The sequence below is a fragment of the Providencia sp. PROV141 genome (genome assembly GCF_028481645.1).
Classification (GTDB): Bacteria; Pseudomonadota; Gammaproteobacteria; order Enterobacterales; family Enterobacteriaceae; genus Providencia; species Providencia rettgeri.
Map to the genome: position 1 here is coordinate 1 of NZ_JAMPPR010000018.1, position 57,671 is coordinate 57,671.

53 protein-coding genes (1 of these 53 running past the window's edge) are annotated in these 57,671 nt (G+C 41.5%); 36 read left to right on the forward strand and 17 right to left on the reverse strand.

What is annotated here, in order from left to right:
• The 4 genes from ftsY to rpoH form a co-directional block, all read left to right on the forward strand.
• Window positions 1-1,057 (forward strand): signal recognition particle-docking protein FtsY (gene ftsY, locus PSF09_RS12130; protein ID WP_272683953.1); only part of this gene is annotated, 1,057 nt, incomplete at its 5' end.
• Window positions 1,058-1,063: 6 nt separating this feature from the next.
• The gene (gene ftsE, locus PSF09_RS12135; protein WP_004258545.1) at window positions 1,064-1,729 is read left to right on the forward strand and encodes a cell division ATP-binding protein FtsE; all 666 of its coding nucleotides are present in this window, start codon (window positions 1,064-1,066) and stop codon (window positions 1,727-1,729) included.
• Complete coding sequence (gene ftsX, locus PSF09_RS12140) at window positions 1,722-2,699, forward strand: permease-like cell division protein FtsX (RefSeq protein WP_004258540.1); 978 nt, start codon at window positions 1,722-1,724, stop codon at window positions 2,697-2,699. Before ftsE ends, ftsX begins: the two co-directional genes overlap by 8 nt.
• Before the next feature lie 257 nt (window positions 2,700-2,956).
• A complete protein-coding gene (rpoH, locus tag PSF09_RS12145) occupies window positions 2,957-3,835 on the forward strand; it encodes an RNA polymerase sigma factor RpoH (RefSeq protein WP_004908152.1) in 879 nt (292 codons plus the stop codon).
• A gap of 109 nt (window positions 3,836-3,944) precedes the next feature.
• Here the strand turns inward: rpoH and gloA2 are convergent, their stop codons facing one another.
• Complete coding sequence (gene gloA2, locus PSF09_RS12150; protein ID WP_272683954.1) at window positions 3,945-4,331, reverse strand: SMU1112c/YaeR family gloxylase I-like metalloprotein; 387 nt, start codon at window positions 4,329-4,331, stop codon at window positions 3,945-3,947.
• On the reverse strand, window positions 4,328-4,732 hold the full coding sequence (gene panM / locus PSF09_RS12155) for an aspartate 1-decarboxylase autocleavage activator PanM (RefSeq protein WP_210838018.1): 405 nt from the start codon (window positions 4,730-4,732) through the stop codon (window positions 4,328-4,330). The genes gloA2 and panM overlap by 4 nt, the downstream gene beginning before the upstream one ends.
• Window positions 4,733-5,111: 379 nt before the next feature.
• On the opposite strand from panM, the gene PSF09_RS12160 reads away from it, so the two are divergent.
• The 12 genes from PSF09_RS12160 to PSF09_RS12215 all read left to right on the forward strand — a co-directional run bounded on the left by PSF09_RS12160 (window position 5,112) and on the right by PSF09_RS12215 (window position 20,171).
• Window positions 5,112-6,221 carry a branched-chain amino acid ABC transporter substrate-binding protein gene (locus tag PSF09_RS12160; RefSeq protein ID WP_004908157.1) on the forward strand — a complete coding sequence of 370 codons (1,110 nt, stop codon included), beginning with the start codon at window positions 5,112-5,114 and terminating at the stop codon, window positions 6,219-6,221.
• A 102-nt stretch (window positions 6,222-6,323) separates the two neighbouring features.
• Complete coding sequence (gene livH / locus PSF09_RS12165; RefSeq protein WP_210838020.1) at window positions 6,324-7,250, forward strand: high-affinity branched-chain amino acid ABC transporter permease LivH; 927 nt, start codon at window positions 6,324-6,326, stop codon at window positions 7,248-7,250.
• A complete protein-coding gene (locus tag PSF09_RS12170; protein WP_210838021.1) occupies window positions 7,247-8,518 on the forward strand; it encodes a high-affinity branched-chain amino acid ABC transporter permease LivM in 1,272 nt (423 codons plus the stop codon). The genes livH and PSF09_RS12170 overlap by 4 nt, the downstream gene beginning before the upstream one ends.
• Window positions 8,515-9,294 (forward strand): high-affinity branched-chain amino acid ABC transporter ATP-binding protein LivG, encoded by a 780-nt coding sequence (gene livG, locus PSF09_RS12175; RefSeq protein WP_004908162.1) that lies wholly within the window; start codon window positions 8,515-8,517, stop codon window positions 9,292-9,294. Before PSF09_RS12170 ends, livG begins: the two co-directional genes overlap by 4 nt.
• Complete coding sequence (livF, locus tag PSF09_RS12180; protein WP_004258508.1) at window positions 9,294-9,995, forward strand: high-affinity branched-chain amino acid ABC transporter ATP-binding protein LivF; 702 nt, start codon at window positions 9,294-9,296, stop codon at window positions 9,993-9,995. The genes livG and livF overlap by 1 nt, the downstream gene beginning before the upstream one ends.
• Before the next feature lie 849 nt (window positions 9,996-10,844).
• Window positions 10,845-12,512, forward strand: a complete 1,668-nt coding sequence (hutU, locus tag PSF09_RS12185; protein WP_272683955.1) for a urocanate hydratase — start codon at window positions 10,845-10,847, stop codon at window positions 12,510-12,512.
• Window positions 12,513-12,568: 56 nt separating this feature from the next.
• Complete coding sequence (locus PSF09_RS12190; protein ID WP_272664365.1) at window positions 12,569-13,753, forward strand: CaiB/BaiF CoA transferase family protein; 1,185 nt, start codon at window positions 12,569-12,571, stop codon at window positions 13,751-13,753.
• Window positions 13,750-14,889 (forward strand): acyl-CoA dehydrogenase family protein, encoded by a 1,140-nt coding sequence (locus tag PSF09_RS12195; protein WP_210839730.1) that lies wholly within the window; start codon window positions 13,750-13,752, stop codon window positions 14,887-14,889. The genes PSF09_RS12190 and PSF09_RS12195 overlap by 4 nt, the downstream gene beginning before the upstream one ends.
• Before the next feature lie 274 nt (window positions 14,890-15,163).
• Window positions 15,164-16,603 carry a purine-cytosine permease family protein gene (locus PSF09_RS12200; RefSeq protein WP_272664364.1) on the forward strand — a complete coding sequence of 480 codons (1,440 nt, stop codon included), beginning with the start codon at window positions 15,164-15,166 and terminating at the stop codon, window positions 16,601-16,603.
• Window positions 16,604-16,755: 152 nt separating this feature from the next.
• The gene (locus PSF09_RS12205; RefSeq protein ID WP_272664363.1) at window positions 16,756-17,511 is read left to right on the forward strand and encodes an electron transfer flavoprotein subunit beta/FixA family protein; all 756 of its coding nucleotides are present in this window, start codon (window positions 16,756-16,758) and stop codon (window positions 17,509-17,511) included.
• A 15-nt stretch (window positions 17,512-17,526) separates the two neighbouring features.
• Window positions 17,527-18,477: an electron transfer flavoprotein subunit alpha/FixB family protein gene (locus tag PSF09_RS12210; RefSeq protein WP_272683956.1), complete on the forward strand. Its 951-nt coding sequence runs from the start codon at window positions 17,527-17,529 to the stop codon at window positions 18,475-18,477.
• 11 nt (window positions 18,478-18,488) lie between these two features.
• Window positions 18,489-20,171, forward strand: a complete 1,683-nt coding sequence (locus tag PSF09_RS12215; protein ID WP_272683957.1) for an electron transfer flavoprotein-ubiquinone oxidoreductase — start codon at window positions 18,489-18,491, stop codon at window positions 20,169-20,171.
• A gap of 89 nt (window positions 20,172-20,260) precedes the next feature.
• Here the strand turns inward: PSF09_RS12215 and PSF09_RS12220 are convergent, their stop codons facing one another.
• Window positions 20,261-20,974, reverse strand: a complete 714-nt coding sequence (locus tag PSF09_RS12220) for a UTRA domain-containing protein (RefSeq protein ID WP_210839708.1) — start codon at window positions 20,972-20,974, stop codon at window positions 20,261-20,263.
• A 276-nt stretch (window positions 20,975-21,250) separates the two neighbouring features.
• Here PSF09_RS12220 and PSF09_RS12225 point away from each other — a divergent pair, with 276 nt between their 5' ends.
• The 7 genes from PSF09_RS12225 to PSF09_RS12255 all read left to right on the forward strand — a co-directional run bounded on the left by PSF09_RS12225 (window position 21,251) and on the right by PSF09_RS12255 (window position 29,097).
• Window positions 21,251-22,504, forward strand: coding sequence for a hypothetical protein (locus PSF09_RS12225; RefSeq protein WP_272683958.1), 1,254 nt, complete (start codon window positions 21,251-21,253; stop codon window positions 22,502-22,504).
• Window positions 22,501-23,628, forward strand: coding sequence for a hypothetical protein (locus tag PSF09_RS12230; protein WP_272664359.1), 1,128 nt, complete (start codon window positions 22,501-22,503; stop codon window positions 23,626-23,628). Before PSF09_RS12225 ends, PSF09_RS12230 begins: the two co-directional genes overlap by 4 nt.
• 534 nt (window positions 23,629-24,162) lie before the next feature.
• Window positions 24,163-24,837, forward strand: coding sequence for a CsgG/HfaB family protein (locus tag PSF09_RS12235; RefSeq protein ID WP_272664358.1), 675 nt, complete (start codon window positions 24,163-24,165; stop codon window positions 24,835-24,837).
• A gap of 9 nt (window positions 24,838-24,846) precedes the next feature.
• A complete protein-coding gene (locus tag PSF09_RS12240) occupies window positions 24,847-25,200 on the forward strand; it encodes a DUF4810 domain-containing protein (RefSeq protein WP_272664357.1) in 354 nt (117 codons plus the stop codon).
• The gene (locus PSF09_RS12245; RefSeq protein WP_272683959.1) at window positions 25,197-25,853 is read left to right on the forward strand and encodes a DUF799 domain-containing protein; all 657 of its coding nucleotides are present in this window, start codon (window positions 25,197-25,199) and stop codon (window positions 25,851-25,853) included. Before PSF09_RS12240 ends, PSF09_RS12245 begins: the two co-directional genes overlap by 4 nt.
• A gap of 529 nt (window positions 25,854-26,382) precedes the next feature.
• Complete coding sequence (locus PSF09_RS12250) at window positions 26,383-27,786, forward strand: tryptophanase (protein WP_004908186.1); 1,404 nt, start codon at window positions 26,383-26,385, stop codon at window positions 27,784-27,786.
• Between the two features lie 63 nt (window positions 27,787-27,849).
• Window positions 27,850-29,097 carry an aromatic amino acid transporter gene (locus PSF09_RS12255; protein ID WP_210835922.1) on the forward strand — a complete coding sequence of 416 codons (1,248 nt, stop codon included), beginning with the start codon at window positions 27,850-27,852 and terminating at the stop codon, window positions 29,095-29,097.
• A gap of 90 nt (window positions 29,098-29,187) precedes the next feature.
• Here PSF09_RS12255 and PSF09_RS12260 read toward each other — a convergent pair whose 3' ends face one another.
• Together PSF09_RS12260 and PSF09_RS12265 are read right to left on the reverse strand one after the other, a co-directional pair.
• Window positions 29,188-30,165, reverse strand: a complete 978-nt coding sequence (locus PSF09_RS12260) for an energy transducer TonB (RefSeq protein WP_272683960.1) — start codon at window positions 30,163-30,165, stop codon at window positions 29,188-29,190.
• 20 nt (window positions 30,166-30,185) lie between these two features.
• The gene (locus tag PSF09_RS12265; RefSeq protein WP_272683961.1) at window positions 30,186-32,321 is read right to left on the reverse strand and encodes a TonB-dependent receptor; all 2,136 of its coding nucleotides are present in this window, start codon (window positions 32,319-32,321) and stop codon (window positions 30,186-30,188) included.
• Between the two features lie 473 nt (window positions 32,322-32,794).
• Between PSF09_RS12265 and PSF09_RS12270 the strand changes: the two genes are divergently transcribed.
• Entirely contained in the window at window positions 32,795-34,345 is a 1,551-nt protein-coding gene (locus PSF09_RS12270; protein ID WP_272683962.1) for a methyl-accepting chemotaxis protein, read from the forward strand.
• A 64-nt stretch (window positions 34,346-34,409) separates the two neighbouring features.
• Here the strand turns inward: PSF09_RS12270 and fis are convergent, their stop codons facing one another.
• From fis to acuI, 9 genes are all read right to left on the reverse strand, one after another.
• Complete coding sequence (gene fis / locus PSF09_RS12275) at window positions 34,410-34,706, reverse strand: DNA-binding transcriptional regulator Fis (protein WP_004258438.1); 297 nt, start codon at window positions 34,704-34,706, stop codon at window positions 34,410-34,412.
• Window positions 34,707-34,713: 7 nt separating this feature from the next.
• Window positions 34,714-35,697 carry a tRNA dihydrouridine synthase DusB gene (dusB, locus tag PSF09_RS12280; protein ID WP_004908195.1) on the reverse strand — a complete coding sequence of 328 codons (984 nt, stop codon included), beginning with the start codon at window positions 35,695-35,697 and terminating at the stop codon, window positions 34,714-34,716.
• A 317-nt stretch (window positions 35,698-36,014) separates the two neighbouring features.
• Window positions 36,015-36,899, reverse strand: coding sequence for a 50S ribosomal protein L11 methyltransferase (gene prmA, locus PSF09_RS12285; protein WP_210835928.1), 885 nt, complete (start codon window positions 36,897-36,899; stop codon window positions 36,015-36,017).
• 108 nt (window positions 36,900-37,007) lie between these two features.
• Complete coding sequence (gene panF, locus PSF09_RS12290; protein WP_272684008.1) at window positions 37,008-38,468, reverse strand: sodium/pantothenate symporter; 1,461 nt, start codon at window positions 38,466-38,468, stop codon at window positions 37,008-37,010.
• Window positions 38,458-38,700 (reverse strand): DUF997 family protein, encoded by a 243-nt coding sequence (locus tag PSF09_RS12295; RefSeq protein ID WP_004908202.1) that lies wholly within the window; start codon window positions 38,698-38,700, stop codon window positions 38,458-38,460. Before PSF09_RS12295 ends, panF begins: the two co-directional genes overlap by 11 nt.
• Window positions 38,701-38,876: 176 nt before the next feature.
• Complete coding sequence (accC, locus tag PSF09_RS12300; protein ID WP_102137952.1) at window positions 38,877-40,223, reverse strand: acetyl-CoA carboxylase biotin carboxylase subunit; 1,347 nt, start codon at window positions 40,221-40,223, stop codon at window positions 38,877-38,879.
• A gap of 12 nt (window positions 40,224-40,235) precedes the next feature.
• Window positions 40,236-40,706, reverse strand: a complete 471-nt coding sequence (gene accB, locus PSF09_RS12305) for an acetyl-CoA carboxylase biotin carboxyl carrier protein (RefSeq protein WP_004908206.1) — start codon at window positions 40,704-40,706, stop codon at window positions 40,236-40,238.
• 18 nt (window positions 40,707-40,724) lie between these two features.
• On the reverse strand, window positions 40,725-41,189 hold the full coding sequence (aroQ, locus tag PSF09_RS12310; RefSeq protein WP_210835930.1) for a type II 3-dehydroquinate dehydratase: 465 nt from the start codon (window positions 41,187-41,189) through the stop codon (window positions 40,725-40,727).
• Window positions 41,190-41,421: 232 nt separating this feature from the next.
• The gene (gene acuI, locus PSF09_RS12315; RefSeq protein WP_272664353.1) at window positions 41,422-42,405 is read right to left on the reverse strand and encodes an acrylyl-CoA reductase (NADPH); all 984 of its coding nucleotides are present in this window, start codon (window positions 42,403-42,405) and stop codon (window positions 41,422-41,424) included.
• Between the two features lie 604 nt (window positions 42,406-43,009).
• Between acuI and PSF09_RS12320 the strand changes: the two genes are divergently transcribed.
• The 11 genes from PSF09_RS12320 (at window position 43,010) to PSF09_RS12370 (ending at window position 55,383) form a co-directional block, all read left to right on the forward strand.
• Entirely contained in the window at window positions 43,010-44,053 is a 1,044-nt protein-coding gene (locus PSF09_RS12320) for a rod shape-determining protein (RefSeq protein WP_004908213.1), read from the forward strand.
• An 86-nt stretch (window positions 44,054-44,139) separates the two neighbouring features.
• Window positions 44,140-45,108: a rod shape-determining protein MreC gene (mreC, locus tag PSF09_RS12325; RefSeq protein WP_109911672.1), complete on the forward strand. Its 969-nt coding sequence runs from the start codon at window positions 44,140-44,142 to the stop codon at window positions 45,106-45,108.
• Window positions 45,109-45,152: 44 nt separating this feature from the next.
• Window positions 45,153-45,641: a rod shape-determining protein MreD gene (gene mreD / locus PSF09_RS12330; protein ID WP_115167923.1), complete on the forward strand. Its 489-nt coding sequence runs from the start codon at window positions 45,153-45,155 to the stop codon at window positions 45,639-45,641.
• Window positions 45,642-45,676: 35 nt separating this feature from the next.
• The gene (locus tag PSF09_RS12335; protein WP_210835932.1) at window positions 45,677-46,264 is read left to right on the forward strand and encodes a Maf family protein; all 588 of its coding nucleotides are present in this window, start codon (window positions 45,677-45,679) and stop codon (window positions 46,262-46,264) included.
• A complete protein-coding gene (rng, locus tag PSF09_RS12340) occupies window positions 46,261-47,730 on the forward strand; it encodes a ribonuclease G (protein WP_004908223.1) in 1,470 nt (489 codons plus the stop codon). Before PSF09_RS12335 ends, rng begins: the two co-directional genes overlap by 4 nt.
• A gap of 13 nt (window positions 47,731-47,743) precedes the next feature.
• Window positions 47,744-51,535, forward strand: a complete 3,792-nt coding sequence (gene yhdP / locus PSF09_RS12345; RefSeq protein WP_272664352.1) for an AsmA2 domain-containing protein YhdP — start codon at window positions 47,744-47,746, stop codon at window positions 51,533-51,535.
• The gene (nit1, locus tag PSF09_RS12350) at window positions 51,535-52,386 is read left to right on the forward strand and encodes a deaminated glutathione amidase (protein WP_004908231.1); all 852 of its coding nucleotides are present in this window, start codon (window positions 51,535-51,537) and stop codon (window positions 52,384-52,386) included. Before yhdP ends, nit1 begins: the two co-directional genes overlap by 1 nt.
• A 5-nt stretch (window positions 52,387-52,391) precedes the next feature.
• Window positions 52,392-53,837: a metalloprotease TldD gene (gene tldD, locus PSF09_RS12355; protein ID WP_272664351.1), complete on the forward strand. Its 1,446-nt coding sequence runs from the start codon at window positions 52,392-52,394 to the stop codon at window positions 53,835-53,837.
• A gap of 109 nt (window positions 53,838-53,946) precedes the next feature.
• Window positions 53,947-54,435, forward strand: a complete 489-nt coding sequence (locus PSF09_RS12360; protein ID WP_004908236.1) for a ribonuclease domain-containing protein — start codon at window positions 53,947-53,949, stop codon at window positions 54,433-54,435.
• A gap of 12 nt (window positions 54,436-54,447) precedes the next feature.
• Window positions 54,448-54,735 (forward strand): barstar family protein, encoded by a 288-nt coding sequence (locus tag PSF09_RS12365; protein ID WP_272683963.1) that lies wholly within the window; start codon window positions 54,448-54,450, stop codon window positions 54,733-54,735.
• Window positions 54,736-54,795: 60 nt separating this feature from the next.
• Window positions 54,796-55,383: an RBBP9/YdeN family alpha/beta hydrolase gene (locus PSF09_RS12370; RefSeq protein ID WP_004908243.1), complete on the forward strand. Its 588-nt coding sequence runs from the start codon at window positions 54,796-54,798 to the stop codon at window positions 55,381-55,383.
• On the opposite strand, the gene PSF09_RS12375 is transcribed toward PSF09_RS12370, so the two are convergent.
• The 3 genes from PSF09_RS12375 to yjgA form a co-directional block, all read right to left on the reverse strand.
• On the reverse strand, window positions 55,380-55,709 hold the full coding sequence (locus PSF09_RS12375; RefSeq protein WP_210835941.1) for a low molecular weight protein tyrosine phosphatase family protein: 330 nt from the start codon (window positions 55,707-55,709) through the stop codon (window positions 55,380-55,382). The two genes, PSF09_RS12370 and PSF09_RS12375, sit on opposite strands and share 4 nt — an antisense overlap.
• On the reverse strand, window positions 55,706-55,939 hold the full coding sequence (locus PSF09_RS12380; RefSeq protein ID WP_210835947.1) for a hypothetical protein: 234 nt from the start codon (window positions 55,937-55,939) through the stop codon (window positions 55,706-55,708). The genes PSF09_RS12375 and PSF09_RS12380 overlap by 4 nt, the downstream gene beginning before the upstream one ends.
• Before the next feature lie 173 nt (window positions 55,940-56,112).
• Window positions 56,113-56,658 carry a ribosome biogenesis factor YjgA gene (gene yjgA / locus PSF09_RS12385; RefSeq protein WP_004258329.1) on the reverse strand — a complete coding sequence of 182 codons (546 nt, stop codon included), beginning with the start codon at window positions 56,656-56,658 and terminating at the stop codon, window positions 56,113-56,115.
• Window positions 56,659-56,843: 185 nt separating this feature from the next.
• Between yjgA and pmbA the strand changes: the two genes are divergently transcribed.
• Window positions 56,844-57,671 carry the 5' portion of a metalloprotease PmbA gene (pmbA, locus tag PSF09_RS12390; protein ID WP_272664349.1) on the forward strand. It continues 513 nt past the right edge of the window, so the window shows 828 of its 1,341 coding nt (coding positions 1-828); its start codon is at window positions 56,844-56,846; its stop codon lies off the right edge, out of view.

Below are 57,671 nucleotides of genomic sequence, written 5' to 3' on the forward strand. Positions count from 1 at the left end.
TGCAGCAGAAGCAGCCCGTTTAGCGGAAGAGCAAGCCGCCGAAGAGGCGAGAATTGCAGAGGAAGAAGCTGAAGCTGAGCGCTTACGTTTAGAAGAAGAAAAAAATAGTTTACCAACAGAGCAAGAAAAACCTAAAAAAGAAGGTTTCTTTGCTAGGCTAAAGAAAGGGTTATTAAAAACTCGCCAGAATTTAGGTTCAGGTTTTTTTGGGCTGTTTTCAGGTAAAAAAATTGATGATGACTTATTTGAAGAGCTTGAAGAGCAGCTATTGATTGCCGATGTCGGGGTTGATACCACTCGCAAAATCATTGATAACTTAACGGCACATGCGAGCCGTAAAGAGCTCAAGGATGCAGAAGTGTTATATGGCAAATTGCGTGAGGAAATGTCTGATATTTTAGCGAAAGTGGATAAACCACTCGTGATTGAAGACAAAAAACCCTATGTTATTCTTATGGTTGGTGTTAACGGGGTCGGGAAAACGACAACAATTGGTAAATTAGCACGTCAATATCAGTCGGAAGGGAAAAGCGTCATGTTAGCCGCGGGGGATACTTTCCGTGCAGCAGCCGTTGAGCAACTTCAAGTATGGGGAGAGCGCAATAAGATCCCTGTGGTCGCTCAACATACTGGCGCAGATCCTGCATCGGTTATTTTTGATGCGATTCAATCAGCGCAGGCGAAAGGGGTTGATGTTTTAATTGCAGATACCGCTGGGCGCTTACAAAATAAATCGCACTTGATGGAAGAGTTGAAAAAAATTGTCCGGGTGATGAAAAAACTCGATGAAAATGCTCCCCATGAAATTATGTTAACGCTAGATGCAAGTACTGGACAAAATGCGGTAAGTCAGGCAAAACTTTTTGATGATGCAGTCGGTCTAACAGGTATAACTTTGACTAAGCTCGATGGCACAGCAAAAGGTGGTGTAATTTTCTCTATTGCCGACCAATTTGGTATTCCAATTCGGTATATTGGTATTGGTGAGGGTATTGAAGATTTACGTCCATTTAAAGCAGATGACTTTATCGAGGCTCTATTTGCCCGAGAGGAATAATTTTCGATGATTCGCTTTGAACACGTTAGTAAAGCTTATCGAGGTGGCCGCCAAGCACTCCAAGGGGTTGATTTTCATCTTCAACCTGGAGAAATGGCATTTCTAACAGGCCACTCAGGCGCAGGTAAAAGTACATTACTTAAACTGATTTGTGGAATTGAACGCCCAAGTGCGGGTCATATTTTATTCAATGGTCATGATATCAGCCGCTTGAAAAATCGAGAGATCCCGTTTCTGCGCCGGCAGATCGGGATGATTTTTCAAGATCACCACCTGTTATTTGATCGAACGGTATATGACAATGTCGCAATGCCGCTAATCATTTCTGGTGCCAGTACCGAGGATATTCGTCGGCGAGTTTCTGCTGCATTGGATAAAGTTGGGTTATTGGACAAAGCGAAAAACTTCCCAATTCAGTTATCTGGAGGGGAGCAACAACGTGTCGGTATTGCCCGAGCGGTGGTGAATAAGCCAACGATGTTATTAGCGGATGAACCAACAGGTAACCTTGATGGTGAATTGTCTGAAGGAATCATGCGTTTATTCGAGGAATTCAATCGTGTAGGGGTGACCGTTTTAATGGCGACCCATGATATTGCATTGATTGAGCGTCGTAACTACCGTGTTCTTACATTGAGTGAAGGTCGTATGCTTGGAGGTCAACATGGCTAAGAATGTCCGTAAAAGTAAGCCGGAACGAGCCAAGCAATCGAAAAGTAAAGCATTAAAAGGCGGTTGGAAAGAGCAATGGCGTTATTCGTGGTTGAATGCGCTTGCTGACATGCTTAGACAGCCTTTGGCCACCTTTTTGACTATCATGGTTATTGCGATTTCACTCACCTTACCGAGCCTTTGTTATATTGTGTGGAAAAACGTTTCGCAAGCCGCGGAGCAATGGTATCCAACACCACAACTCACTGTTTATCTGGATAAATCTCTTGATGAACAAGGTGGGCAAAATGTAGTAACACAACTGCAGGCGCTTGATGGGGTTGACCATGTGAATTACCTTTCACGTGACCAAGCCATGAGTGAGTTTCGCAGTTGGTCTGGTTTTAGTACCGCACTTGATATGCTAGAGGAAAACCCACTACCTGCAGTCGCGATAATTACGCCTAAAATTGATTTTGAAGGTTCTGATGTATTAACAACACTGCGTGATAGAGTCAGTCAAGTCGATGGCATTGAAGAAGTTCGCATGGATGATAGCTGGTTTGCACGGTTAGCCGCGCTAACGGGTTTGGTTGGGAAAGTCGCTTCTGTCATTGGGATTTTAATGATTGTGTCACTATTCCTTGTGATAGGTAATAGCGTACGGCTTAATATTTTTGCTCGCCGCGATACGATTAATGTGATGAAGTTAATTGGTGCCACTGACGGGTTTATCATGAGGCCATTTTTAAATGGTGGCCTTGTATTGGGTGCATTAGGCGCCATTATTTCCCTAATTATGACCTTTCTACTTGTTTGGCAATTAGCGGACGGTGTGGCAAAAGTAGCCAGTGTATTTGGTACACAATTTCAGATTGAAGGGTTGTTATGGGAAGAGTCTTTATTGATTCTACTGTTATCCGCTATGGTTGGTTGGATAGCAGCATGGCTGGCAACACTTCAACATTTACGACACTTTACACCTGAGTAATGCGTTGTTTTCTCATCATTTTTATTAAAGAGTCATGATTTGGTTATATCATGACTCTTTGATTCTATTGCAAATTTTCGTTAAAAATGAACTTAGTCTGAATTGTTTTGTCCTACATTGACCTACTGTTAACAAATTTTGTATATAATTTATTTAACGCGGTTAAACTGGTAGACTAAAAACGTTTACCTCATGGTTAACCAATGCGGTTATCAATACAAACTAATCTGTTTCCTATTATTTTATTGAGGATCTGAATGACCAAAGACATGCAATCATTAGCTCTTGTTCCACAAGGAAGTATTGAAGCCTATGTTCGGGCTGCTAATGCTTACCCGATGCTCACCGCTGAGGAAGAAAAGGAACTTGCTGAACGGCTGCATTACCATGGTGATCTGGATGCTGCAAAGCAACTGATCTTATCGCACTTGCGCTTTGTTATTCATGTTGCTCGTAGTTATGCAGGGTATGGTTTACCACAAGCTGACCTAATTCAGGAAGGTAATATCGGCCTGATGAAAGCGGTGCGTCGTTTCAATCCTGAGGTTGGCGTTCGTCTTGTTTCCTTTGCGGTTCACTGGATCAAAGCTGAAATTCATGAATACGTTTTACGTAACTGGCGTATTGTCAAAGTCGCGACAACAAAATCGCAGCGTAAGCTATTCTTTAACTTAAGAAAGAATAAAAAACGTCTTGGTTGGTTTAACCAGGATGAAGTTGATATGGTTGCCCAAGAGTTAGGGGTAAGTACTAAAGATGTGCGTGAAATGGAATCACGTATGGCTGCACAAGACATGGCATTTGATATGTCAGATGACGATGACAGCAGTGATTTTGGTGGTCCTGTAGCCCCAGTCTTATACTTACAAGACAAAGCATCAGACTTTGCCGGTTCAATTGAAGATGATAACTGGGAAAGCCATGCAACTGACCGTTTAGCAGATGCGTTGGACTCTTTGGACGAGCGCAGTCAGGATATCATCCGAGCTCGTTGGTTAGACGATGACAACAAAACGACGTTGCAAGAACTCGCTGATAAATACGGTGTTTCTGCAGAGCGTGTTCGTCAGCTTGAAAAGAACGCCATGAAAAAGTTACGTTTGGCGATGGAAGAAGACGAAGATAGCGAAATGTAATTTATTACTGGCTAATTCGTTGTTCACTAAAATTATCTGCATTTATTACCCATTAAGAGGTGGATAAATGCAGATAATCATTTCTACTTTTACATTTTTAATTGTTCGATTAATCACCGTATAACTCTAGCGGTAAGCCATCGGGATCTGTGAAAAATGTAAAACGCTTTTGGGTATAGGGGTCGATGCGTATGGCCTCACAAGCCACACCTTGCTCCGTTAAATAAGTGACCCATTTATCTAAATCATCAACACTGAAGGCTAAATGACGCAGCCCTGTGGCTTCGGGATAACTCAGCCTCGCTGGTGGATTAACAAAACTGAATAATTCAATTTGGTAATATTCACCAAAGGCTAAGTCCGCTTTCCATGAATTATTGGCTGGGCGGTAATGTTCTTCAAGTAGATTTAAACCCAAAATACGGCAATAAAAATCCTTACTGACCTCAAAATTGGATGCGATAATAGCAACATGATGAATTTTATTTAACTTCATGCTGTTTTCTCCCATATATCAGGTTGCGTGGTGGTATTGAAGCCATTAGCAACCAAGAATAGTCGCATCGCTTCTTTTTCTTGTAGCGCGACCTCGCTAATATCAAATTTCCATAGTGTAACGTCAGGGATGGCTTGGCAAATTTCTTCTAATAAATATGAGCCAACACCGCGTCGGCGAGTGACCTCTCGTACACAAAAATCCTGCAAAGTAGCAGTGTTATGACCGACAGTCACTTTTGCGGCTCCAAGAAGGCGCTCGTTAAAACGAGCGGCATAGAATAGATCACCTGATTTACACATTTTGGCTAGTTCAAAAGGGCTCTGGTCAGGCCAGATTTTATGTAAGTCCAGATATTGTTGCTCAGTAGGATTGACCAGCGAGATAATAGTGAGTCTCATGATATTTTGTTTGTTTCCCTGTAAGAGTTGCAGTCACTCATCCTGCCAGAGTGATCTACAACCGATTTTTTGATTTTAGAGAGAAAAATTTGGTGATACTTAATTTTCCGAATTTCACTCGGATTAATTTAAATTTAACCAGAATATAACACTAGTATTTACAAAAAACCTACTTTAACACATCAGTTTTTTATTCTGCTTCTAATGTAAAAACCTACCATATCCATTTGCTATTTAGCATAATTATCTTGTTTAATGTTATGAAATATATAGCCTTATTCGCTGTATTTTGAAATCTCAGGCATTGTACCTGTCAACTATAATAATCTACTACAAATCAAACACAAACACTCAGAACCATGAAGACGGGGACGATAAAATGAAGAATATGAATAAAGCATTATTAGCGGGCTGTATTGCGATGGCATTCAGTTCAGCAGGATGGGCAAAGGAAATTAAAATAGCGGTTGTTGGTGCGATGTCAGGGCCTGTAGCTCAATATGGTGATATGGAATTTACAGGGGCACGCCAAGCGATCGCAGATATTAATGCTAAAGGTGGCATTAATGGAAACACATTAGTGGCAGTAGAATATGACGATGCCTGTGACCCGAAACAAGCGGTTGCAGTGGCAAATAAAGTGATTAACGATGGTATCCGCCATGTTATTGGGCATTTATGTTCCTCTTCAACACAGCCGGCATCCGATATTTATGAGGATGAAGGTGTCATTATGATCACCCCAGCTGCAACTAATGCGGATTTAACCACACGTGGTTATCAAATGGTCCTGCGTACAACTGGTTTGGATTCGGACCAAGGACCCACTGCAGCTAAATTTATTATGGAAGATATCAAACCAACTCGTATTGCTGTTGTGCATGACAAACAACAATATGGTGAGGGTTTAGCCCGTTCTGTACGTGAAAGCCTCAATAAAGCTGGCGTTAAAGAAGTGATGTTTGAAGGAGTAACGGCGGGTGACAAAGACTTTTCCGCTTTAGTAGCAAAATTGAAGAAAGAGAATGTTGATTTTGTTTACTTCGGGGGATATTACCCAGAAATGGGGCAAATTTTACGCCAAGCGAAGCAAGCTGGCTTGAATATTCGCTTTATGGGGCCTGAAGGCGTCGGTAACTCTTCATTATCAAATATTGCAGGTGATGCCTCTGAAGGTATGTTGGTAACATTACCAAAACGTTACGACCAAGTTGCGACTAACCAACCAATTGTTGATGCCATTAAAGCGAAGAAAGAAGACCCAACAGGGCCATTTGTTTGGACAACTTATGCAGCTATCCAAGGTTTAACGACGGCAATGGAACGTACTGGTAGTATCGAGCCTGAAGATTTAGTGAAAGACCTGAAAGCAAATCCGGTCGAAACCGTCATGGGAACATTAAGCTGGCAGCCAAACGGTGACCTGAAAGGGTTTGAGTTCGGTGTATTTGAGTGGCACAAAGATGGGACTTCCACCTCTGTAAAATAGTACTCAGCAGTGTTCCAGCATAGCGAATAAGAACCGGAAGTAAGTCACTTGCTTCCGGCTTCTGTTCTCTATAGAGGACAAGTAGTTCGAAAGGATAGTCTTATGTCAGATCAAATTCTGTATTTTATTCAGCAACTTCTGAATGGTTTAACCCTTGGCAGTACTTATGCACTGATAGCTATCGGTTATACGATGGTGTACGGCATCATTGGGATGATTAACTTCGCCCACGGTGAAGTGTACATGATTGGTAGCTATGTCTCTTTTATTGTGATCGCAGGCTTAATGATGCTTGGGATTGATATCGGCTGGATCCTTGTTGCTGCGGCCTTCATTGCGGCAATTGTGGTCTCTAGTGCCTATGGTTGGAGTATTGAACGGGTTGCTTATCGGCCTGTCCGCCATTCAAAACGCTTGATTGCGTTGATCTCTGCGATCGGAATGTCTATATTTCTGCAAAACTATGTCAGCTTATCGCAAGGCTCGCGTGATCTAGCTTTACCTAGCTTAATTTCAGGGCAATGGATCTTGGGGGAAAGCGATGGCTTTGAAGCAACCGTCACTAAGATGCAATTAACTATCTGGGTTGTTACGGTTCTTGCCATGGTGGCTTTAACGTTATTTATTCGTTATTCAAAAATGGGCAGAGCCTGCCGAGCCTGCGCAGAAGATCTTAAAATGGCCAGCTTATTAGGCATTAATACCGATCGCGTCATTTCATTGACTTTCGTTATCGGTGCTGCAATGGCTGCTGTGGCTGGTGTGCTATTGGGGCAATTTTATGGTGTGATTAACCCCTATATTGGTTTTATGGCAGGAATGAAAGCATTTACTGCGGCGGTATTAGGGGGGATTGGGAGTATTCCCGGCGCCATGTTAGGTGGTTTAATCTTAGGCGTTGCAGAAGCGATGACCTCCGCATATTTAAGTACAGAATATAAAGATGTTGTGTCATTTGGTTTATTGATTGGTGTGTTGTTAATCATGCCAACCGGCATTCTGGGACGCCCGGAGGTCGAAAAAGTATGAGAAAAGAAAATTGGATTAATGCCATTGTGGCTTCAGTGACTTTTTTCGTATTGGCACTGTTCATGATGGGGTTGCAGCTCGCTCTTGATGGCACAAAACTGGTTGTTACGGTTGGGGATTCTGTGCGTTGGAACTGGATCATTGCGGGTATTATTGTCATCTTTGTTTATCAGTTGGTTCGTCCGGCATTAAGTAAAGTATGGCAAGGAGTTCCTAAAAAGGCGTGGGCTATTCCTGATTTTGATGGTTCGACAGCCAAGCAAAAGATTCTTGCAGCTGTAATTATTATTGCTGCAATTATTTGGCCATTTATTGTTTCTCGCGGAAGCGTGGATATTGCCACCCTGACATTAATTTATGTAATGTTAGGCTTAGGGTTAAATGTGGTTGTTGGGTTATCCGGCTTACTGGTTCTTGGGTATGCCGGCTTTTATGCCATCGGTGCTTATACTTTTGGTTTATTAAATCATTACTATGGTTTTGGCTTCTGGGAAAGTTTACCGATTGCAGGGTTAACCGCTGCGTTAGCCGGCTTTTTATTGGGATTCCCTGTTCTAAGGTTGCGGGGAGACTATCTTGCAATAGTGACGCTTGGCTTTGGGGAAATTGTTCGTATTTTATTACTGAATAATACCGAAATCACTGGCGGTCCAAATGGGATCAGTCAATTACCGAAACCGACTTTTTTTGGCTTGGAATTTAGCCGTACTGCAAAAGATGGCTGGGATACCTTCCATAACTTTTTTGGCTTAGATTACAGCCCTGGTGACCGTATTATTTTCCTGTATTTTGTTGCCTTGTTATTAGTAGTCTTAACCTTATTTGTTATCAATCGCTTACTGCGTATGCCATTAGGTCGTGCATGGGAAGCATTGCGCGAAGATGAAATTGCTTGTCGCTCATTAGGGCTAAGCCCGACTCGAATAAAATTAACCGCATTTACTATCAGTGCAGCCTTTGCGGGGTTTGCAGGGACGTTATTTGCCGCCCGGCAAGGGTTTATCAGCCCAGAATCTTTTACCTTTGTGGAGTCGGCATTTGTGTTAGCCATTGTCGTTTTAGGGGGAATGGGCTCACAAACTTCCGTGATTTTAGCCGCAATTATCTTAGTCGTATCACGGGAAATGATGCGTGACCTTAATCAATACAGCATGCTGTTATTAGGGGCGCTGATGGTACTGATGATGATCTGGCGACCACAAGGCCTATTACCGATGAAACGTCGTCAAATGCAGGTGAAAAAAGTCCCTGAAGGGGAGGGCGTATGAGCCATATAACAACGCCTTTGCTACAAGTTAATGGCTTAACAATGCGTTTTGGTGGGTTACTTGCCGTCAACAATGTTGAGTTAACTATTAATCAAGGGGAAATAGTTTCACTGATTGGCCCGAATGGGGCGGGTAAAACCACCATTTTTAACTGTTTAACGGGTTTTTATAAGCCAACCAGTGGCACAATTTTATATCGTGAAAAACATCTTGAAGGGCTGACAGGGCAGTCTATTGCCCGCCTTGGTGTCATCCGAACATTTCAGCATGTGCGGTTATTTAAAGAAATGACGGTGATTGAAAATTTACTTGTGGCGCAACATCAACATTTAAAAAGTGGCATTTTTTCTGGGCTATTGAAAACCCCTGCGTTTCGTCGGGCAGAGGCTGAAGCGCTTGATAATGCGGTAAAATGGCTTGAGCGTGTTGATTTACTCCCCTTTGCCAATCGACAAGCGGGTAATTTAGCCTATGGGCAGCAACGTCGGTTAGAAATAGCTCGCTGTATGGTCACTCGCCCTGAAATATTAATGCTAGATGAACCTGCGGCAGGTCTTAACCCTAAAGAAACCAATGACTTGGATGACTTGATTGCTGAGCTACGAGCTCATCATAATGTTTCAATTCTATTAATTGAACATGATATGAAATTAGTCATGGGAATTTCAGATCGCATTTATGTCGTGAATCAAGGAACGCCATTAGCAAATGGAACACCGAGTGAGATTCGCCAACATCCTGATGTGATAAAAGCTTATTTGGGGGAAGCTTACTGATGCTAGAATTTAAAAAAGTTTCTACCCATTATGGAAAAATTCAAGCACTACATGAAATTAGTTTGAATATCCAAAAAGGTGAAATTGTGACCTTAATTGGAGCAAATGGTGCAGGGAAAACCACCTTGCTCAGCACTCTTTGTGGCGATCCACGTGCATCGGAAGGTCAAGTCATTTACCGAGGCGTGGATATCACCCAATTGCCCACTTCGAAAATTATGCGTGAAGACATTGCGTTAGTACCCGAAGGGCGGCGTGTATTTTCTCGTATGACAGTGGAAGAAAATCTCGCAATGGGGGGCTTTTTTGCCGATCGCCAACAGTACCAAGAACGTATTGAGCGAGTTTATAAGCTATTTCCAAGGCTGTATGAGCGTCGAAGTCAACGTTCAGGAACGATGTCTGGTGGTGAGCAACAAATGCTAGCGATAGGCCGCGCTTTAATGAGCCAGCCAGAGTTACTCTTACTTGATGAGCCATCCCTAGGCCTTGCTCCCATTATTATTATGCAAATTTTCGATACAATCCAACAGTTACGCGAAGAAGGAATGACGATTTTCCTTGTCGAGCAAAATGCCAACCAAGCGTTGAAACTCGCAGACCGTGGCTATGTATTGGAAAATGGGCATATTGTGCTGGAAGATAGTGGTAAGGCGTTGCTAGCGAATGAGGCAGTACGAAGCGCCTATCTAGGCGGCTAAAATTTTCGTTATCCTTCACGCTGTAGCGTTGTTGGCTTCACTCGGCTGTTTGGGTGACATACTTTATGTATGCTCCCAATTTTCGTTATCCTTCACGCTGCGGCGTTGTTGGCTTCACTCGGCTACTTGGGTCACATACTTGTGTATGCTCCCCAAGCTATCCTCATTTTGCCGCCTAGCCACAACGCGAATGATTTAGAAAATTACATTTTCGTCATAGTTATATTACGGACTATGGCGTTGTCGGCTTTATTCGGCTACTTGGGGCACATACTTGTGTATGCTCCCCAAGCTATCCTCATTTTGCCGCCTAGCCACAACGCGAATGATTTAGAAAATTAAATTATCATTCACTTTTTCTGATTGCTTGGGTTATCTGTTGATGCAGGTAGCCCGCTTTTGTTTCTGATGTACTCCATTTTGAGCTGTTCGGCATGGGTTTTCTCACTATACATCGTTGCAATGTTCTGTGAAGCGACTCGCAATTTCGCTATTTACTTGTTTCTATGCATAAAAACAAATGTATATACAACTTTTTCTCTAGAAACATACAGCTACTTGTTGTTGTATAACTTCTCTTGCGTTCCAACCTTCACACTTCCTATAAAATTTCAAATTTAAATGTATATACTTTGTGAAGTAAATGTATATATATTTGAATCATAGATAAACACTCTAAATAAGTAGATAGTCTCGAGTAAGTTGATATTAAATTAATCTATTGATTTTAAATCAAATAATTAATTTTAAAACACAAGTGCATCGCCACTAACTGGGTATCTCGCAGATTATTATAAATAAAATTGTTAATTTAACGTTAATTAAAAATGGATGATAGGGGATACAACCATGTTAAATCGTACTGACTCAACTCGAGTGATCCGCGCACCACGTGGCAGTGAGAAAACCTGTAAGAGCTGGCTGACAGAAGCGGTATATCGCATGCTCCAAAATAATTTAGACCCTGATGTCGCTGAGCACCCTCAAAGCTTAGTGGTCTATGGCGGTATTGGTCGTGCGGCACGTGATTGGGAATGCTATGACAAAATTTTAGATGTGCTGACCACACTGGAAGATGACCAAACATTACTCGTGCAGTCAGGTAAACCTGTAGGTGTGTTCCCTACCCATCCAGATGCGCCGCGTGTATTGATCGCAAACTCAAATATTGTTCCTCACTGGGCGAATTGGGATCACTTCAATGAGTTAGATCGTAAAGGCTTAATGATGTATGGCCAAATGACGGCCGGTTCTTGGATCTATATTGGTTCTCAAGGGATCGTCCAAGGCACCTATGAAACGTTCGTTTCACTGGCCAAACAACACTTTAATGGTAACGCAGCAGGGCGTTGGATCTTAACGGGCGGTTTAGGTGGAATGGGCGGAGCACAGCCATTAGCAGCAACCATGGCGGGTTTTAGCATGATAGCGGTCGAATGCGATGAAAGCCGTATCGATTTTCGTTTAAGAACCCGCTATGTGGATAAAAAAGCGACGACATTAGATGAGGCACTACAATACATCGAGGAAGCCAAAGCAAATGGCCAGCCAGTTTCTGTTGGGTTATTAGGTAATGCGGCTGATGTTTATAGTGAACTGGTGAAACGCAATATCACCCCTGATTCCGTCACTGACCAAACGAGTGCCCATGACCCTGTGCACGGTTACTTACCACAGGGTTGGACACTCGCCCAATGGCGTGAAAAACAACAAACCGCAGCTGCTGAAGTGACCAAGGCAGCGAAAAAAAGTATGGCAGTCCAAGTGGATGCGATGTTAACGATGCAAAAGCGTGGCTCAGCGGCTTTTGACTACGGCAATAATATTCGCCAAATGGCAAAAGATGAAGGCATTAGTAATGCCTTTGATTTCCCAGGTTTTGTTCCTGCTTATATTCGCCCTCTGTTTTGTGAAGGTATTGGCCCATTCCGTTGGGTTGCGTTATCTGGTGATCCTGAAGATATCTATAAAACAGATCAAAAAGTAAAAGAATTATTACCAGATGACAAACACTTACATAATTGGCTCGATATGGCACGCGAGCGTATCGCATTCCAAGGGCTTCCTGCACGTATTTGTTGGGTAGGCTTAAAAGACAGAGAAAGATTAGGACGAGCTTTCAACGAAATGGTGAAAAGTGGTGAGTTAAAGGGCCCAATTGTGATCGGCCGTGATCATTTAGACTCAGGCTCTGTGGCTAGCCCTCACCGTGAAACGGAATCCATGAAAGATGGTTCTGATGCGGTATCAGACTGGCCTTTATTGAACGCACTATTAAATACCGCAGGTGGCGCAACATGGGTCAGTTTACATCACGGTGGTGGTGTCGGCATGGGCTTCTCACAACATTCAGGCGTTGTCATTGTGTGTGATGGAACGGACGCTGCTGATAAGCGTTTAGCTCGTGTTTTACATAATGACCCTGCAACGGGCGTTATGCGTCATGCAGATGCAGGTTATGACATCGCCATTAACTGCGCGAAAGAGCAAGGACTGAACTTGCCGATGGTGAAGTAATGTCGTGTGCCAGCTGAAGTTGAGCTGGCATCTTTCTGGAATAGAAGGAATTCAGTATGAATGCTGCGTTAACTCAGAAAAGACAAGGGCCACTGGCGGGGATCAAAGTGATCGATTTAAGCCGTGTGTTAGCTGGCCCTTATTGCACAGGTATGATGGCCGATCTTGGTGCTGAAGTGATCAAAATTGAAGTGCCCAACCACGGTGATGATAGCCGCCATTTAGGGCCATTCATTGATGGGGAAAGTGTTTATTACGGTTTAATTAACCGAGGTAAACGCAGTATTGAATTGGATCTTAAAGCGGATGAAGACCGAGCGATTTTATTCCAGCTAGTCAAAGAAAGTGATGTGGTGGTTGAAAACTTTCGTCCTGGTGTGACTCAACGACTCGGTATCGATTTCGAGAGCCTAAAGCAGCACAACCCTAAATTAATCTACGCCAGTATCTCTGGATTTGGGCAAAACAGCCCACTCGCCAGTTATCCCGCTTATGACATCGTGGCACAAGCGATGTCAGGCCTAATGAGTGTCACTGGTTTCCCAGAAACAGGGCCTACACGCAGTGGTGAGTCAATTGGCGATGTGTGTGCAGGGATGTTTGCCTCATGGGCGATAAGTAGTGCGTTATTTGCGAGAGAGCGTCATGACGAAGCGGCACAGTATATTGATGTAGCGATGGTGGATGTCTTACTGAGCATGCAGTTAACTGGGCTTTCAAACCTATTTGCTCATGATAAGGCTCCGAGCCTAGTGGGTAACCGCCATCCAGTATCTACGCCATTCGATACTTATCAGGCAAAAGATGGCTTAGTGGTTATCGCGATTGCGAGTGAAAAGCTATTCCAACGTTTTTGTGAATGTATGGAAAAATCGGAGTTATGTCACGACTCACGCTACCTTAATGACCCGAGCCGAACACAGCACCAAGCTGAACTTAGAAAAGAGATCGAAAGTTGGACACGCCAAAAAACCGTTGAAGAGGTATGCGACATTTTATTAAATGCGGGCGTTCCTGCTTCACCAATTCATAATTTACACCAAGCAACACAAAGTGAGCATGCCCAAGTGAGGCAAGTTCTGACGCACCTGAATGATGGGGGAACGCCTTTGGTTTCTCAACCAGTTTTTTTCAATGGGAATAAACCTCATTCGACCCGCCGTGCGCCAAAATTAGGTGAGGCAAACTTAGTGTATAAGCCAGCGAGAACAACCATTAAAAATGCGGAGACGATGCAATGAGTTTTGATATTAATGAAACAGAACAAGCGGTTGTGGATGCGATAGAAAAAGTTTGTCATGACATTTTACAGCCGAATGCACAAAGATACGATGAGACAGAAACCTTTTGCGCAGAAAGTTTACAAGCGTTAGGAGAAATGGGCTGTTGGGGAATTAATTTACCTGAACAGTATGGCGGTTTTGGTATTGGCAGTGTGGCGATGAGTCAGGTAGTCGAAGCTGTTGCTGCCGCTTGTGCTTCGACTTCATCGGCTCTAACGGCACATTTTTTGGCGACAGATTCAATTTTAATTGGTGGTACCGAAGAGCAAAAAAATTATTGGTTACCAAAAGCCGCTGCAGGAGAATTATTAGGCGCATTTGGCTTAACTGAGCCGGCTGCGGGTTCTAATCCTGCAGATATGCGAACCGTGGCAACTCGTGAAAATGGTGGCTGGCGTATTCGGGGTAATAAACACTATATTACTAACGCCAAAGAAGCCGACTTTATTGTGCTATATGCGAAAACGGATGTAGAAGCGGGAGCCCGTGGGATCAGCGCATTTATGATCCCTAAAGGCACGGAAGGTGTGGCATTTTCTCAACCTGAAAAAACGATGGGATTACGGGGGAGCACGATTTATGAATTAGCACTGAATTGTTGGCTACCGGAATCGGCATTACTGGGAGAGGAAAATAAAGGGTTCCATACCGCGATGGAAGTTTTAGATAAAGGGCGTGTTGAGGTGGCCGCAACATCCCTTGGTATTGCTCGCGCTGCGATGGAAAGTGCTTTAGGTTGGGTAAAAGAACGCCAAATTGGTAAAAAACCATTAGCCGCATACCAAGGAACTCAATGGCGTATTGCGGATATGCATACCCAGTTGGAGGCCGCTCGTATGTTGACTTGGCAAGCTGCCGAATTGCGTGATTCAGGGGAGCGTTTTAGCTTGCAATCTGCGACAGCGAAATTGTTTGCCGCTGAGTGCGCGGGTTTTGTTACAGATGCAGCATTACAGCTACATGGCGGCTACGGCTATATTCGTGACCTTCCCCTTGAACGTTATGTGCGTGATGCGCGGATTTTACGGATTTTTGAGGGCACGTCAGAAATACAAAAAATTATTATTTCACGTGCCGTTTTAGATGCCCACTAATTTATTTTAAGTATTGAGCGAGTAAGCGGGACAGGCGTTTACTGGTTTATGGAGCACCATAGGAAGCACTACCTGACAACAGGATCATGGAATTAAAAACACAACAACAATCAGGTTTAAGAATGTATTTCAATTAGTTATTTAGGGTGAATAACAGATAAAACATCACCCAGCGTAATGCTTAATAACTGTACCTTACAACTGTAGTTATTGCGGTTCCATTACGATTAATTGGTTCATTCTTTAAGCCAGCCTTGCTTAAAGAGGAGTTACCATGACAGTTTCAAACGACATCGCTACAGGGCAAAAAAACCGGCAGGAGAATGTACCTTTAATCGAAGCGCGTTCCATCGATTACATTCCAGAGTCCGAGCGCCACGGCACCTTATCAAGCCAATTCACACTTTGGTTTGGTTCTAATTTGCAAATAACCGCAATTGTAACCGGAGCCTTGGCAGTCGTACTGGGTGGGGATGTATTCTGGTCATTAATTGGCTTATTTATTGGCCAGCTGCTAGGTGGTGCGGTGATGGCTTTGCATGCGGTGCAAGGGCCAAAATTGGGGTTACCACAAATGATTTCGAGCCGTGTACAGTTTGGTGTATACGGTGCAGTCATCCCTATTTTATTAGTTTGCATGATGTATGTCGGGTTTTCTGCCAGTGGTACCGTGCTGGCAGGGCAAGCGGTGGGTCAGTTATTACATGTGACGGATTGGGTTGGAATTATCATTTTTGGTGTGGTGATTATTGGCATCACAATTTGTGGTTATCGCATCATCCATATTTTAGGAAAAGTGGCGAGCGTTATTGGTGTAATTACGTTCTTCTATCTATTTTTCCGTCTATTTTATATGAATGATGTTTCGGTACTACTGGAAAACCGCCATTTTAGCTGGACTAATTTTTTATTAGCGATGTCATTGTCTGCTTCTTGGCAAATTGCTTTTGGGCCTTATGTTGCTGACTATTCACGTTATTTACCGACTAAAACTCCGACAATCAAAGCCTTTTTGGCCGTAGGTTCAGGGACAGTCATTGGTACGCAAGCATCGATGATTTTAGGGGTTTTTGCCGCAGCACTTGCAGGGAATAAATTTGCGGGTAACGAAGTCTCATATATTGTGGGCTTAGGTAGCACAGGTTTGATAGCGGCTCTGTTATATATCAGTATTTTCTATGGAAAAGTGACGATAACTGCACTGAATGCTTATGGCAGTTTTATGTCTATGGCGGCAATTTGGTGTGGCTTCCGTGGGAAAAGCCAAATTTCTCGTGGGCAAAGGTTGTTCTTTATTATTTTAATGGTCAGTTTCTCAACCTTACTTGGACTAGCAGGCCAGCATTCATTTTTAAAACTCTTTTCTGCTTTCTTATTGTTTTTGCTTGCATTCTTTACCCCTTGGAGCGCAATCAACTTGGTTGACTACTATTGGGTCACTAAAGGCCGCTACGACGTTCCTGAACTCGCAAACCCAAATGGCCGCTATGGGCGTTGGAATAAAGTTGGGATATTCACTTACATTGTGGGTGTGTTAATACAGTTACCCTTTATTTCAACAGGGTTTTATACCGGGCCTTTAGTCGAAAAACTCGGTGGTGTTGATATCTCATGGATTGTGGGCTTGGTGGCAACCAGTGTTATTTACTATGTTGCGATTAAAAAATGGCCTATGTCAGTGGCAGACCGATTGATATTACCCACAAGTAAATAAATATTTCATCAAAAACTAGCATTAAAAATAGTAAAAATTGAGACAACCAGTAGCAGTGTGAATATCACTGTTACGGTTTCTCTCAACCTAAAAAACGATTTTAGAACATCATCATACCCAACAATCATTGAAGAATTGGGATAGGAGTTGCTATGAAAATTTTAGTCGCAGTGAAGCGAGTAATAGACCATAACGTCAAAATAAGAGTAAAAGCCGATGGCTCAGGCGTTGAATTGGCGAATGTCAAAATGGCCATCAACCCCTTCGATGAAATCGCTGTCGAGGAAGCTGTACGTTTAAAAGAGGCGGGAAAAGCGACAGAAGTTATTGCTGTTTCTGTTGGTGATATTGGCTATCAAGAAACATTACGCAGTGCGATGGCGATTGGTGCTGACCGTGGCATTTTAGTCCAGAGATCTGGAGAGTTGACCTTAGAACCACTGGATATTGCGCGTTTACTTCAACGAATTGTGGAAAAGGAACAGCCAGATCTTATTTTATTAGGCAAACAAGCTATTGATGATGATTGTAATCAAATAGGCCAAATGCTTAGCGCATTATTGGATTATCCGCAGGCGACATTTGCCTCACAAATTCAGTTTGAAGGCCAATTACTGCAAGTTACAAGGGAAATTGATGGCGGGTTAGAAACGTTAGAGATGCCATTACCCGCTGTTATCACAACGGACTTAAGGCTCAATGAACCTCGTTATGCAACTTTACCTAATATCATGAAAGCTAAGAAAAAAACGTTAGATATTATCGATATTGTTGAGATGGATTTTACGCCATTAGGGCAAATTAAAACGCTTAGTGTCTCCGAACCCAAAAAACGGGCAGGGCAATGTACATTGTTAAGCAATGCGACAGAGCTAGTCAGTGCATTGCACGCGAAAGAAGTGATTTAATCGAGGAAAATATCAATGAGCCAAATATCTGTATTAGTGGTGGTCGAACATGATAACCAAACAATTAAAACCTCTACTTATCATAGTATTAACGCTGCAAAACAGCTTCTTGCAGCGGGTGATCATTTGCACTTATTAGTTGCGGGAGATGAGACGAACTTGGTCGCTCAGCTAGCTGCGAGCATAAAGGGTGTGAGTAAAGTTCTAGAAATACAATCAGATAACTTGAAAAACCAACTCGCAGAACCGATGGCTCACGCTGTGGTTAATATCGCAAAGGAATATTCCCATTTACTGTTTCCTGCGACGACATTTGGGAAAAATATAGCCCCACGGGTTGCTGCAACGTTAGGGATTGCACAAATTTCAGACATTACCCAAATTATTGATTCTCAAACCTTCATTAGGCCTATTTATGCAGGAAATGCGTTAGCAACAGTGCAGAATAATGGCCAACAAGTGGTTATTACGGTGCGTAGTTCGACATTTTCGGGGGGATATGAAGCACAAAGTGATGCTGAAATTGAAACCGTTTTCCTTGCCGATATTCCCTTGCGTAGTCAGCTAAAAAGCCAATCTCTAACCCAAGTTAGCCGTGCGGAATTGAGCTCTGCAAAAGTGGTTATTTCAGGTGGGAGAGGTTTGAGCTCTGGTGAAAATTTTGCGCTATTGGAAACAATCGCTGACAAATTGGGCGCTGCGGTTGGTGCTTCACGTGCCGCGGTCGATGCAGGCTTTGTTCCGAATGACTATCAAGTCGGGCAAACAGGGAAAATTGTTGCACCAGATTTATATATCGCAGTAGGAATTTCAGGAGCAATTCAACACGTTGCAGGCATGAAAGAAAGTAAAGTAATCGTTGCGATTAATAGTGACCCTGAAGCGCCGATTTTCCAAGTTGCAGATTATGGCATTGTTGGCGATCTATTTGAGATCTTACCGGAATTTGACAAAGCATTAGCGTAAGAGGTGGATGAATGGCTATCGACAATATTGATAAGATAAACGAGGCTCCCGAGCGGGAATCGATGGAGTTCGATGTCCTGATTGTCGGTGGTGGGCCTGCGGGGTTATCTGCAGCAATACGATTAAAACAGCTTGCCGCAGAGAAAGGAACAGACATATCGGTTTGTTTAATTGATAAAGGCGCACAGATAGGTGCTCATGTTTTATCTGGTGCGGTGATTGATCCACGGGCTCTTGATGAATTGCTGCCAGACTGGCAGCAAAAAGTTTCAGGCCCCTTAACACCTGTAAACTATGACCGTTTTTTATGGTTGAAAGAGAAAAAAGCAAGTCATTTACCCCTATCTTTATTACCAAAGTGTTTGAAAAATGATGGTAATTTCATTGGTAGCTTAGGGCAGGTCAGTGCTGCGCTTGCCGTTGAGGCTGAAAGATTAGGAGTTGATGTTTTTGCTGGTTTTGCTGCGGTTGAAGTGCTATTTGATGAGACAAACCAAGTAATAGGTGTCACCACTGGAGATATGGGACTTGATAAATCAGGTAACCCAACACCGATGTATCAACCAGGTATGAATTTGCTTGCGAAAATGACCTTTTTTGCGGAAGGGTGCCGAGGCCAACTCGGTAAACAATTAATAAACCATTTTAATTTATCTGCAGAGAGTGGCAAACAAACCTATGGTTTGGGAATTAAGGAAATCTGGCAAATTCCAAAAGAGCAACATCAAGCAGGGCTAGTTGTCCATTCTGTTGGTTGGCCACTAGATAACCACACCTATGGCGGTGGCTTTGCTTATCACTATGGAGATAACTTAGTCGCAGTGGGTTTGGTCGTCGGGCTAAATTATGAAAACCCTTATTTATCACCATTTGATGAGTTTCAACGCTTAAAAACCCATCCTGCTTTTAGTGATTTTTTATCGGGTGGAGAGCGGATCAGTTATGGTGCTAGAACGATGGTGGCGGGTGGGTTAGCCGCGTTACCCGAATTAAGCTTTCCTGGTGGGGTGCTAATTGGCGATGATGCTGGTTTTTTAAACGCGGCTCGTATCAAAGGCACCCATTGTGCCGTTAAAAGTGGCGCACTAGCGGCAGAAGCGTGGTTTAGCGCTATCCAGAATGGAATGGTTGACTATTTACAGTTTAAACAGCAATTTCGACAGCTATTTGAAGAGAGCTGGTTATATCAAGAGCTTTACCAAACACGGAATTTTAAGCCTTATATGAAAAAAGGTTTAGTCGTTGGTTCAATGCTATTTGGTGCAGAACAACTGTTATTAAAAGGGCGCAGCCCGTGGACGTTGAAATTAAAACAATCGGACCACGAAGGAATAAAAGAAGCGAAAGGTTTTACACCGATAGACTACCTAAAACCCGATGGTAAATTAATTTTTGATAAGCCTTCTTCCGTTTTTTTATCGAATACGAACCATGAAGAGGAACAACCCTGCCATTTAAAACTGGCTGATACTAATGTTCCTATCCAAGTTAATTTAATGAAATATGCTGCGCCTGAGACACGTTATTGCCCCGCTGGAGTCTATGAAATTATAGGGGATAAAAGTGAAGAAAAACTACAAATTAATGCACAAAACTGCCTGCATTGTAAGGCTTGTGACATTAAAGATCCGTTACAAAATATCACTTGGACTGCTCCCCAAGGAGGGGAAGGGCCTATTTATCAAGGAATGTAAAACGAATTTATTGTGATGTAGATGTGCTTGATATTTTTTGTTTTATCAGTCGCTTTGGGGCAATTTTGCCCCATTTTTTTATTTCTGCATTAATTCTCAATTCGCGAATGTAATTTTAATTTGTAGCGCGAACCCGCGGTGATCATTTTAACATAGCTAATTAGGGTCTTACCTGTCCAAGTGCGCCGACTAAGTTGTAAACAAGGTGAGTTTTCTTTAATTGATAATGATTGAGCAATGGACTTTGTGGCTAATGCGGCTTCAATGGTATGTTCCATTTCACTGACAGGAAAATGGCGTTGCAAGTAACCGCTAGGCGTTTCTGTATCGCCATATTTTTGCTTAACAAAGTCAGGCACAATGGCGTGGTTAACATAGCGTTCTTCTAACATTAAAGGGATATCGTTTTCAAAATGAAGAACTTTACAGTATCCCACATCACTTCCTTCGCTAATTCCGAGCTGTAGTGCGATTTCTGCTGATGCGGAAATAATTTTAAGTTGTAATTGGTGACCGCTATATTTGTTACCGCTCGTTGAGATCTCATCAAAAATATCAAATGCTTTTGTAACCGGGAGCTCATGTTTTTGGGTGGCAACAAATGTGCCTTTCCCTGCAATTCGATTTAGGATCCCTTTTTGGCTTAACTCTGAAATGGCTTTATTCACCGTCATACGGCTTACATTGAACTGAGCGCATAGCTCTAATTCTGTCGGTATTTGAGTTTCAGGCATAAAAATACCTAAATCAATACTGCGTAAAATGTAAGACTGGATTTGCTTATATGCAGGTTGTGATGTCATCGCTGTTATTCAAAATTATTGTTAAAGGAAGGAGTGGTAAAATTGCTTTATTGCCACATTTCACTCACAAACTTTGTATTGAATGCAAGTTTATCAGTAATTACTGGCTTTGCTAGTAGGAGACACCTATTTCTAATAATTAACCTGAGTTAAATAACAGTTTAGAGTGCTCGTCATTGTCTGAATTATTTTATTATAAGGTAAGTTTTACTAGGGCTATATACCTTTATTTATTATCATAATGTTAAATTTACTTAGCGAAATAGGCATTTACTCATGCGAGTTCAATATTTCCATGTCAGTCTTACTCAATGTGATTATCAAAATGTCAGCCCAATGGGGATGGTAAGATTGATTGCCTCTGAAAAAGTATTTTTCTTTAATCAGGATGATTTTTCAAATAGCCAAATATTTTTAGAGCGCATACAGCAAGGTGACTCTTTGGTTATTTGTGCAGAAGAGATGAATGATGGAAGCTATTGGGTTGAATGGGTTTACCATGCTGAGCATGGCCGGCTTGAGCCCGATAGAACCGTTGGCTTTAATCGTTCACTAGGAAAACAATACTTAATTTCGTTAGTCTTAATGGCACTGATACCTGCGGTGTATTACTGTTTTACTGAGGCAGACGACAGTTTCTTGATGATAATATTAGTGGCCATTTTGGGTTGTGCTGCTTTCGCTGGGATCATTCTTTTTGGCTTAGCACTCGTACAAACAAAGCATATTTTAAGCCCAAAACGAAAATTAATTTTGAAAGCGCTAGATTCAGTTATTGCTGGGAAATATAAACTGTTTGAAGAACGTTCATATATTGAAATCGACGGTATCAAGAATCCTAAATCTAAGCCTGTAAAATTACATAAAGCTGCTGAAATTAATGTTGATAAAACATCACTATCCGTGACAAAAGGCAAGGTAAATATCACTGCAAATTACAACCTTACGATCGCTGCAGGAGATACTATCCAAACACTCAATAAAGTTAATTTACAGATTAATAAAAAACACATGGGAGTTCTAGTCTCAGCAAATGAGCCCCTTTTTAATAATCATAAATTATTTATTGCACAGGCGGATGAACTTGAGGTTTTACATAAAAATATTCAGGAAGATTCAAAGGAACAAGTCGTTTTTGGCATCCTAAATCATCAAGACGGACTAGCATATAGCCTGATAGGTAAAGGCGCTCCACAAGAAAGAGGGTTCTATATTGGTTTGTGGGGCTTTATATTCTGTATTCTAGCGCTTTTCATTCTAGCCGTTGGTAGCGTATCTATTAGCGAAACCTTTGAAAAAGGCGGCTATTGGGATTATTGGGACTGGATGAATATTATTGATACTGGTGTCATGTTTATCAGTTTTTCAGGAGCTATTTTACTCGGAATAAGCTTCCTTATTGCTTTATGTGTGGCGATTTATTTTAAAGTGTCAAAACGCGGTAATGCCTATTATCAATCTCAATATTTTTTAAAACAACTTCGTCGGCAGCACGGTAAAACAGATTATGTGACGGAGGTGCGTTCATGAACCCATTTCTCAGTAAACGATTCCTTATTTTAACGTTTATTTTTGCACTCAGTTTATTGTTCACTCTTTTTGTTTTTATTCGTGGTGGTACGGAAGATTGGCAATGGCAAAACCATAATGAAAATAGTGTAGCAATAGGTAGCTATGATTTCGCAACGACATTTCCATCTGAAAAGGGGATGCTAATAATAGCTCAAAAAAGCAGTCGTTCTAGCTATTATTATTCTTATAGTCCTTATGAAACGTTGAGTGAATATGATTACCAGATATTGTTTGCAGATAATCAAGGTGTCCATTTTATTACGTATGGTGACCAAAGCTTCTATAATGCTGTTTGTGAAAGAAATGAGTGCCTAATCATGCTAAGGGATGGCTACCGCACTATTAATTTAACTAATTTTTCAGTAAGTGAATTAATTCCTTGGGGAGATAGACCCAGCTCTCTATTTTCGACATTAATTATGGGAAAAATTTATCAATCTAAAGGTTCTCCTTTTTATGTGGTTGCGGATAATGAAAATATTTTTATTAGCGCAGATAAAGGAATGGTATGGGAACATTTTATGAATGTTCGTGATTTAGCTAAATCATTATTTCCTGAGGAAATTTCTGGTAATTCAAATTTCTCCTACGCAACTTATCGAGATAAAATCGTAATGTGGTACAGCTACGGTAATCAAATGGGATCACTGGAAGTTATCATGGATATCCCCACTAAACAGGTTATTAGTAGTAAATGGTTACCTGTCAGAATTAATGAATCAGCACAAAATCGTCATGGCGATATTTTTGTGGTTGCTCAGGAGCCTTCACGCCGTTTATTTTCTTTGATGCAATTCCAAACTAATGGTGATTTTGAGGTTATTGCAGAAAGCGGTTATAACCATTTGAACAGCTTAAAAGTTGGCAATCAAGGAGTAATTGTTTCGAATTCAGTTAGAGGTTCACAACAATATTTAATGATGGATATTGCAACGAAAGAGATTCGTTATCGCCCTGAATTTCCTTTGTATAACAAAATATACAATATGGCGGACCAATCCTTGATTGAAATAGAAAGCACTTATTCGAATGAAGGTAATTTGACTAAAGGTGTACAAGTTTCTTATCAATCTTTGCATTGATATGTAATTATGCTTTAGCGCGTTTTCATTCAAGAAGGATAGGGGAAACTCTATCCTTTTTTATATTGGTTACTTAAAAGGTTAATTTAATACGGAGATGGGAATAGTTTGCGGTAAATCTTCGCGTTAAGATGAGTAAGAGGGCCTTTCAATGGTAGATTGAAAAATAGATAAAAATTAATCAATTCTAATTGATTATATGGAAATATTACCTTTAATCAGAAAAAACAAATAAAATAAAAGAAATATAGATAATAATATATATTATTATCTATAGAGGGGATATTCGATATCATCACTAAAGATTACTAATTAAATTGTTTTTCTAAATTTACCCATATTTAATCAAACGGTTGATTTTATTTTAGTAAACCTTAGTGACTTTATGAATATTATCGTAATTAAAAATCAAGCTAAACATAAGGTAAAAAATAGGTAGTATTGACTAGATCCTATTCTTCATTTAATGCAAAATAACAGTGCAAAAATTAATTCTAATTCTAATTCTAATTCTATTTTAATTGAGATAGCTAAATGAATATATCCAAAATCAGTATTGCATCTATTTTTATTGCAAGTGCATTATTAAGTGGTTGTGCTAAAGAATCTTCTCGCTCTTTAGCTGTAGAAAAAGTTGCGACATATAATACTCAATATTCAGGTCCAAAAAGCCCAATATCAATAGGGAAATTCGATAATCGTTCTAGTTATATGAATGGTATTTTCTCTGATGGTGTTGATCGTTTAGGTAATCAATCTAAAACCATTTTGATGACACATTTACAGCAAACAGGTCGTTTTAATGTATTAGACCGTGCAAATATGCAAGAGCTTAAAGAAGAAGCTGGCATTAAAGGTCAGTCTCAACAGTTAAAAGGTGCAACTTATGTGATTACTGGTGATGTTACTGAATTTGGGCGAAAAGAAGTAGGGGATCGCCAGTTATTCGGTATTTTAGGTCGGGGTAAATCACAAGTAGCGTATGCCAAAGTCAATTTAAACGTTGTTAATGTTCAAACATCTGAAGTGGTATTTTCTTCACAAGGTGCTGGTGAATATGAATTATCAAATAGGGAAGTGATTGGTTTTGGTGGCACCGCTAGTTATGACTCAACATTGAATGGAAAAGTATTAGATTTAGCCATTAGGGAAGCTGTAAATAACTTAGTTTCGGGTATTGAAAGTGGTGCATGGCAGCCAGCTAAATAAGGAAATACGATGAAAATTAAATTATTGGCTGTTATGGCCGGTGCGATTTTATTAAATGGCTGTGCCAATGAACCAAAACCATTATATAACTGGGATGGTTATCAAACAACGGTTTACCAATATTATCAACAAACAGAAACTAGCCCCCAAGAGCAAATTCAAGCTTTGAAAAAGAATTTGGAAATGAGCAAAGCAAAAGGTTTGGCAACTCCGCCAGGGTTACATGCACATTTAGGGTTATTGTACTCAACAACCGGAGTGGTTGATCTTGCAATGCAAGAATTCACAGCAGAAAAAGCATTGTATCCAGAATCTGCGGCTTACATGGATTTTCTCATGAAAAATAAAGGAAAAGTAAAATGAAACATTTACTTATAGTCTGCGGATTGGTGATGACATGGTTATTAACGGGATGTGCTCAGTCAACTAAAGTTGATTACACGGCATTTAATCAAAGTAAACCAAAAAGTATTCTGGTGCTATTACCACAAAATAGTTCACCAGAGGTACAGGCAAGTCATGGTTTATTATCACAAGCGACCTTTCCTTTAGCTGAGGCGGGTTATTATGTGTTCCCTGTTGCTGTTGTTGAGGAAACTTTTAAGCAAAACGGGATGACAAATTCGGGTGATATTCAGGCTGTTCCTCCAGAAAAATTACGTGAAATTTTTGGTAATGATGCGGTACTTTATTTGAATATTACTGAATACGGAACAAGTTATCAGGTTATTTCCAGTGATACTCGCGTTACAGCGGATGCAAAATTGGTTGATGCTAGGACAGGGGCGTTATTATGGAGTGGCTCCGCAACTGCATCGAGTGCTGAAAATAATTCCTCGTCAAATGGTATTATTGGGGTGTTAGTATCTGCTGTTGTTAACCAAATCGTAGATACAATGACAGATAAAAGCTATGCAATTGCAGGTATAACAAGTGTCAGGTTATTATCTGCAGGTAAACCTAATGGTATCTTATATGGGCCTAGGTCACCTAAATACGGTAAAGATGCTCAGTAATTATTAATTATTTTAATAATGGGTAAAATAAAACTATTTTACCCATTTTATTTAAGTTATCTTTTATTTAAGTTAAATTAATGTATTTAATTATGTTGTTATATTAAGTATATGTACTTTTACTAATGTAGTTAAACTAAATTTAATAAAATTAAACTCTTATTTAATAAATAAATTAAGACTGTGACTTGAGTCAAGTTGTTCCTGCCTCTCTTGCTAATAATGTGATAGAGGTACAATATTATGACAATAGCGATTACTTTGGTAATATAACTGTTATATATATAATAGCAGTCGGTTGTACTAATTCCTCGTTGATAGGAGTCATAGTATGTTCTTGTTAAACGAATCTCTCATTTCAAGGTATTTCTTCTATATGAAGAAATGGTTCAATATTGATATCTCTTTAGCCTTCTTTTTCCCAAATAAATAACCTTTCTATTTTCCTTTCTTAAAGTTTTTTTAACTTATTTCACTATGGGTTAAATCTCTATTATTTATTATTTAATGAAAAATTAAAGGTATTATCATGGCTAAAAGAATCGTAGAACCATTCCGTATTAAAATGGTAGAAAATATCCGTATTCCATCAAGAGAAGAACGTGAAGCGGCGTTAAAAGAAGCAGGATATAACCCATTTTTACTACCAAGCAGCGCGGTTTATATTGATTTATTAACTGACTCAGGTACCAATGCGATGAGTGACCACCAGTGGGCAGCAATGATTACTGGTGATGAAGCGTACGCAGGATCTCGTAACTATTATGATTTAAAAGATAAAGTGAAAGAGATGTTTGACTATGATTACGTCATTCCTGCTCACCAAGGTCGCGGTGCTGAAAATATGTTATTCCCTGTTTTATTGAAAGTAAAACAGGAACAAGGCGGTGCTAAAAAACCGGTATTTATTTCTAATTTCCACTTTGATACAACAGCAGCACACGTTGAATTAAACGGTTGTAAGGCAATTAATATTGTTACCGAAAAAGCCTATGACTCGGATACTTATGATGATTGGAAAGGTAATTTTGATATCCAAAAATTAAAAGATAATATTGCGGAGCATGGTGCAGAAAACGTTGTTGCAATTGTATCTACTGTAACTTGTAATAGTGCAGGCGGTCAGCCAGTATCAATGGCGAATTTGAAAGAAGTTTATGAGATTGCTAAACAACATAATATCTTTGTTGTCATGGACTCGGCTCGTTTTTGTGAAAATGCGTATTTTATTAAAGAGCGTGATCCTAAATATAAAAATTCGACAATTAAAGAAATTATTCTTGATATGTATAAGTATGCTGATGCATTAACGATGTCAGCGAAAAAAGACCCACTATTAAATATCGGCGGGTTGGTTTGTATTAAAAATGATGAAAAGATCTTCACACTGGCAAGACAACGCTGTGTGCCAATGGAAGGTTTCGTGACCTATGGTGGATTAGCGGGTCGTGATATGGCGGCAATGGTACAGGGTCTTGAAGAAGGGGCTGGTGAAGAATATCTGCATTATCGTATAGGGCAAGTTAAATACTTAGGTGACCGCTTACGCGAAGGTGGTATTTCAATTCAATATCCTACAGGCGGGCACGCAGTATTTGTCGACTGTAAAAAATTGGTTCCACATATTCCAGGTGACCAATTCCCTGCGCAAGCTGTTATTAACGCACTTTATTTAGAATCGGGTGTTCGTGCGGTTGAAATTGGTTCATTCTTATTAGGCCGAGATCCTGAAACGGGCAAACAAAAACATGCAGACATGGAATTTATGCGATTAACTATTGCGAGACGCGTATATACCAATGACCATATGGATTATATTGCAGATGCTCTCATTGGGTTAAAAGATAAATTCGCAACTCTGAAAGGTCTTGATTTCGAATATGAACCACCAGTATTAAGACACTTTACAGCAAGATTAAAACCAATTAAATAATCGGTCGCTTTTCTGGTTCCCGTGCAATGCGGGAACCTCATCCTTATTCTTAAGGTAAACACCATGAATAATTCGGCAGCCAAAAAAGAACCCTCCATAATGGTAGGGGGTTTTGTGCTAGGCGGTGCCATGATCGGGGCGGGTATGTTTAGTTTGCCCACTATTATGGCTGGAGCTTGGTTTATTAACTCTGTAGCTATCTTGTTAGTTGTTTGCTTTTTTATGTTTCACTCAGGGATTTATATTTTAGAATGTATATCAAAATATGGATCAGGAACGAATTACTTTTTCATATCTAAAGAATTATTACCAAAATGGGCATGCTATATAGCTAATATGGCATTAATATTTGTACTTTATATATTAATTTATGCCTACATATCAGCTGCAGGCTCGGTTATTAAAGAAGCCGCCGCTATTTACGGATACAACATCAATTTAAGATTAATATTTATTATCTTTACATTAATATTAGGTGCGAGTATTTGGTGGAGTGGCGTTGGAGCAAGCCGTTTAACATCATTGTTTTTATTTATTAAAATAGTTTTATTTATTTTGGCTTTCTCTGGGTTATTTTTTATTGTAAAAACAGATTTGTTATTAACTTCACCGGTTGAGGGCGGACAAACAGCATTGCTACCTTTTGTCTTTATTATTATCCCCTATGCAATTACTTCTTTTGGTTATCATGGGAATGTTTGTAGTCTATATAAGCTTTATCATGAGAATGAAAGAAAGGTTGTTAAGAGTTGTGTTATCGGTTGTGTATTAGCATTGGTTCTCTATTTTCTTTGGATCATGGGGACAATGGGAAATCTACCGCGGGCAGAATTTTTGACAATTATTAATAAAGGCGGTAATTTAGACGCATTTATTGAATCACTATATGCAGTGCTGAATAGCAAAAATATTGCGACATTCTTACTGTGGTTCTCTATTAGTGCTGTATTCTGTTCATTCTTAGGTGTCGCAATTGGGTTATTTGATTACATTCTTGCTTCGCTGAATTTTAAAGATAACCCATCAGGTAGAATGAAATCTGCATTATTATGTTTCTTGCCTCCTCTTATTCTTTGCATGTTATTCCCAAATGGTTTTTTAATCGCAATAGCTTATGCAGGTATGGCGGCATGTATCTGGGCTATTATTTGCCCTGCAGTTATGGCATTAAAGGTAAGAGAGCGTTTTCCTGAATCTAAATTTAAAGTGTGGGGCGGAAAGGGGTTAATCTATGCCGTAATCGCTTTTGGTGTCTTTGGTATTATTTGCCAATTGTTAGCGCAGTTTAATTTGTTACCGATATACCGTTAATTTTTCAAAATACAAGCTGTAAAATAACTGCAAAGGTACAGTGAGGGTTCGCTGTACCTTTTTCTATCCAACAATATGGCTGACTGTAAACTAGTATTGAAATATGACCGTTTTTTTAAAGTACATTTTAATATTTTGTCCTTGATAAATAATGGGTTTAAAGGCCATTTTTTTAATCGCTTTCACCGCTTCTTCTTTAAAACCTAAATCAGGGATCTTGTTGTTTAGTATTTCAACGGATTCAACTTGGCCATCTAATCCAACTAATAACCGAATTTGTACTTTAACCACTTTTGTATAGCCTAAGGAGCGAGCCTCTTTTGGATACTTAGGGGTCGCATCCTGTAAAATTGTATAGGAAATACCACTCGAACCGAGTGCGGTATAACTTCCATCACCATTAGCAGCGAATTGGTTATTACCCGATAATATATTATTCCCTTTACCACCTTGACTACTTTCTGAAGTTGATGAGGTGGTGGCAGAATGATTTTTAGCAGCTGAATTGGATGGTGTTTCTTTAGCTGTTTTTAGTGAGTCTTGCTGTGTTTTATGGCTTATTTTATTGGCAATAAGCTGATTTTCTGTGTTATTTCGAGTGTCATTGTTCAGTAATTTACTTTGTTTTTCTTGTTTTTTTCCTTGTACGGGCTGACTGATCTCCGGTTTTGTATTTACTTTAGTTTTCTGTGTGAGCAAAGGTGATTCAACTGTATTATCAACGGGAACATTGACAGGAGTTAATGAATTTTTAAGTTGGGTTTTTGAGGGTATTTTACTTTCATTAGGTTGAGACTTGCTAAGCGGCTTCAGTTGCGAAGCAGCTTCAGCCTTCGAAGGGGATTCTGATATAACTTCTTGTAATTGCGCTTGTCTCTTACTACTCTGCTCTCCTGAGCCCCCAGAGGAGCCCATTGGCCCCCCTAGAGATAGCGTTATCGTTTCCTCACCTTCGACCATAGGTACTGCCCTACCTGTTTGTAGGGCGATAAACATAATGGCAATGATATGGATAACGAGTGACAGTACTAAAGCAAGTTTATAGCGAAAAAACGGGTTTATAGTCACTGAAACATTTCCTGTTTAAATCAATAGGTGGCTTTGATACCTGCAAAAAATGAGCGCTCATTTCCAGGAATCAATGAGCCGTAGCCTGCAGTAACATAGTCGTAGTAGGTTTTATTCATTAAGTTAGTGACTCCACCATATAATTCAATGTGTTCAATCGGTGTGTAACGAACACTCAGGTCAATGAGCTCACGTGATTTAACAACGCCATCTTCTTCTTTATTGGCATCAGAAAGGAAGTTATTGTACGAACCATAATAGGTGTACTGAATATCTCCTGATAAATCCTCAGTAAAGTCGTATTTTACTTTTAGTTTAACGGAGTGCTCTGGCACTTTAGTTAAACCACTTTTCGTGTAATCAATGGTGTTTTTGCCGTTTTCTTCCAAGAATTGACGGCCATGGTTGTTATAATCAGAACGTCCTCTGAGCCATGAATATGATTCTTGGAAGGTGAAATCACCGAGCGTTTGCTGGAAGTCAACATCGGCTCCCCAGCGGCGAGTTTTCAACAAATTCATTGTCTTCGCATCATTGACACTAGTGAGATAAATGCGATTTAACTGATTATTCGTATTGGATGTCCAGAACGTGACATTAACAGTACTAAACGCTAATTTGTCTCTTAAACCAACCTCAAATAAGTCATATTTCTCATCTTCGGCTTTAGTCGGTGTGTAAATTTTTTCACCATTAACGACCGATTGGTCACTGATTTGCAAGCCATCAGGAAGGGTGTAGCCTCGTTCATATCGCCCATAAACTCGGCCTGTATCGCGATAAAGGTAAGCAAGAGAGAGTTCTGCAGCGGTATTCCAACGGTCTGAAGTACCTGATCCATTTACCGTACCGCTTTTATCAAATGACCATTCAGCCAATTCACGTCTTAGCCCTTGAGTAAAAACAAATTGGTCTGATTTCAGGCTGTTAAGGACATAAATTGCTTTTGTTGTTTTATCATAATCGAAATTATGAGGAACCCCATAATATCGTCCTTTGCTGTCTTTTTTATAGCTTCCAATATAATGAATAGAAGCCTTTTGTTTAGCGTAATCTACGCCCAAAAGTAGGTTACTATCATCAAGGTAGCCGATATCTAGTTTGATTTTTGTTCCGTGGCTTTTTTGATTAACTTTTTGTTCCCAGTTGGCATTATTAGTATAAAAACCATCAGTGTAGAAAACATCAGTAGCAAAATTGAGTTTATCCGTAAATGCATTTTGGTAACTTAAATTATAGCTATCGACCTCGCGGTCACCGGTCAAATAACCGCTGATTGTTTTTTTAATTAACTTACCATTTTCATCAATCCCAACAGTGACGGTTTTGTCTGGTGGAACGTAGTCTTTACCATACTTTTTGATATTACGTGATGTGAGCGTTTTTACGTACTGAGAACTTTCAGTGAGATGGCTTCCTCGCAACATCAGGCTTTGATCTGAAGTGAGATCCCATCTTCCACCTAATGAATAATATTCTGAATTACGGTAGGTATCTTTATAGTAAAGGTCACGATTTAGTTTACTGGCAGTGCCTAAAATTGAAAATTTATCATTAACCCGCGCCCCTAAATTAGCATTTAAACGGTGTCCTTCTGAGTTCCATTCAGATAAAACACTTGTTTTGGGATTAGCCATACTTCTCAGGTTAGAAGTGATATTAATGACTCCACCTGCAGTCCCTGAGCCGTAAATAACGCTTCCACCGCCAGGAATGATTTCAATACGCTCAAGTTGTTCAACGGGAATAATATCGTAGTTAGTGGTGTAAGGGTGATTTGCTAATGTGGTAATTGGAGCCCCATCAAGTAATACTTGTAGGTTACGTTGTGAGGTTTCAGCCCCTTGTCCCCGCAAGTCTATATTACCTTGCCCAGAGGTATCGACACTAATACCAGGAACGGATTTAAGCACATCAGAGATTGTGCGGTTGCCTTTACCTTGAATATCTTCTTTTGAAATAACAATAATTTGCTTGGTATCTCGTAAACGTTCTATTTCAACGTAGTCAGGTCGTGCATAACTATCTTGAAGCTCAATTGCATCGGTAGCATCTTGAGGCTGCGACGATTTAAGCTCTTTATTGGCTGCATGAGTGGTAAAAGAAAGTGTTGATAAAATAATGAAACAAATAAAATCTGGCTTAAATTTAACCATATTGTTTCCAACGGAGGAAATATTTTTCATTGGAGTCGGTTTGCCTTTTTTAATGATAATGCAAATGATAATCAATCTTATTATATTGTTATTGATTTCAAGATCAATTAATTTAAACCAATTTATTCTATGCCTAATTATTTGATTTAAGTGAAAATAAATTGTTGACTTAGGGGGGATATGTTACTGAGTGGATGGTCGCTTTTACGTCAGGATAGATATGAAAATAGTGATCGGGATGGTTCATTTACTCAGGTTGGATTCTTGTATTTAGCGATCTACTTCAAATTACTCACATTAATCTCAAATTTTTAATTTTCTCTGATTCCCAAAATCAAATAGTAACCCCCTTGAAATATAAGTATTTTTACCTATATAGAGTAAAGAGCGACCAAATCTAGCGGTTAAAATATTTTCCTATAGCGCCGATAAAGTTAAATATTGTCAGATTATCCCACCAAAAGAGAAATTCTATGCAGAAACTTCGAAATTACTCAATTCGCACTGTGGTCTTCGTATTGTTAAGTATTTTGTGTCTGATCTTGGGGGGAACGAATGTATACAGTGGTTGGTCACTATCACGGATTGCTGATGGAAACGATATTGATAGGCAATTAGTACAACAAATGACGGTGATCAGTCAGGGAAATGACCAATATTTTCGTTTTGTTACACGGTTAACCCGGGTAATGGAAAGTAAAAGTGAAGGAAAAACAGTGGACTATGGCCCTGTCAAAGAGGCGATGTCCAATATGGAAAAATATTTAGAGCAGATAAAATTGATTTCTCCTGGGCCAATGACTCCTGAAATTGCAGAGCAGGTAATTAGTAGTTGGCAAGCACTACTTGATGATGGGGTAAAGCCTCAATTAGCCCTTAGTATGGAAAGTGATGCCAATAAATATTTATCCCACGCCCATAATGTCACTCCCGCATTGAGCCGAGCTTTTGGTTCTTCAATTCAAAAATTCAACCAGACAGCAGAAGAGTTGATTAGCCAAGCTCGAAATCATGTTGATAACGTGATGAATATTACGCGAATGGTTATGATAATCACTGCAATATTAGGGATCTTCATGCTCATTTTTACTGATCGCTATATGGCAGAGATGATGCAAAAACCACTAGGTTTACTGAGACAGCATTTTATTGATATCGCAAAAGGTGATTTAAGCCATCCTGTACAGTCATTCGGAAATAGCTGTGTAGGAAAATTATTTCCAATACTTGAAGGGATGAGAAAAGATTTAAGTGAATCGGTCAATACAATCCGGCAAGGAAGTGACAATATTTATTTGGGGGCAAATGAAATCTCAAACGGTAATAGCGACCTTTCATCTCGAACAGAAGAGCAGGCCGCTGCGTTAGAAGAGACGGCAGCGAGCATGGAGGAAATTACAGCGGCAGTTCAATTGAATATGGAAAACACACTCCAAGCTAATCAACTAGTCGGTGAAGCGTTTGTGGTCGCTAATAAAGGGAATAGCATTGTTGATTCAGTTGTCGTTACTATGAGTGAAATCTCCCAAAGTTCACAAAAAATCGCAGATATCATCAACATGATTAACGATATCAGTTTCCAAACTAATATCTTAGCGCTCAATGCTTCTATCGAAGCGGCTCGTGCAGGTGTGCATGGGCGCGGTTTCATGGTGGTCGCTGCAGAGGTACGTAAGTTAGCGAGCCATAGTGCAGAAGCCGCGATGGAAATTGAACGGTTAATTGCAGACTCAGGAACTTGTGTACAAAAAGGAACTGGTTTGGTGAACGAGATGGGCAAAACGATGGAGCATATTTTACAAGGAATCAATGAGGTGACAGCAATTATGGCGCAAATCACTGTAGCTTCAGAAGAGCAGAGCAAAGGAATCGCCCAAGTTGGAGTCGCTATTACACAGATGGACGGTGTTACGCAGCAAAATGCCTCTTTAGTTGAGCAAGTGGCTACAGCAGCCAACTCATTAGCACAGCAAACTCAAGACCTACAACAAGCGGTTCAGAAGTTTAATCTATCTGCGGCTTGATAATAAAAAGCCCTCACTGCATGACAGTGAGGGCTCACAAAAATACGGCATTAACCGACTAGGATTAGTTCATGCCGTATTTTTTCAGTTTCTTACGCAGAGTGCCGCGGTTGATACCCATCATCAGGGCTGCACGGGTCTGGTTTCCACGGGTATATTGCATAACCATGTCCAACAAAGGCTGTTCTACTTCAGCCAATACCAGCTCATATAAATCATTAACATCTTGATTATTTAATTGAGCAAAATAGTTCTTCAGTGCTTGCTTAACTGAGTCACGTAACGGTTTTTGAGTTACTTGATCTTGTGAATTTACAGTAGCAACGGTTAGTACGTCAGAATTTACGCGTTGTTCGAACATAGTTCTGTCAGCTCTTATCTTTATTTACGCAAAAATTTTCAAAAAATGCTTCCAACACCTCCAGCTGTTCGCTGGCATCCTCAATGGTGTTGAATGAGCGCCGAAACTGGTCATCAGGTGCATGTTCTTTCAAGTACCAAGAAACATGTTTGCGCGCAATACGGGCTCCTTTGCCTTGACCATAAAAGTCGTGCAATTCCTGTACATGCGCTAGCATAATACGTTGTACCTCTGCCATAGGCATCGGTGGCAATATTTCACCTGTGTCCAGATAATGCTGGATTTCCCGGAAGATCCAGGGTCTTCCCTGAGCTGCTCGGCCTACCATCAAGGCATCCGCCCCTGTGTAGTCTAAAACAGCTCTGGCTTTTAGCGGGTCAGTAATGTCGCCATTGGCAATAACCGGAATGGTAACAGTCTGCTTAACTGCCCGAATATTGTCATATTCAGCTTCCCCATTAAACAGACAGGCTCTAGTTCTGCCATGAATAGTGAGAGCTTGAATGCCGCAATCTTCGGCCAATTTGGCAATCTCTATGCAGTTTCGCTCTTCAGGTGACCAGCCTGTGCGGATCTTAAGGGTAACTGGCACATCCACTGCTTTGACGACACCTTCAAGAATCGATTTCACGATTTCTGGGTAGCGTAGCAGTGCCGAGCCTGCAAGCTTACGATTCACTTTTTTAGCTGGACAGCCCATGTTGATATCGATGATTTGAGCGCCACTCTCAACGTTGATTTGAGCCGCGGCAGCCATTTCATCGGGATCATTGCCAGCTATTTGCACTGAACGAACCCCAAGTTCATCGCGATGAACCATTCTGAGTCTAGATTTGTCGGTCTTCCAAACTTGAGGATTAGAAGAAAGCATCTCTGATACTGTCATCCCAGCACCCATGTCATAACAGAGTGACCTAAACGGTTTATCTGTAATGCCTGCCATGGGGGCAGCAATAAGACAGTTTCTCAACTGATATTGTCCGATTCGCATAACTAAATGGGGGCCATACTGTGACTGCAAGGGCGCGTATATTACGCATTTTTTACGAGATATGAAAGGACAAACTTTGAGCAAACGGTTATTTATCACTAATTTTTTTATCTTGCATCTTTGCAATTATAAAATTAGTTATATTTAACAAATAGTTAAGTTGGTTCCATAACGATTTATTAAAATAACTGTTGTGCTGTTCAAATCTCGTGCAGAACAGATTATCGCCAGCCATTGAGCAATATTTGAGCTATAAGATAATCTATTCTGGCGTTGTTTTCAAAGAAATTATTCTCTGATTTTAATAAAAAAAATCACTAAAAATGCTTGACACCTGTAATCCGGCACCATTCTTCTTTTTCAGCGACAGGATCAATTTCAAAAGTTGAACGGTATGCATCCGCAACACTTTCCGCTTGGCTGGCGAGTACACCAGAAAGACCCAATAACCCACCCGGACGTGGTAGCACACTAATCATAGGGGCGAGTTCGCGTAATGGGCCAGCAAGGATGTTAGCAACCACGACATCGGCTTGTAAGTCATTAGGCTGGTCTTTAGGTAGATATAGGGATAAACGCTCTGAAACGCCATTACGTTGCGCGTTATCGCGGCTTGCGGTGATAGCTTGAGGGTCGATGTCGATCCCAATCGCATGAGCGGCACCTAATTTTAATGCAGCGATCGCTAAAATTCCAGATCCACAACCAAAGTCGATCACGGTTTTACCTTCGAGATCAAGGCCGTCTAACCATTGAAGACACAATGAGGTGGTTGGATGCGTGCCAGTACCAAAAGCGAGCCCAGGATCTAACATCACATTAACCGCAGTTGGATCGGGTACATCACGCCAGCTTGGGCAGATCCACAAACGATCCCCAAAGCGCATTGGATGAAAATTATCCATCCATTCTCTTTCCCAATCTTTGTCTTCTAATTGTTCGATTTTATGGAGAAAACCCGCACCCAGTAGAGGACTATTTTCTAGTTGAGCGACGACAAGTTTCATGTCGGTTTCTGCATCGTAGAGCCCGATAACATCGGTATCGCCCCAAAGACGCGTTTCCCCTGGAAGTGGCTCAAACACAGGGGTGTCATGGCTGTCTTGAAAAGTGACGGATACCGCCCCTGTTTCGATTAACGCATCGCCAAGGTTTTCAGCATCTTTTGCGGTTGAGTTTAGTCTTATTTGTATCCAAGGCATTGTTTTTTCTCTTCTAGAATGCTCGTCATACTTCGCGTCAATATTGAGAGCATTACATTTGTTAATTTACATTAGGTAACGCCAAATTCACCTATCAGTAGATAGGAATCAGTGAGTGCTAGTTACCTGTTCGTTTGCTGGTGATTGTACTGGACTTTTGCCAAAAAGATTACCGACAAAAAAGGCAATAAGACTAAAAATCAGTGATGGGACGATAGCGTGAAAGCCCATGATTTCAATTTTAAAACTTGCCAATATGGCATAACTGACGCCACCGACGACCATACCACTGATTGCACCTGTCCCATTGGCTTTTTCCCAGTAGAGTCCGAGGACTAATGGCCACAAGAAAACGGCTTCTAAACCACCAAAAGCCAGTAAATTCAGCCAGATAATCATCTGAGGCGGGTTCCATGCTGCAACTAAAAGCAACGCACCTAAGACCAAAGTGGAAAGGCTAGAGATCCGCGCAAGACGCTTTTCATTTTTGATTTGTGTTGGCACTGTGTTCAGATAGATATCTTTTACGATGGTAGCTGAGGATTGCAGCAGTTGTGCGTTGATCGTCGACATAATTGCAGCCATTGGTGCCGCTAAGAAGATCCCCGCAGCGAAAGGTGGCAGAACTTGTACCATCAAGGTCGGGATCACTTGGTCTGGGATCGTGAGGTCAGGTAAAATTGCACGACCGAGAGCGCCCGCGAAGTGCATACCAAACATCAGCACTGCCATGACGATAGTTCCCAAAATAATGCCGCGGTGAACCGCTTTACTGTCTTTATATGAAATACAACGAACTGCGGTGTGAGGTAAGCCTATCACCCCAAAACAGACCAAAACCCAAAATGAAGCTAAAAATGGCCCGCTTAAAATGTCATCTGCACCTTCAGGCGATACCAATTTCGGATCTATGCTATGCATTTTTTCTATTGCAGCGGGTAGACCACCGGCATGGTAAATAATCGCAACGAGTAGGATCACCGTGCCTAATAGCATCACTAGCCCTTGCAGCGCATCATTCAGGACACTGGCCCTAAAACCGCCAATTGCGGTGTAGAGTGCGATGGATACCCCAAAAATCATTAACCCGTAAGTATATGGAATACCTGCTGCTGTTTCTAATAAGCGTGCCCCACCAATAAACTGTACTGTCATGGCACCAAAAAAGGCAATGAGCAGGCTAACACTGGCAAACCACACTAAAAACCGGCTTTGGTAGCGTGCATACAGCATATCGTTGAGCGTAACAGCATTATAGCGACGTGCCAAAATAGCAAATTTTTTACCGAGTACGCCGAGAGAAAGCCAAATAGCAGGCAGTTGGATCATCGCCAATAGCACCCAACCTAGGCCATATTTATAGGCAGCTCCCGGCCCACCAATAAATGAACTCGCACTGATATAAGTTGCTGTGATGGTCATCGCAAGGACAAAGCCGCCCATTGAACGATTACCTAAAAAGTATTCATTTAAAAACTCGCCTTTTGTTCGTTTTTTATATGCATAAATGGATAGCAAAAAGACGAGAGTTAGGTAGCCGACGAGAGGCAGGAGAACTTCAATCTGCATCATTCTCCTCCAGAGAGATGTCTTTAAAAATCAGTTTAACCATCATAATGCAGAGCAAAATAAAAATGATGGGTAAGATGAGACAAGACCATTCAAACCACAGTGGTAGCCCTGTAACTCCAAGTGTATTGTCCGGCAGGTAAGCACTAATAACCCAGCCGACTAGATAGGCGATAGTCAAATAAAATGACCAGCGTGCTTCTTTATTTGATTGAAGAAAACGTTTATCCACCCGTTATTCCCCTTCATTCCCATAAAAAAATAATCAGCAATTGTACGATAATCCGTGGGCTGAGTGTGAAAAATAGCAGAAGAAAAGTGCAATAAAGCGTATTTAGCACAAAAAAATACCGTAACGCAGCGCGTTACGGTATCGATTAACGATGAGTTAAACAGGTTATCGCTGACTTATTCAGCAATACCCAGTTTTTTCTCTAAATAGTGGATGTTAGTTCCGCCTTTTTGGAAATTTTCATCGCTCATAATCATTTGGTGCAGTTCAATATTGGTTTTAATACCATCAACGATAAGTTCGTTTAACGCATTTTTCATACGAGAAATAGCGATTTCACGAGTTTCACCATAAGTAATTAATTTACCAATCATTGAGTCATAATACGGAGGAACAGTGTAGCCTGCGTAAATATGAGATTCCCAACGTACGCCAAAACCACCAGGAGAGTGGAAACGGGTGATTTTGCCCGGGCTTGGGATGAAGGTATTCGGGTCTTCTGCGTTGATACGGCATTCCACAGCATGACCATGCACCACGATATCTTCTTGTTTCACTGATAACGGTAACCCAGATGCAACACGCAGCTGCTCTTTAATCAAGTCTACACCAGTGATCATTTCAGTGACTGGGTGCTCAACTTGAATACGGGTATTCATTTCAATGAAGTAGAACTCACCGTTTTCAAATAAGAATTCGAAAGTACCTGCACCGCGATAACCGATTTCAATACACGCATTGGCACAGCGCTCACCGATATTGCGGCGAATTTCAGGTGTAATACCTGGAGCTGGTGCTTCTTCAACCACTTTTTGGTGGCGGCGCTGCATTGAACAGTCACGCTCAGCCAAGTAAACCGCATGGCCTTGGCCATCAGCCATGACTTGAATTTCAATATGACGTGGATTTTCAAGGAATTTTTCCATGTAAACCATATCATTATTAAAAGCGGATTTCGCTTCAGCACGCGTTAGGTTGATAGAAGATTCTAAATCTTTCTCATTACGTACCACACGCATACCACGACCACCACCACCACCAGATGCTTTGATGATGACAGGGAAGCCGATGCGTTTAGCGATGGCTTTATTTTTTTCAGTGTCGTTCCCTAATGGGCCATCAGAACCCGGAACGCAAGGTACACCGGCTTTTTTCATCGCGTTAATGGCAGAAACCTTATCACCCATTAGGCGGATGGTTTCAGCTTTTGGACCGATAAAAACAAAACCAGAGTTTTCAACTTGTTCTGCGAAATCTGCGTTTTCAGCCAAGAAACCATATCCTGGGTGAATCGCTTGCGCACCTGAAATTTCCGCTGCTGAGATAATTGCAGGGATATTTAAGTAACTTTTCGCTGATGCTGCTGGGCCGATACAGATTGTTTCATCAGCCAGTAACACGTGTTTTAGATCGCTATCTGCCGTAGAGTGAACCGCTACTGTTTTGATGCCAAGTTCTTTACAGGCACGCAAAATACGTAATGCGATTTCTCCACGGTTAGCAATAACAATTTTTTCCAGCATGGAAACGCCTCGTTATTCGATGACAACTAATGGCTCGTCAAATTCTACTGCATCACCGTTTTGCAACAGAATGGCTTTAACAACGCCTGCTTTATCTGCTTCGATTTGGTTCATCATTTTCATCGCTTCAACGATGCAAAGTGGATCACCAACGCTGACCGTTTGACCAACTTCGACAAATGGCTTCGCTTCTGGGCTTGGTGCGCGGTAGAAAGTACCGACCATTGGTGAGCGAACTTGGTGACCTGCAACTGCTGCTGGTGCAGCTGGCGCTACCATTGCTTCAGATGGTGCAACCGCATTAGCCAGAGCAGGTTGTTGTGCAACCGGTGCTGAGTAATACTGTTGAGGTGCAGCCATAACCTGAGCAGCAGGTGAAACGCGGCTGATACGTACTGACTCTTCCCCTTCAGAAATTTCCAGTTCAGAAATGCCAGACTCTTCGACCAGCTCGATCAGCTTTTTAATTTTACGAATATCCATGGATATGATTCCGTACTCTTATATTTGGATTGAATTAATTAGGCGCAGACGGTTAACCGCTGCCTGTAAAGCAAAACTATAACCATCAGCACCTAGACCACAAATTACACCGATAGCTTTATCGGAGAAATAAGAATGTTGGCGAAATGATTCCCTAGCATGCACATTAGACAGGTGGATCTCGATAAACGGGATACTCACCGCGAGTAATGCATCACGTAGTGCAACACTGGTATGTGTGAATGCAGCCGGATTGATGAGAATAAAATCAACATCATGACGTGCAGCATGAATTTTATCGATGAGTTCAAATTCTGCGTTTGACTGAAAATGACTCAGTTTTACTCCTAGCTGGTTTGCCTCTGCCTCGAGCTTGGATACAATATCAGCAAGAGTTTGGTTGCCGTATTTATCAGGTTCCCGTGTACCTAGCAGGTTTAGGTTTGGCCCATTCAAGAGTAAAATGTGAATATCTTCTGCCATTATGCTGCTAACTCCGACGATATTATCAATAGCCCGACAACATAACGCGATGCTAAGCGTTTGTCATCTTTTATCATAAAAATAAATGGATTTTCTACTGACAAAGTCCGTCATTATAATTATTTCGTGACATATAGCAGCAAAATACTGGTCTTATCAGAGAAATTACCCGAATTTATTTTTGAAAATGTGCGGTAATCCCTATTTAGGCGGGAGTACCGCAATAAATGCGTTACTCAGCTCGTAGGTTAACTAGCGTACGCCCAGTGACTTCATTTTTTAAGAGTTTTTTTGCATATTCGACACAATCTTCTAATTTAATCTCATTGCTGACTTGCTCATAGAAAGCAGCGGGGAGAGTATCCGCAAGGCGCTGCCATACTTTAGCGCGATTTGCAGCAGGGTAGTAGACAGAATCCACACCTTGTAGGCGGACATTACGTAAAATGAATGGCATGACGCTAGTTGGTAAGTCGAAGCCACCAGCTAAACCGCAGGCAGCAACAGTACCATTATAGTGCGTTTGTGCAAGAAGATTGGCGAGTAATTCGCCACCTACAGTATCAATCGCCCCAGCCCATAACTGTTTGTCTAATGGCTTAGCAGGGTGAGTGAAATCACTGCGAGGTAATACTCTCTTAGCGCCTAAACTTTGCAGGTAACCGCTGTTTTCTTCTCGACCTGAAATCGCGACAACCTCATAACCCAGTAAAGACAGTAATTGCACGGCAGTACTACCAACACCACCGCTAGCGCCACTTACGATGACTTCGCCTTTATCAGGTGTCACGCCTGCCTCTTCTAAGGCGTTTACGCAGAGCATAGCGGTAAAGCCAGCAGTGCCAATAACCATCGCTTGCTTTAAGGATAAATTCTCTGGAAGAGGCGTTAAATATTTAGCCGGAACCCTTGCTTGAGACGCTAAACCTCCCCAATGCGTTTCGCCCACCCCCCATCCTGTCAGTAGCACATGTTGGCCAATTTGGAAGCGGGGGTCTTCACTGTGGTGGATCACGCCTGAAAAATCGATACCAGGTACCATCGGATATTGGCGAACAACCCCTGCCTTTCCACAAATGGCTAACCCATCTTTATAATTGAGTGTGGACCAATGAATATCGACTATAATATCACCGGCCGGGAGCATTTCTGTCGTTAGAGGTTGAATGCCAGAGATAATTTTATCTTCCGATTGTTGCAGGACCAGAGCTTTCATCTTTCACTCCTAGTAAAATGATTAAATATGTATTTAAAAATGCCTAAAATTTGCGGGTAATTCATTGACGTAGTGACAGTGTTTAAGCTATTAATATTGTAATTAATTTGTAAAAAATCATTTTTTTCTGGCATAAATAGGCTTTTATCATGCAAAATATCGCATCTCGACGGATTCATTTTGCGTATTGACATAAATTTGCCGCGTTTTTGGTAGATAATAGAGCGAACACCCAGCGAATTCACCCAATTTGTATTGGAAATAGCCAGTGTGTAGCAATAATAAAAAGAACTAAAGAATATTTGAACTTGTTGCCCCAATAACTTGTCACACTGGGAAGAAAAAGATGGAGTATATAACAACCAAAGAGTAGATGTTTTTCTGTATAATTTTATCCTGTAGGTAAAGAATACAATTAATATCTATTTTTGGGGTTTTTATCTGCTTCGTTTACATAAGAAGCATGTACAGTACGGTACGTGAAAAATAGATGAATTAACCATATTTATAGAAGCAGCTCATTAACGCCTTGAGGCAGCTTCAAGTGGTTGGTAGAGTAGACGGGTTTAAATTCGTCCCCAGCTTGCAGGATAACTCTTTCGTTATGTTTAAAAAATTTCGTGGCATGTTTTCTAATGACCTGTCTATTGACTTGGGTACGGCCAATACCCTTATTTATGTCAAAGGACAAGGCGTAAAATTAAATGAACCCTCTGTAGTTGCTATTCGTCAAGACCGCTCTGGATCGCCAAAAAGCGTTGCTGCAGTCGGTGGTGAAGCGAAGCAGATGCTGGGACGTACACCAGGCAATATTTCGGCAATCAGGCCAATGAAAGACGGTGTTATTGCTGACTTTTTCTTGACTGAAAAAATGTTACAGCACTTCATCAAACAAGTTCATAGTAATAGTTTTTTACGCCCAAGTCCGCGTGTCCTTGTTTGTGTGCCTGTTGGTGCGACACAAGTTGAACGTAAAGCCATTCGTGAATCTGCGTTAAGTGCGGGGGCGCGTGAAGTCTTCTTAATTGAAGAACCGATGGCTGCCGCTATTGGTGCTGGGTTACCTGTATCAGAAGCAACAGGCTCAATGGTTGTTGATATCGGTGGTGGTACAACAGAAGTCGCTGTTATTTCTTTAAATGGCGTTGTTTACTCTTCTTCGGTACGTATTGGTGGTGACCGTTTCGATGAGTCTATCATTAACTATGTACGCCGTAATTATGGCTCACTAATAGGTGAAGCGACAGCAGAACGCATTAAACATGGAATTGGTTCTGCATTCCCAACCGACGAAGTTTACGAGATTGAAGTTCGCGGTCGTAACCTTGCAGAAGGTGTGCCTCGCGGATTTAAAATGAATTCCAATGAAATTTTAGAGGCATTGCAAGAACCTCTAACAGGAATTGTCAGCGCAGTAATGCTAGCACTTGAACAGTGTCCTCCTGAACTGGCCTCAGATATCTCAGAACGCGGTATGGTCTTAACGGGTGGTGGCGCGCTTCTTCGTAATTTAGATCGCTTATTGATGGAAGAAACGGGTATTCCGGTTATCGTTGCAGAAGATCCACTAACTTGTGTCGCGCGTGGCGGCGGTAAAGCGTTAGAAATGATTGATATGCACGGTGGCGACCTGTTTAGCGAAGACTAAATGGCCTTTTAGAAACAGTTGGGGAAGGTTCTCCAACTGTTTTGACTATTTTTTGTTCCTCTGACATTAGCGAAACTTAGCCACACATGAAGCCAATTTTTAGGCGAGGTCCATCCCTACAGTTACGCATATTTTTTGCGGTAATCATTGCACTTGTACTGGTGGTGATTGACCATCGTTTTGAGCCTTTCAATAAAGTCCGTAACTACTTAGACACGGCGGTTAGCCCATTCTATTTTTTAGCGAATGGCCCACGCCAATTTCTAGATAATATTTCCGAAAGTTTCTCTTCAAGAGAACAACTGCAATTCGAAAATAAAGCCTTACGCCAAGAGCTATTACTGAAAAAAGCGGACAACTTGCTTTTAGAGCAACTTAAGCAGGAAAATGCACGCTTAAGGGAGTTACTTGGCTCGCCACTTCGTCAAGATGAACACATGATGGTAACGCAGGTTATTTCAGGGGCAAACACGCCATATCGTGACCAAGTAGTTATAGATAAAGGCAGTAATGAAGGCGTTTATGAAGGGCAACCCGTTATTAGTGATAAAGGCGTTGTTGGCCAAGTGGTTGGGGTAAGTAACTTTAATAGCCGTGTCCTGCTAATTTGTGACACTACTCATGCATTGCCTGTGCAAGTATTACGTAATGATGTTCGTGTGATTGCAGCCGGTTCCGGATGTGCTGATGATATCCAATTAGAACCGTTACCTGAAAATACCGATATTCGTGTTGGTGACGTCCTTGTCACGTCAGGGTTAGGGGGGCGTTTCCCTGAAGGTTATCCAGTAGGGGTGGTCTCTGCCGTAAAACATGACACACAACGAGCGTATACCATCATTAGCGCGAAGCCGAGCGCCGAATTACAGCGTTTACGTTATCTTTTGTTATTATGGGGAAATGATAACGACCCTAAAACGCCACTACAGCCTTCGGAAGTTTATCGTGCAGCAAATGAACGCTTAATGAAAGTATTGCCACAAGTATTGCCTAACCCGAATGAAATTCAGGGGCCTCCATTGCCACCCTCAATGGCTCCGACGTCACAACCATAAGTTGAGGAAACACAGTATGGTTATGGGCAAGAGAGTAAATTAGCATGGATGAGTATCGTGGAAATGGCCGTGCCATCATTTGGTTATCGTTTTTCATTGCGTTGATATTGCAAGTCATGCCTTGGCCGGAGCAACTCAGCTTTTACCGGCCATCATGGCTTCTGTTGATTCTCACTTATTGGGTGATGGCGCTACCACACCGTGTGAGTGTTGGCACGAGCTTTATCTTAGGGATTATCGTTGATTCCATTCAGGGTTCAGCACTGGGGGTACATGCCCTCTCTTTTAGCATTATTTGCTATCTCGTCTCTTATAAGCACCAGTTGTTGCGCAACATGGCGCTGTGGCAGCAAGCACTGGTGATTATGTTGCTTACTATCATTCAGGATCTTGCTGTTTTTTGGGCTGAATTTCTATCATCACAAGTATTATTCCATCCGCAAGTATTTTGGAATAGCGTAGTGAATGGTATTCTATGGCCATGGCTATTTTTGCTTTTACGTAAAATTCGCCGGCAATTTTCAGTATGTTAGGATGTTAGTTGTCGGTCTGACTGGGAATACAGTTTATGTGTTTAATTTATCTTGCGTCTGGCTCACCCCGTCGACGTGAACTTGTTCAGCAACTTAATTATACCTTTGAAATCTTGCGTCCAGAGGTAGAAGAACAGTGGCAGGAAGGGGAGACACCTCAAGACTATGTGCAACGTCTTGCACGAGATAAATCTTTAGCCGGTGTTGCGATAGCACCCGATAATCAACCTGTTTTGGGTGCGGATACTATCGTTGTTCTTGCAGGCAAAATTTTGGAAAAACCGCGAGATGGCCAGCATGCAGAAGAGATGCTAAGTGCGTTATCGGGAAAAACTCATCAAGTGATGACGGCTATTGCCTTATCCAACCGTCAACAGACGATACAGTCACTAATTGTGACAGATGTGACATTCCGCGAGTTATCTTTACTCGAAATACGGGATTATATACAGTCAGGAGAACCAATGGATAAGGCTGGCGCTTATGGAATTCAAGGCATTGGTGGGCGTTTTATACGTAAAATCAATGGCAGCTACCATGGGGTTGTTGGTTTACCACTGGTTGAAACAGACGAGCTAATTCAGCGATTTTTAGCGTTAAGTGATGGTAAGGGGAAGTCATGACTGCGGAACTATTAGTGAACATTACACCATCTGAAACGCGCGTTGCTTATATTGATGGTGGGATATTACAAGAAATTCATGTTGAGCGAGAAGCAAAAAGAGGATTAGTAGGGAATATTTACAAAGGCCGCGTGAGCCGTGTCTTACCGGGGATGCAGGCGGCCTTTGTTGATATTGGTCTAGATAAAGCGGCCTTTTTGCATGCTTCGGATATTATGCCCCATACGGAATGCATTGCGGGTGACGAACAAAAGAACTTTCATGTTAGGGACATCGCTGAGCTCGTTAAGCAAGGACAAGACTTAATCGTTCAAGTCGTTAAGGACCCCCTTGGCACCAAAGGCGCTCGCCTTACTACAGATATAACTCTCCCTTCTCGTTATTTGGTCTTTATGCCAGGGGCTTCCCATGTGGGCGTTTCTCAACGTATTGAAAGTGAAGTTGAAAGAGAACGCCTAAAAGAGTGTGTTTCACAGTATTGTGATGAAAATGGTGGTTTTATCATCCGTACGGCAGCCGAAGGGGTCGGAGAGGAGGAAGTTAAACAGGATGCGGCCTTCTTAAAGCGCCTGTGGGCGAAAGTGATTGAACGAAAAAAACGTAATGTGACTCGCACAAAAATCTATGGTGAATTAGCGCTTGCTTACCGCATTATCCGTGATTTTGCTGGTGCTCATCTTGATCGTATTCGTGTTGACTCCCGTTTGACTTATACTCAATTGCAAGAGTTTATCGAAGAGTATGTGCCAGAAATGACAGCTAAGCTCGAACTTTATCAAGGTAATCAGCCAATATTTGACTTGTTTGACGTTGAAAACGAAATTCAGCGAGCAATGGATCGAAAAGTAGAGCTAAAATCAGGTGGTTATTTGATTATCGACCAAACTGAAGCCATGACGACGATTGATATCAATACTGGGGCATTTGTTGGTCATCGTAATCTTGAAGAAACCATCTTCAATACTAATATCGAAGCGACTCAAGCAATAGCAAGGCAACTGCGTTTACGTAATTTAGGCGGTATTATTATTATTGACTTTATCGACATGGTTGACCCAGAACATCGTCGCCGTGTGCTAGCATCATTAGAACAGGCATTGAGTAAAGATAAAGTCAAAACCACCATTAATGGTTTTTCACAGCTAGGCTTAGTTGAAATGACGCGTAAGCGCACAAGAGAAAGCCTAGAACATGTGTTATGTGATGACTGCCCAACTTGCCAAGGGCGTGGAACCGTCAAGTCGGTAGAAACAGTTTGTTATGAAATTTTACGTGAAATAGTTCGCGTTCACCGTACTATCGATGCAGATAGGTTCTTAGTTTATGCATCCCAAGCGGTGGTTGATGTTCTTAAAGGGGATGAATCACATGCCCTTGCAGAAGTTGAAATCTTTGTTGGGAAGCAAGTTAAAGTTCAGACTGAACCTCTTTACAGTCAGGAACGTTTTGATGTCGTAATGATGTAATAAGGAGATTTGAGTGAGACGACTGCCACGTGTAGCACTGGTGACGACTGCGGTTATATTATTACTGTGCGCATTAGTGCTGTCAGGGCTGCGTTTTCTTCTGCCAAATATTGACAACTATCGACAGGATCTGGTCGATTATGTTGAAAAAAAGACCGATGTATCTGTACAAATTGGTAAAATCGAAGGGGCTTGGCAATCTTTTGGCCCTGTACTGACGTTATCCGATGTCGCTTTACAGAGTAAAACTACGGATGTCACCGCGAATGCCATTACGGTTGAATTAGATATCTGGAGCTCATTATTTTCTCTACGCTGGCGCTTTCGTGATTTAACTTTTTATCAGTTAAATGTTGATTATAAAGTTCCTTTAAGCCTTGGAGACTCCGCGGAAGGCGAGTCTTTAGATAGCATTGAAGAGCTATTTTTACGGCAATTCGACCACTTTATATTAAAAGAAAGCCAATTAACCTTTCTCACACCTTCTGAACAAAAAACAACACTGATTTTACCTGAGCTTTCATGGCTTAATGATAATGAACGGCATCGTGCTCAAGGTTTTGTGAGTCTTGAGACCATTAATAAGCAGCATGGCTATCTGCAAGTAAAGCTTGATGTGTCAGATAAAAATGGCGTGTTAAGTGATGGGGTTTTTTATCTGCAAGCGGATAATATTGATATGCAGCCATGGCTTAGCCGCTGGCTGCGTGATAATACTTCATTGCGGGATGCCAATTTTAGCCTGTCTTCTTGGGTAACCCTGAGAAATAATCAAATTGATAATGGCCTTATTCAACTACGACAAGGCGAAGCTAACTGGGGAACAGGCGAATTAGCCCAAAACTTACAAGTTAATGATTTGCTTTTGCGAATGAAAAGGCAGGGGAATGGGTGGTTATTTAACATTCCTGAGCTTGATACCTTGAAAACCAATGAGGTTATCTGGCCGCAAGGGAGCGTTTCTGTATTGTATTTGCCTGCCAGCAAAAAATATCAAGATAATGACCATTGGCGCATCCGTGCTAAAGATATTGAACTCGAACGTTTAAGCGAAGTTTTACCCACATTTTCTTTTTTGACACCTGATATGGTACAGGATTGGCAACATCGTCAACCAACTGGTGTCGTGAGTGAATTTGCCCTTGATATCACGCAAAACATGCCTGAAAACGTACAAATCAACATGGATTGGCAAAATGTCAGCTGGAAAAAATGGAAAGAGTTGCCTTCAGTCAATCACTTTTCGGGTGCTTTAATTGGTGGCATGCAAAGTGGTAGTGCCACAGTTAGCTTACAAGATAGTGAAGTGGACTATCGCGATGAATTTAAGGCTCCTTTTTCAATAAAGACGGCAACAGGCCAGTTCCATTGGGTAAATAATGACAGTGAGTTTAAACTGTGGAGCCCATCATTAGGGGTACAAGCTCAGTCTCTTTGGGCTAATGGTGAGTTTCATTACGCAAAAGCGAAAAAAGGAAATTATGCCGATCTCTCCATTCTTGCCGGAATTCGTTTAGATGATGCAGGGGATGCGTGGCGTTATTTTCCACAAAAATTAATGGGACAAGATGTGGCGGATTACCTGACGAAAGCCATTATCGCAGGTAGTGTAGATAATGCGACGTTAGTCTACAAAGGTGATCCAGCTCATTTCCCATACGATAACAATGATGGGCAATTCCAGGTTTATGTCCCTCTGCGTAATGCGACATTCGAATATGACAGTGAATGGCCTGCATTATTGAACTTAGATATGGATTTAGACTTTAGGCGTGCAGGGCTATTTATGCATGCACCAACGGTGAAACTGGCGGATGCCACAGCAACCAACCTTGATGCCAACATCCCTGATTACACTAAAGAAATGCTGTATATCAATGCAGATATCAGTGGAACTGGAAAACAAATCCAGCAATATTTTGTGCATACCCCGATGAACCACTCAATTGGCGATACGCTTGAAGAGTTACAAATTGGGGGGACTGTTAATGGCCAGTTAGGGTTATCTATTCCACTGGTGGCGGGTAAGGATGTTGTTGCCAAAGGAAAGGTCAATCTCAATAAAAATGATTTATATATTCAGCCAATTGATAGCACTATTTCTGCTTTAACGGGCAGCTTTGAGTTTAACAATGGAGATTTACGCGGTGAAAACCTGCGTGGACACTGGTTTGAACAGCCGATTACTGTCGATTTCACCACCACTGACCAAGCAAAAAATTATTTAGTGGATGTGAATATTAACGGAAACTGGGCGGTGAATAAGCTGGCAATGTTACCTGCTGAGATTAAACAAAAATTATCAGGAACCACTGACTGGAAAAGCCAAGTTGCCATCACCATTCCGAATACGACAAAAGAACCTGTTGGCTTGCAAATCGATGTTACGGCAGGGTTAAAACAACTGAGAAGCCAACTACCTGCTATTGATAACGCTTTGTTAGCAGAGCTTGGGCAAATTAATGTTCAAGCAAAAGGGACGACAGAACAATTGGTGGTTAGTGGTGATATTGGTAAGCGCATTGGTTTTAATACCCAATGGGGGTTGAGTGACAAGCCACTGAGTTTATTAAAAGCCCATATCGCTCAATGGCGTAATGTTATCCCTGAACTCCCAAAAAACTCAGCTTTTATTGTTGATTTGCCAGCGATTACCGATATGAACTGGGAGAAATTGGCCGGGTTACTAGTGTCATCCCATAGTCGCGAAGGTGGTATGAATATTGGCTTGCCGGATATGCTACAGGTCAATATTCCATCAATCTACCTCGCTGGGCAGCAATGGAACGCAGTAAACTTTTCTTATGATTTACAACGGGCTGAGCAATTGGTCAGTATCAACAGTGAAAACCTAAAAGGCTCGTTACAAATCTTTGCTTCACAGCCTTGGCAGGTTGCTATTGATTATTTGTATTACAATCCTAGTACTTCCTCTAGTGCTCAAATCAATGACCTTGCCACGACGCAATTTGATTTTAGCCAATGGCCACAATTGCAGTTTTACTGTAAAGAGTGTTGGGTTGCTGGGCAGAAATTGGGTGAAATTAGTGCGAATATCCAACCTAAAGGGACGTTATTGCAACTGACGGATGGCACGCTAGATAACAGTGTTACGAAATTAACGCTAGATGCTATTTGGAATAGCGAAAAAGGCAATAAAACGCAAATTGCAGGTTCATTGACCGGCGAAGCTTTTGACGAAACAGCGGCGTATTTTGGTATATTGGTTCCTATTACCCAATCACCTTATACTATTGAATTTGATTTAGATTGGGCTAATTTGCCTTGGTCACCAGATATTGCCTCTTTAAATGGTAAAATGTCTGCGAAATTGGGTAAAGGAGCGATTGCACAAATGGGCGGCGGTCGTGCAGGGCAAATATTGCGTCTAGTTAGCTTTGATGCGCTGTTACGTAAACTACGATTTGATTTTAGCGATACATTTAGTGATGACTTTGATTTTGATTCCATTAAAGGTGATGCGACCATTAAAAATGGTGTACTGGTTTCGAAAAATACCTATGTTGATGGTTTAGTTGCCGATATTGCTTTTAATGGTCAAATTGACCTTGTTAAACGCCAAATTAATGTTGAAGCCGTCATTACACCGGAAATATCTGCTACAGTAGGAGTAGCAACCGCGTTTGTGGTAAACCCATTTGCAGGCGCTGCCGTATTTGCGGCAACGAAAGTGCTCGGTCCACTATGGAGTAAAGTTTCCGTTATTCGTTACCGAGTAACAGGTAGCTTGGACGAGCCGAAAATTGATGAAGTATTACGTCAACTGAAGGAGACTCAAGAGTAATGAAAAATGGCAACGTTGCACTTTTGCAGTTATGTAGCGGAAATAATACTAAACACAATTTGGCGCAAATCGAACAACAGATCAAACAGTTACCAGAAACTGTTGAGTTAGTACTGACACCTGAAAACGCATTGTTATTTGCAGATGCTGCGACCTATCGTAAACAAGCGGAAGAGCAGGGGAAAGGCCCTTTGCAAAAAGCGATCAGCGCAATGGCTAAACGTTATCATGTTTGGATTTTAATTGGCTCAATGCCAATGATTAGCCGTGAAGATCCCGAACGTATTACAAGTAGTAGCTTGTTGTTTGATGCCGAAGGAAATATTAAAGCACGCTACGATAAAATTCATATGTTTGATGTCAATATCGAAGATGAACAAGGCACTTATAACGAGTCGGTGATCTATCAGCGTGGTGAACATATTACTGTTGTTGATACGCCAGTGGGTCGCCTTGGCATGACGATTTGCTATGATTTACGCTTTCCTGGTTTATTCCAAGCATTACGTGAGCAAGGTGCAGAAATTATCTCTGTACCAGCGGCATTTACTCGTTACACCGGTCAAGCACATTGGGAGCCGTTATTACGTGCCCGTGCGATAGAAAACCAATGCTATATTTTAGCGCCTGCTCAAGTCGGTGTGCACGGCACACGTCGCACGTGGGGGCATAGCCTTGCAGTTGATGGGTGGGGTAAAGTGATGAAAAAGAACGTGGATGCAGTCGCTTCTACGGTGCTGAATATTAAAACAGACAGCTTGAGTGTCATGCGCGAGCAAATAAAAGTGGTGAAACACAATCGTTTTAGACCGCAATTGACATCATTGATTAAAAAAGAAACCAAAGAGTAACGAATATGAGTTTAGTTTCTGTCAGCGAACATTTGCTGGCCGCCAACCGCCTTGGGCAAGAAAATCTGTATGACATTTTAGGTTTGTTATCTGAGCGCCATCTGGATTATGCGGATCTGTTCTTTCAATCGAGCTTCCATGAGTCGTGGGTGCTTGAAGATAGGATCATCAAAGATGGCTCTTACAATATCGACCAAGGTGTTGGTGTGAGAGCTGTCAGTGGTGAAAAAACGGGTTTTGCTTATGCAGACCAAATTTCACTACACGCGCTGACACAAAGTGCTACCGCTGCACGCAGCATTGTGAATGAGCAAGGCTCTGGTAAATCACAAATTTTAACTAACGTTGAATATAAAAAACTGTATTCAGTGGCAGATCCACTGCAAAGCTTATCGCGGGAACAAAAAATTGATTTGCTGCACCGTGTTGACCAAGTTGCACGCGCGGAAGACCCACGTGTCATTGAGGTCAATGCCAGTTTAACCGGTGTTTATGAGCAAGTGTTAGTCGCTGCAACAGATGGCACTTTGGCGGCAGATATTCGTCCGTTAGTGCGTTTGTCAGTCAGCGTACTGGTGGAACATGACGGTAAGCGCGAACGCGGTGCAAGTGGCGGTGGTGGTCGTTATGGTTATGAATATTTCTTGGAAATTCACCAAGGGCAAGTGGTTGCTGAACAATATGCACGCGAAGCGGTGCGTATGGCACTGGTGAACCTGTCTGCGGTTGCGGCTCCTGCGGGAATGATGCCTGTTGTGCTGGGTGCCGGTTGGCCTGGGGTTCTATTACATGAAGCGGTGGGGCATGGTTTAGAGGGGGACTTCAACCGTCGCGGCACTTCTGTTTTTTCTGGCCAAATTGGTGAACAAGTGGCATCACCACTGTGTACCGTCGTGGATGATGGCACAATCGCGGGCCGTCGTGGCTCTCTCGCTATTGATGACGAAGGGGTACCTGGTCAGTATAACGTCCTAATAGAAAATGGTATTTTACGTAATTATATTCAAGATAAACTGAATGCACGCCTGATGGGAGTTAATCCAACAGGTAATGCACGCCGTGAATCTTATGCGCACTTACCTATGCCGCGTATGACCAATACCTACATGTTAGCAGGTACATCAACGCCAGAAGAAATTATTGCGAGTGTGGATAAAGGCATTTATGCACCAAACTTTGGTGGTGGTCAGGTAGATATCACCTCAGGTAAATTTGTATTTTCAACATCAGAAGCTTACCTGATTGAAAAGGGTAAGATTACTTCTCCTGTGAAGGGAGCGACGTTAATTGGCTCGGGTGTTGAAGCTATGCAGCAGATTTCAATGGTTGGTAATGACTTAGCGCTAGATAAAGGCGTTGGTGTTTGTGGTAAAGAAGGCCAAAGTGTTCCTGTTGGTGTAGGCCAACCTACATTAAAACTGGACAAACTGACCGTTGGCGGTACCGCATAATCGTTTATGGCGATATAAACTAGGCTCTGCTCGCCCTGGTGACAATTTCTTGTCGGTGTTGTGACTAGGGCGATTGTGTGCCTGCAAAGCACAAAACAACTGAGGTGTTATGAATAAACGTTTTTTACCTGTCGTATTGATGGCTATTTTGATTGTGATTAGCCTTTATTTCAATGGTGGAGATAAAACACCATCTGAACCATCCATTAATCAAAGCAATCCACCTTCTCGTGAAGCGATAACACCAAAAGAAACACCACAACCGATTGATAAGCTAACTGCACAAGACAACGTGGTTAGTTTTATGGAAAAATATCAAAAACTTCCAGCTTTCTATATGACGAAGAAACAAGCCCGTGAAGCCGGATGGGATGCGAAAAAAGGTAATCTTTGCGATGTGTTACCTGGAAGAGCAATTGGCGGAGACCGTTTTTCTAACCGTGAAAAAAGTTTGCCAATTGCACAAGGGCGTCAGTGGTTTGAAGCAGATATCAATTATCGCTGTGGTCATCGCGGGGCAGACCGTTTGCTGTACTCATCGGATGGGATGATTTTTGTGACTCATGACCACTATAAGAGCTTTACTCAAGTCAACTAAAGGAAAATCATAATGAGCAAACAGGTGAGCTTTGATTTCAGACATATAAACTCATTGAATGATTTTTATGATCAATTTGCTCAACAATTTTCCCTTCCTGATTGGTTTGGCTATAATCTTGATGCCCTGTGGGACATGGTTTCCGCTGCCATTGAGTTGCCTGTAACCATCACGTTTTCACATATGACAGCCGAACAACGTATAAAATTCGCAGATGTTATTGATGTGATGAATGACGCACAAGATATGTGGGAAGAAGAGTTCGTTTTTGCTTTAGATATAACAAAAAGCTCTAACTAATATTCCTATCACTCATGGTAAAGTCTAAATAAGATAACTGAGCTGATAGGGGTCTTTAGGATGAATAACGTTACCTGCACTGCATTTCCGCTAAAAGAAAAAAAATTCCTTATTGTTCACGGCTATACGGCATCCCCGGATAAAAATTGGTTTCCATGGTTGAAATCAGAGCTTGAAGCCTTAGGCGCTTTTGTTAACGTCCCCACCATGCCTGATTCTTTAACTCCCGACCCTAAAAGGTGGCAGCAGCGCTTACAACACTTACCTTTTGATATTGATGAAAATACGGTTTTGATTGGTCATAGCTTAGGTTGCATTACCGCATTACGATTTTTGCAAAATACGAGGCAATCGGTAGCGGGTTATGTATTGGTATCAGGGTTTGATGAAACGCAAGAAACATTGCCAGAATTACAGCATCACACCCTTGAGCCATTGAATTATGATGAACTCATACAGATAGCAAATAATCGAATATCGATTATATCAACCAATGATGAAATTGTGTCACCAAGGTCTTCGAAAGCATTGGCAGAGGCTTTAAAAACACAGGTTATTATTGAAGAATCTGCCGGGCATTTCCTTGATAGAGAAGGCTATACTGAGTTCAAAACACTACTTGATACAATCAAAGCGCATTTTAGCTAGTTATGGCTGGTAAGAATACTAGGCACACTGGCTTTGAGTATTTCAATCAACTCTGGGTCCATATATGGATAGTCATCAGGGATATCCAGAACATGAAGCGGTTTGTATTCCAAAAGGCGGGAAAAATCTGCTTTTAAGCGGTTTTTATGTTTTTGCTCCATCACAAAGATGACATCAGCCCAACGAATTAAGTCTGCATTGACGGGGCGTTGTGCATTACGGCTCGTTCCCGCTGAACGGGTGACCCAACTTTCATGGTTGCGCCAGATCTGCTCAGCGGTTGGACTACGCCATTGGTTTTTACTGCAGATGAATAAAATATTCACGAGTTGTTGTGTATCTCTTCAAGGCTAATACGGGCAAGTTGTATGTTACTTACTTGCGGGTATGCCATACCTAATTGGGCTGCACGGATCATTTTTTCGCTTCGACCGTACATCTGTTTCCAGTTTTTTTCAGGTATATAGCAGTCAACTAGGCGTGAATTTAGTTGATCGCGGGATTTATTGATACGAGCTTTGGCTCTGCGCCATGCTCTATTTCGGGTATTATCCATATCTTCCTCATTATTTATCGGGGTTCAGCAGCCGCGATAATACGGGTCAGAGTATGACTAACAATGGCATGATAAGTTGTTTCGGCAGCGCTATCAACACGCTATTAGGTTTTTCAGATTAATGCTTAATTTACCAAGAAAAATCCCCTAGCCGTAGCGTAGGGGATTATCGATTAAGCCATTTCAGACAGATCTTTCAAATATTGAAAAATTTGGCGATAGGCTTTTGGCGGTTTATTGCCTTCACGCTCTTTTTTTGCATTACGCACTAATGCACGCAATTGTTGCCTGTCTGTTTGTGGGAACAGGGCAACCACGTCTTCAATGACCTCATCACCGCCATCTAATAAACGGGTACGTAAGTCTTCCAGCTTATGTAAAATGACTACTTGCTGGTTGTGACGGTTTTTAAGCTTATCCAGAGCCTCTGTAATCGGCTCAACCTCACGTGAACGTAATAACTTACCAATCAATTGTAATTGGCGACGGCGGCCTTCACGTTTGATTTTTTGGGCAAGTTCAATAGCTTCAAGTAATTGAGTATCTAACGGAATACGTTCTAATTCACTTTTACTTAAATCAACGAGCTCAGCCCCTAATTTTTTGAGGATCTCAGCATCGCGCTTAATTTCGCTTTTACTGACCCAAATGATTTCCTCGTCTTCTTCGTCTTGCGGCGCTGGGATATCATCCAGCCAGTCATCAGGCTGTTTGGCCATATCGATTTTCCTTTTTACCGAACACAGTCGTTTAATTACGCGTAATTAATATGATTTACTGTGTTGTGAGTGTTAACATTCATCTATTATATATTGTAACTGGGAAAACCCCTCTATGACTACCTAGCATTTACGTGTTAGGGCAGAAAATCACGTTTCCCCCATATTATTGATTGGACTAAAGCATGAGTGTAACTGAACAAGTCACTGAACAACGTAAAAAACTCGAAGAAGCCGTCGCACACGCATTAGAATTTGCAAAAACACGTTGTGATGCCGCGGAAGTCGCAGTAAACAAAAGCACTGGGATCAGTGTGAGTACCCGCCAAGGGGAAGTCGAAAATGTTGAGTTTAACAGTGATGGGGCATTAGGGATCACCGTTTATCATCAACAACGTAAAGGTAGTGCCTCTTCTACAGACTTAAGCCCTGAAGCGATTGAACGCACAGTTCAGGCGGCAATTGATATCGCTAACTACACCTCAGAAGACCCGTGTGCAGGGCCGGCAGACAAATCTTTGCTGGCTTTTGAGGTTCCCGACCTCAATTTGTTCCAAGCGAGCGAACTTTCTCCCGAAGAAGCCATCCGCTTAGCATCGATTGCAGAAATGTCAGCATTAAATGCAGACTCCCGCATTGTGAATACGGAAGGCGGCAGCTTTAATGGGCACTATGGTGTGCGTGTGTTTGGCAACTCCCACGGTATGTTGCAAAGCTACTGCTCAAGCCGCTATTCGATGTCGAGTTGCGTGATTGCAGAGCAAAATGGTGAGATGGAACGTGATTACGCTTATACGATCGGTCGTAGCTTAGGTGCATTACAGTCCCCTGAGTGGGTTGGGCAGGAATGCGCTCGACGCACCTTATCTCGTTTATCACCTCGTAAATTACCTACGATGAAAGCGCCTGTTATTTTTGCGGCCGAAGTGGCAACAGGTCTGTTTGGTCACTTAGTTGGTGCCATTAGTGGCAGCAGTATTTACCGCAAATCTTCTTTCTTGCTCGATAGCTTA

Bases quoted from the DNA above. Each gene is read 5' to 3' on its own strand.
- fis (WP_004258438.1), bottom strand. From the start codon at position 34,706: ATGTTCGAACAACGCGTAAATTCTGACGTACTAACCGTTGCTACTGTA.
- nit1 (WP_004908231.1), top strand. From the start codon at position 51,535: ATGAAAAATGGCAACGTTGCACTTTTGCAGTTATGTAGCGGAAATAAT.
- accC (WP_102137952.1), bottom strand. From the start codon at position 40,223: ATGCTGGAAAAAATTGTTATTGCTAACCGTGGAGAAATCGCATTACGT.
- PSF09_RS12210 (WP_272683956.1), top strand. From the start codon at position 17,527: ATGAGCCAAATATCTGTATTAGTGGTGGTCGAACATGATAACCAAACA.
- PSF09_RS12190 (WP_272664365.1), top strand. From the start codon at position 12,569: ATGAATGCTGCGTTAACTCAGAAAAGACAAGGGCCACTGGCGGGGATC.
- PSF09_RS12235 (WP_272664358.1), top strand. From the start codon at position 24,163: ATGAATATATCCAAAATCAGTATTGCATCTATTTTTATTGCAAGTGCA.
- PSF09_RS12240 (WP_272664357.1), top strand. From the start codon at position 24,847: ATGAAAATTAAATTATTGGCTGTTATGGCCGGTGCGATTTTATTAAAT.
- livG (WP_004908162.1), top strand. From the start codon at position 8,515: ATGAGCCATATAACAACGCCTTTGCTACAAGTTAATGGCTTAACAATG.
- PSF09_RS12335 (WP_210835932.1), top strand. From the start codon at position 45,677: ATGTGTTTAATTTATCTTGCGTCTGGCTCACCCCGTCGACGTGAACTT.
- PSF09_RS12245 (WP_272683959.1), top strand. From the start codon at position 25,197: ATGAAACATTTACTTATAGTCTGCGGATTGGTGATGACATGGTTATTA.
- ftsX (WP_004258540.1), top strand. From the start codon at position 1,722: ATGGCTAAGAATGTCCGTAAAAGTAAGCCGGAACGAGCCAAGCAATCG.
- PSF09_RS12215 (WP_272683957.1), top strand. From the start codon at position 18,489: ATGGCTATCGACAATATTGATAAGATAAACGAGGCTCCCGAGCGGGAA.
- panF (WP_272684008.1), bottom strand. From the start codon at position 38,468: ATGCAGATTGAAGTTCTCCTGCCTCTCGTCGGCTACCTAACTCTCGTC.
- tldD (WP_272664351.1), top strand. From the start codon at position 52,392: ATGAGTTTAGTTTCTGTCAGCGAACATTTGCTGGCCGCCAACCGCCTT.
- rng (WP_004908223.1), top strand. From the start codon at position 46,261: ATGACTGCGGAACTATTAGTGAACATTACACCATCTGAAACGCGCGTT.
- PSF09_RS12365 (WP_272683963.1), top strand. From the start codon at position 54,448: ATGAGCAAACAGGTGAGCTTTGATTTCAGACATATAAACTCATTGAAT.
- hutU (WP_272683955.1), top strand. From the start codon at position 10,845: ATGTTAAATCGTACTGACTCAACTCGAGTGATCCGCGCACCACGTGGC.
- acuI (WP_272664353.1), bottom strand. From the start codon at position 42,405: ATGAAAGCTCTGGTCCTGCAACAATCGGAAGATAAAATTATCTCTGGC.
- gloA2 (WP_272683954.1), bottom strand. From the start codon at position 4,331: ATGAAGTTAAATAAAATTCATCATGTTGCTATTATCGCATCCAATTTT.
- PSF09_RS12360 (WP_004908236.1), top strand. From the start codon at position 53,947: ATGAATAAACGTTTTTTACCTGTCGTATTGATGGCTATTTTGATTGTG.
- PSF09_RS12195 (WP_210839730.1), top strand. From the start codon at position 13,750: ATGAGTTTTGATATTAATGAAACAGAACAAGCGGTTGTGGATGCGATA.
- PSF09_RS12250 (WP_004908186.1), top strand. From the start codon at position 26,383: ATGGCTAAAAGAATCGTAGAACCATTCCGTATTAAAATGGTAGAAAAT.
- PSF09_RS12265 (WP_272683961.1), bottom strand. From the start codon at position 32,321: ATGGTTAAATTTAAGCCAGATTTTATTTGTTTCATTATTTTATCAACA.
- ftsE (WP_004258545.1), top strand. From the start codon at position 1,064: ATGATTCGCTTTGAACACGTTAGTAAAGCTTATCGAGGTGGCCGCCAA.
- livH (WP_210838020.1), top strand. From the start codon at position 6,324: ATGTCAGATCAAATTCTGTATTTTATTCAGCAACTTCTGAATGGTTTA.
- PSF09_RS12230 (WP_272664359.1), top strand. From the start codon at position 22,501: ATGAACCCATTTCTCAGTAAACGATTCCTTATTTTAACGTTTATTTTT.
- mreD (WP_115167923.1), top strand. From the start codon at position 45,153: ATGGATGAGTATCGTGGAAATGGCCGTGCCATCATTTGGTTATCGTTT.
- PSF09_RS12255 (WP_210835922.1), top strand. From the start codon at position 27,850: ATGAATAATTCGGCAGCCAAAAAAGAACCCTCCATAATGGTAGGGGGT.
- PSF09_RS12380 (WP_210835947.1), bottom strand. From the start codon at position 55,939: ATGGATAATACCCGAAATAGAGCATGGCGCAGAGCCAAAGCTCGTATC.
- accB (WP_004908206.1), bottom strand. From the start codon at position 40,706: ATGGATATTCGTAAAATTAAAAAGCTGATCGAGCTGGTCGAAGAGTCT.
- rpoH (WP_004908152.1), top strand. From the start codon at position 2,957: ATGACCAAAGACATGCAATCATTAGCTCTTGTTCCACAAGGAAGTATT.
- PSF09_RS12370 (WP_004908243.1), top strand. From the start codon at position 54,796: ATGAATAACGTTACCTGCACTGCATTTCCGCTAAAAGAAAAAAAATTC.
- PSF09_RS12220 (WP_210839708.1), bottom strand. From the start codon at position 20,974: ATGACATCACAACCTGCATATAAGCAAATCCAGTCTTACATTTTACGC.
- prmA (WP_210835928.1), bottom strand. From the start codon at position 36,899: ATGCCTTGGATACAAATAAGACTAAACTCAACCGCAAAAGATGCTGAA.
- PSF09_RS12205 (WP_272664363.1), top strand. From the start codon at position 16,756: ATGAAAATTTTAGTCGCAGTGAAGCGAGTAATAGACCATAACGTCAAA.
- aroQ (WP_210835930.1), bottom strand. From the start codon at position 41,189: ATGGCAGAAGATATTCACATTTTACTCTTGAATGGGCCAAACCTAAAC.
- dusB (WP_004908195.1), bottom strand. From the start codon at position 35,697: ATGCGAATCGGACAATATCAGTTGAGAAACTGTCTTATTGCTGCCCCC.
- PSF09_RS12320 (WP_004908213.1), top strand. From the start codon at position 43,010: ATGTTTAAAAAATTTCGTGGCATGTTTTCTAATGACCTGTCTATTGAC.
- PSF09_RS12200 (WP_272664364.1), top strand. From the start codon at position 15,164: ATGACAGTTTCAAACGACATCGCTACAGGGCAAAAAAACCGGCAGGAG.
- mreC (WP_109911672.1), top strand. From the start codon at position 44,140: ATGAAGCCAATTTTTAGGCGAGGTCCATCCCTACAGTTACGCATATTT.
- PSF09_RS12270 (WP_272683962.1), top strand. From the start codon at position 32,795: ATGCAGAAACTTCGAAATTACTCAATTCGCACTGTGGTCTTCGTATTG.
- livF (WP_004258508.1), top strand. From the start codon at position 9,294: ATGCTAGAATTTAAAAAAGTTTCTACCCATTATGGAAAAATTCAAGCA.
- yjgA (WP_004258329.1), bottom strand. From the start codon at position 56,658: ATGGCCAAACAGCCTGATGACTGGCTGGATGATATCCCAGCGCCGCAA.
- PSF09_RS12225 (WP_272683958.1), top strand. From the start codon at position 21,251: ATGCGAGTTCAATATTTCCATGTCAGTCTTACTCAATGTGATTATCAA.
- panM (WP_210838018.1), bottom strand. From the start codon at position 4,732: ATGAGACTCACTATTATCTCGCTGGTCAATCCTACTGAGCAACAATAT.
- PSF09_RS12160 (WP_004908157.1), top strand. From the start codon at position 5,112: ATGAAGAATATGAATAAAGCATTATTAGCGGGCTGTATTGCGATGGCA.
- PSF09_RS12170 (WP_210838021.1), top strand. From the start codon at position 7,247: ATGAGAAAAGAAAATTGGATTAATGCCATTGTGGCTTCAGTGACTTTT.